The 42,074-nt window shown below is 51.3% G+C and carries 31 protein-coding genes, 3 pseudogenes and 1 CRISPR repeat array (1 of these 35 only partly in view); of the genes and pseudogenes, 29 read left to right on the forward strand and 5 right to left on the reverse strand.

The genetic code is table 11. The annotated features are described in order from the left end of the window. The 8 genes from A3842_RS09200 to A3842_RS09270 all read left to right on the forward strand — a co-directional run. Window positions 1-64, forward strand: partial view of a hypothetical protein gene (locus tag A3842_RS09200; protein WP_074101154.1) — the 3' end only. The gene continues 365 nt to the left of window position 1, outside the view; only the last 64 of its 429 coding nucleotides appear in the window; its start codon lies off the left edge, out of view; the stop codon is at window positions 62-64. Between the two features lie 26 nt (window positions 65-90). After that, window positions 91-576 carry a hypothetical protein gene (locus A3842_RS09205; protein WP_074101155.1) on the forward strand — a complete coding sequence of 162 codons (486 nt, stop codon included), beginning with the start codon at window positions 91-93 and terminating at the stop codon, window positions 574-576. A gap of 15 nt (window positions 577-591) precedes the next feature. Then, window positions 592-1,158, forward strand: a complete 567-nt coding sequence (locus A3842_RS09210; protein ID WP_074083209.1) for an RDD family protein — start codon at window positions 592-594, stop codon at window positions 1,156-1,158. A gap of 236 nt (window positions 1,159-1,394) precedes the next feature. After that, window positions 1,395-7,778: a chitobiase/beta-hexosaminidase C-terminal domain-containing protein gene (locus A3842_RS31480; RefSeq protein ID WP_178382319.1), complete on the forward strand. Its 6,384-nt coding sequence runs from the start codon at window positions 1,395-1,397 to the stop codon at window positions 7,776-7,778. A gap of 212 nt (window positions 7,779-7,990) precedes the next feature. Next, window positions 7,991-8,659, forward strand: a complete 669-nt coding sequence (locus A3842_RS09255; RefSeq protein WP_074101156.1) for a YjgB family protein — start codon at window positions 7,991-7,993, stop codon at window positions 8,657-8,659. Between the two features lie 45 nt (window positions 8,660-8,704). After that, entirely contained in the window at window positions 8,705-9,859 is a 1,155-nt protein-coding gene (locus A3842_RS09260; RefSeq protein ID WP_074101157.1) for a winged helix-turn-helix domain-containing protein, read from the forward strand. 83 nt (window positions 9,860-9,942) lie between these two features. Beyond that, window positions 9,943-11,220 carry an MFS transporter gene (locus A3842_RS09265; RefSeq protein WP_074101158.1) on the forward strand — a complete coding sequence of 426 codons (1,278 nt, stop codon included), beginning with the start codon at window positions 9,943-9,945 and terminating at the stop codon, window positions 11,218-11,220. A 25-nt stretch (window positions 11,221-11,245) separates the two neighbouring features. Next, on the forward strand, window positions 11,246-11,824 hold the full coding sequence (locus A3842_RS09270) for a histidine phosphatase family protein (protein WP_074083214.1): 579 nt from the start codon (window positions 11,246-11,248) through the stop codon (window positions 11,822-11,824). Window positions 11,825-12,010: 186 nt separating this feature from the next. Here the strand turns inward: A3842_RS09270 and A3842_RS09275 are convergent, their stop codons facing one another. Together A3842_RS09275 and A3842_RS09280 are read right to left on the reverse strand one after the other, a co-directional pair. Then, window positions 12,011-12,790 (reverse strand): TatD family hydrolase, encoded by a 780-nt coding sequence (locus tag A3842_RS09275; RefSeq protein ID WP_083609533.1) that lies wholly within the window; start codon window positions 12,788-12,790, stop codon window positions 12,011-12,013. Between the two features lie 4 nt (window positions 12,791-12,794). Next, window positions 12,795-13,928 (reverse strand): stalk domain-containing protein, encoded by a 1,134-nt coding sequence (locus A3842_RS09280; RefSeq protein WP_074101160.1) that lies wholly within the window; start codon window positions 13,926-13,928, stop codon window positions 12,795-12,797. A gap of 204 nt (window positions 13,929-14,132) precedes the next feature. On the opposite strand from A3842_RS09280, the gene A3842_RS09285 reads away from it, so the two are divergent. The 4 genes from A3842_RS09285 to A3842_RS09300 all read left to right on the forward strand — a co-directional run bounded on the left by A3842_RS09285 (window position 14,133) and on the right by A3842_RS09300 (window position 16,419). Then, on the forward strand, window positions 14,133-14,549 hold the full coding sequence (locus A3842_RS09285) for a MarR family winged helix-turn-helix transcriptional regulator (protein ID WP_074083217.1): 417 nt from the start codon (window positions 14,133-14,135) through the stop codon (window positions 14,547-14,549). A gap of 177 nt (window positions 14,550-14,726) precedes the next feature. Beyond that, window positions 14,727-15,311 (forward strand): sigma-70 family RNA polymerase sigma factor, encoded by a 585-nt coding sequence (locus A3842_RS09290; protein ID WP_074083218.1) that lies wholly within the window; start codon window positions 14,727-14,729, stop codon window positions 15,309-15,311. Next, window positions 15,301-16,059, forward strand: coding sequence for a DUF3600 domain-containing protein (locus A3842_RS09295; protein WP_074101161.1), 759 nt, complete (start codon window positions 15,301-15,303; stop codon window positions 16,057-16,059). Before A3842_RS09290 ends, A3842_RS09295 begins: the two co-directional genes overlap by 11 nt. Window positions 16,060-16,233: 174 nt before the next feature. Then, window positions 16,234-16,419 (forward strand): aspartyl-phosphate phosphatase Spo0E family protein, encoded by a 186-nt coding sequence (locus A3842_RS09300; RefSeq protein ID WP_074083220.1) that lies wholly within the window; start codon window positions 16,234-16,236, stop codon window positions 16,417-16,419. On the opposite strand, the gene A3842_RS09305 is transcribed toward A3842_RS09300, so the two are convergent. Then, window positions 16,393-16,968: a TetR/AcrR family transcriptional regulator gene (locus A3842_RS09305; RefSeq protein ID WP_074083221.1), complete on the reverse strand. Its 576-nt coding sequence runs from the start codon at window positions 16,966-16,968 to the stop codon at window positions 16,393-16,395. The genes A3842_RS09300 and A3842_RS09305 overlap by 27 nt on opposite strands. 238 nt (window positions 16,969-17,206) lie before the next feature. On the opposite strand from A3842_RS09305, the gene A3842_RS09310 reads away from it, so the two are divergent. Continuing rightward, entirely contained in the window at window positions 17,207-18,439 is a 1,233-nt protein-coding gene (locus A3842_RS09310) for an MFS transporter (protein ID WP_083606954.1), read from the forward strand. Between the two features lie 378 nt (window positions 18,440-18,817). Here A3842_RS09310 and A3842_RS09315 read toward each other — a convergent pair whose 3' ends face one another. Continuing rightward, window positions 18,818-20,881 carry a methyl-accepting chemotaxis protein gene (locus tag A3842_RS09315; protein ID WP_074083222.1) on the reverse strand — a complete coding sequence of 688 codons (2,064 nt, stop codon included), beginning with the start codon at window positions 20,879-20,881 and terminating at the stop codon, window positions 18,818-18,820. A 360-nt stretch (window positions 20,882-21,241) separates the two neighbouring features. Here A3842_RS09315 and A3842_RS09320 point away from each other — a divergent pair, with 360 nt between their 5' ends. From A3842_RS09320 to A3842_RS09380, 13 genes and pseudogenes are all read left to right on the forward strand, one after another. Then, the gene (locus tag A3842_RS09320; protein ID WP_305953384.1) at window positions 21,242-22,039 is read left to right on the forward strand and encodes a methyl-accepting chemotaxis protein; all 798 of its coding nucleotides are present in this window, start codon (window positions 21,242-21,244) and stop codon (window positions 22,037-22,039) included. Between the two features lie 11 nt (window positions 22,040-22,050). Further along, window positions 22,051-23,259: a hypothetical protein gene (locus A3842_RS09325; RefSeq protein ID WP_074101162.1), complete on the forward strand. Its 1,209-nt coding sequence runs from the start codon at window positions 22,051-22,053 to the stop codon at window positions 23,257-23,259. Between the two features lie 167 nt (window positions 23,260-23,426). Further along, the gene (locus tag A3842_RS09330; protein WP_074101163.1) at window positions 23,427-24,512 is read left to right on the forward strand and encodes a LolA family protein; all 1,086 of its coding nucleotides are present in this window, start codon (window positions 23,427-23,429) and stop codon (window positions 24,510-24,512) included. 225 nt (window positions 24,513-24,737) lie between these two features. Beyond that, window positions 24,738-25,919, forward strand: a complete 1,182-nt coding sequence (gene alr / locus A3842_RS09335; RefSeq protein WP_074083339.1) for an alanine racemase — start codon at window positions 24,738-24,740, stop codon at window positions 25,917-25,919. Between the two features lie 212 nt (window positions 25,920-26,131). After that, a complete protein-coding gene (locus tag A3842_RS09340; RefSeq protein ID WP_025708964.1) occupies window positions 26,132-26,413 on the forward strand; it encodes a CopG family ribbon-helix-helix protein in 282 nt (93 codons plus the stop codon). A 3-nt stretch (window positions 26,414-26,416) separates the two neighbouring features. Beyond that, entirely contained in the window at window positions 26,417-26,767 is a 351-nt protein-coding gene (locus A3842_RS09345) for a type II toxin-antitoxin system PemK/MazF family toxin (RefSeq protein WP_019913013.1), read from the forward strand. A gap of 217 nt (window positions 26,768-26,984) precedes the next feature. Further along, window positions 26,985-27,542, forward strand: a complete 558-nt coding sequence (locus tag A3842_RS09350; RefSeq protein ID WP_178382320.1) for a TetR/AcrR family transcriptional regulator — start codon at window positions 26,985-26,987, stop codon at window positions 27,540-27,542. A gap of 236 nt (window positions 27,543-27,778) precedes the next feature. After that, window positions 27,779-28,987: an MFS transporter gene (locus A3842_RS09355; RefSeq protein WP_074083227.1), complete on the forward strand. Its 1,209-nt coding sequence runs from the start codon at window positions 27,779-27,781 to the stop codon at window positions 28,985-28,987. A gap of 129 nt (window positions 28,988-29,116) precedes the next feature. Then, window positions 29,117-31,318 carry a Tex family protein gene (locus tag A3842_RS09360; protein ID WP_178382321.1) on the forward strand — a complete coding sequence of 734 codons (2,202 nt, stop codon included), beginning with the start codon at window positions 29,117-29,119 and terminating at the stop codon, window positions 31,316-31,318. 510 nt (window positions 31,319-31,828) lie between these two features. After that, a complete protein-coding gene (locus A3842_RS09365) occupies window positions 31,829-32,740 on the forward strand; it encodes a GNAT family N-acetyltransferase (RefSeq protein WP_256701624.1) in 912 nt (303 codons plus the stop codon). 160 nt (window positions 32,741-32,900) lie between these two features. Continuing rightward, window positions 32,901-33,658: pseudogene (locus A3842_RS09370) on the forward strand (GntT/GntP/DsdX family permease); the annotation flags it as partial. A gap of 66 nt (window positions 33,659-33,724) precedes the next feature. After that, window positions 33,725-34,873, forward strand: a pseudogene (locus A3842_RS09375) (glycerate kinase family protein). 166 nt (window positions 34,874-35,039) lie between these two features. Beyond that, a complete protein-coding gene (locus A3842_RS09380; protein WP_074101166.1) occupies window positions 35,040-35,804 on the forward strand; it encodes a hypothetical protein in 765 nt (254 codons plus the stop codon). Window positions 35,805-36,001: 197 nt separating this feature from the next. Here A3842_RS09380 and A3842_RS09385 read toward each other — a convergent pair whose 3' ends face one another. Further along, window positions 36,002-36,976: an S-layer homology domain-containing protein gene (locus A3842_RS09385; RefSeq protein ID WP_074101167.1), complete on the reverse strand. Its 975-nt coding sequence runs from the start codon at window positions 36,974-36,976 to the stop codon at window positions 36,002-36,004. Window positions 36,977-37,304: 328 nt separating this feature from the next. Between A3842_RS09385 and A3842_RS09390 the strand changes: the two genes are divergently transcribed. From A3842_RS09390 to A3842_RS09400, 3 genes and pseudogenes are all read left to right on the forward strand, one after another. Continuing rightward, window positions 37,305-39,281: a GTP-binding protein gene (locus tag A3842_RS09390; protein ID WP_074101168.1), complete on the forward strand. Its 1,977-nt coding sequence runs from the start codon at window positions 37,305-37,307 to the stop codon at window positions 39,279-39,281. A 150-nt stretch (window positions 39,282-39,431) separates the two neighbouring features. Beyond that, a complete protein-coding gene (locus tag A3842_RS09395; RefSeq protein WP_074101169.1) occupies window positions 39,432-39,686 on the forward strand; it encodes a hypothetical protein in 255 nt (84 codons plus the stop codon). Window positions 39,687-39,965: 279 nt separating this feature from the next. Continuing rightward, window positions 39,966-41,524: direct repeats of the CRISPR family, unit length 32 nt; unit sequence GTCGCTCCTCACGTAGGAGCGTGGATTGAAAT. 363 nt (window positions 41,525-41,887) lie between these two features. Next, window positions 41,888-42,074, forward strand: a pseudogene (locus tag A3842_RS09400) (IS110 family transposase); the annotation flags it as partial.

Below are 42,074 nucleotides of genomic sequence, written 5' to 3' on the forward strand. Positions count from 1 at the left end.
CCGGGGGCGCTATTCCGGCAACACGGCCACATGGACGTTCACATTTAAAGTTCAGAAGCAATAGACCAGAATAGCAACCTAGGGGGAACAATGAATAAAAAAGTATGGTTAAGAATGGGGCTGACGCTAATTATACTTGCGCTGCTCTATCTTTGGATGAGGCCGCAGCAGGTGGAGCGGGAATACGGAAGTGTTATTTATTCGAATGAAGCCGGCATGATCAAAAGCACGACTATCCACTTTAAAGGAAAGGTTGCCCGGGGCGTCCTCCTGTTCTCCAAAAGTACATTGAACGGAACGCTTACTGTAGACCAGGACTTGACCTATAAGATAAAGCTGAAGGATAACGGAGGTTATTATTTGGGAGTTATGACGGCATGGGATACCGATCACTCTACACGTACAACCGGGGTGATTTCTGTAGCGAAGAAGCTGGACCGGTTCTGGATTACGCTAACCGATCTTGATAAGCGCTATAACCTTAAGAACGGTGAGGGGAGTATTTCAGGTCCGGCAAGTACACTGGAAGAAGCGAAGCAGGTAGGAAAGGATATTTTGGCTGCGTACAGATCTTAACACTGGAGGTACAACATGGATCGAAGGGTGGAAGAAGAGCTGGTTCCAGGGGACTTCACAGGATTTTGGAAAAGAGTGCTGATCAGTATTGTAGATGTTCTGGTGCTTCTTCTTCCGGCCTATGTTGTGAATAAGTTCTTCGTCTGGGCGACAGAACATTATCATTCGGGGATACCATTGTTTATCCAGTTTGCGCTGCTGTGCGCATTTAATATTTATATGGTGGTCAAATATGGCGGGACGCCCGGAAAGCTGCTCCTGAAGGTCAGAATTATAAATGCGGACGGACAGCTGCCCTCGGTGAAGCAGGCATTGATCCGGGATAGCTTCTATATTCTGAACTCATTTTTGGCGGTCATTGCAAGCTTGAGTGCGTACAAAACCCTGTCGATTTCCACTCATGCCGGGGAATGGCTCCCGCTTGTGATTGGTTTGAATGCATTTTTTGGCTTTGTGATTATAGTGGACTGCCTATGCGTCGCATTCATCAAGAATAACCGGGCCATACATGATCTGATGGCGGGAACGTACGTGGTTGATAAGTCGGCGATGGATAGTCTTAAGCCAGACAAGATAAGTTGATATGTTGCAAAAGGGATAGAACCGGCAGTCCGCTGCTGAGTTCTATCCCTTTACTGTTTTAATCCAATTGCAGCTAGTGTTGCGGAAGAATTCAACAAAATAAAATAAATATTCGTTATTATTATTTTTTAATATAAAAATTAAAGGATTTGTACCACTTGCTGTCGAATTATGGAACCCATAAAGCCTATATGCCCATTCATCTTAGAACTAATAAATTATTGGAGGCAGCGATTATGAAAATAAGGACCAAAAGGTCGAGTTATTCACTATTTGGTGTGCTTTTGCTTGGAATGGCAGTGTTCTTCTGCTTACGCCCGGTACATCTGTATGCTGCGGGTCCGGCGCCAGACAGTTTCACAACCTCCAGCTATACCAGCTTGCCTTCAAATGCAATGACTGGTATGGCCTACGGCAACAATGTGTATATCGCAGTCGGCTACTACGGGGCCATTATCAAATCGGCTGATGCGGAAACCTGGGTGAATGTGAAAACCAAAGCTGACATTAACTATGCAGGAGTGGCAGCTCCTGATTCTTTTACTTTTAACGGGGCAGCTTATGGAAACGGTTTATTTGTTGTTACGGGAAGTGAAGGGGTTATTCTGACCTCGCCGGACGGCAACAACTGGACCCAGCGCACCTCCAATGTCACATTTGGCATTTCGGGTGTTGAATTTCTCACTTTTAATGGGAACAGTGCTTTTTACGCTACAACACAAGGGAAGCTGCTGACCTCAACAGACGGGATCAGTTGGACCGCTCTCGTTCCTACAGGGCTTGACCCCACGGCATACGTAACCAGAGTGACTGTAGGGAATAGCGGCACCAAATTGGCTGTAGGGGCATCAAACGGAAAAATCTACTCTACGATTAATGGCTCCACCTGGACCTGGACGCAGCCCTCTACCGCGGCGGGACCATCCACCGGTACCAACATGCTGTCCTGGATGAACGGCCGTTACTATATTTCAGATCCTAGTGCTTATCTCTGGACCTCTACGGATCTCTCCACGTATACGCTGATGGGACCTCCTTTTAAGCAGAATGCCTCACAATACAATAATCAGATGTTTAACGGGTTTTATGATGGTACGAAGGTCTACTTGTTCGGTTATGAATCTCCAAACTATGGAGCAGTGTACACATCGACGAACGGAACCACATGGACCATGCAGCCGTTCAAAAATTATTTTGTTACGCAGAACCCGCGTTTTCTGAACGGGAAATATTTTCGCTTGGGCAATGAAGGAATGATGGTTTCCTCAGATGGGGTGGATTGGCGCTATAAATGGGGAGGCGCTTTTACTGAGATTGTTCATGGCAGCGGATCACAGTATATTGCTGTTGGGAAAATGGGCAGCGACGGGGCGATCTGGAACTCGGCTGACCTTGCGAACTGGAACCAGGTAACACTGTCCTCAAGAGTGGCCGGATTCTCGGCGGCGGCATACGGTAATAACACCTATGTGGCGATTGGCGAGGCCAATCAGACAAGCACTGCGCTGGCTACCTCGACGGACGGATCTGCCTGGACGCTGCAAAGCAGCTTGAATGATTCGACAGCTATAACGGACATTGCTTTTGGGAATGGGAAATTCGTTGCGGTCGGTTCAAGTGCGGGAGCTCCCAAAATAAAAACGTCGGCGGACGGTATCACCTGGCATGAGCCTACCCTGCCTGCGCAATCGATAGATGCGGTGTATTCCATTGCATATACGAATAATCAATTTATTGCCTTGGGGTACGGCTATGATAACCAAGGTAATATAGATGCATCCAGCATTTGGACTTCGGCGGATGGGGAGACTTGGACGAATCGTTCAGGAGCTTATCCTAACCAGACGGATGTCCTGAGTAATGTTCTGTATGACGGAAGCAAATATGTTCTGACTGGTTATAACTCTAGCACTTATGAGGTGTTCTCACGTACCAGTGATGATCTCACCTCTTGGAGCTCACCAACAATGACGGGTTTGTCCACCTTTTACTCAACCTCAGCTATGATGGGGCAAAAGGGCAACAACCTCTACATGCTGGCTTATGGCAGTAACAATGTTCCGGTGGTATATTTCACGGATGATCACGGTTCGACCTGGCAGGATGCCGGTGTGGACTTGTCCTCCATTGATCCGAATGCAATCTATTCGCTGGTGGAGGCGAATGGCAGAGTGGTTCTCTCCGGGAACTCACAGTTGGTTATGACGACAACGGGAACCATGGCGCAGGTAGGTGCTCCGACAGCAAGCCCAGTCGGAGGCGCAGTAGCCTCAGGCACGACAGTGGCGCTGAGCACCACAACTAGCGGAGCAGCGATCCACTACACGCTGGACGGCAGTACGCCGACGAGCGCCAGCGCGGTATATAGCGGCGCGATCCCGGTGACGGGCGCGGTGACGATTAAGGCCATCGCCGTGAAGGCGGGGATGACGGACAGCGCGGTAATGAGCGAAGCGTACACGATCATGGCACAAGCGGTTGCACCATCCGCCAATCCGGCGGGAGGCGCAGTAGTGTCAGGCACGACAGTGGCGCTGAGCACAACTACAAGCGGAGCAGCGATCCACTACACGCTGGACGGCAGCACGCCAACCAGTGCCAGCGCCGTGTATAGCGGGGCGATCCCGGTGACGGGCGCGGTGACGATTAAGGCCATCGCCGTGAAGGCGGGGATGACGGATAGTGCGGTAATGAGCGAAGTGTATACGATCATGGCACAAGCGGCTGCACCATCCGCCAATCCGGCGGGAGGCGCAGTAGCGTCAGGAACGACAGTGGCGCTGAGCACCGCCACCAGCGGAGCAGCGATTCACTACACGCTGGACGGCAGCACGCCGACCAGTGCAAGTGCGGTATATAGCGGCGCGATCCCGGTGACGGGCGCGGTGACGATTAAGGCCATCGCCGTGAAAGCGGGGATGACGGACAGTGCGGTAATGAGCGAAGCGTACACGATCATGGCACAAGCGGCTGCACCATCCGCCAATCCGGCGGGAGGCGCAGTAGCGTCAGGAACGACAGTGGCGCTGAGCACCGCCACCAGCGGAGCAGCGATCCACTATACGCTGGACGGCAGCACGCCGACTAGTGCCAGCGCGGTGTATAGCGGCGCGATCCCGGTGACGGGCGCGGTGACGATTAAGGCCATCGCCGTGAAAGCGGGGATGACAGACAGTGCGGTAATGAGCGAAGCTTACACGATTATGGCACAAGCGGCTGCACCATCCGCCAATCCGGCGGGAGGCGCAGTAGCGTCAGGCACGACAGTGGCGCTGAGCACCACAACTAGCGGAGCAGCGATCCACTACACGCTGGACGGCAGCACGCCAACCAGTGCTAGCGCGGTATATAGCGGCGCGATCCCGGTGACGGGCGCGGTGACAATTAAGGCCATCGCCGTGAAGGCGGGGATGACGGACAGCGCGGTAATGAGCGAAGCTTACACGATTATGGCACAAGCGGCTGCACCATCCGCCAATCCGGCGGGAGGCGCAGTAGCGTCAGGCACGACAGTGGCGCTGAGCACCACAACGAGTGGAGCGGCGATCCACTATACGCTGGACGGCAGCACGCCGACCAGTGCCAGCGCGGTATATAGCGGGGCGATCCCGGTGACGGGCGCGGTGACGATTAAGGCCATCGCCGTGAAGGCGGGGATGACGGACAGCGCGGTAATGAGCGAAGCTTACACGATCATGGCGCAAGCGGCTGCACCATCCGCCAGTCCGGCGGGAGGCGCAGTAGCGTCAGGCACGACAGTGGCGTTGAGCACTGCCACTAGCGGAGCAGCAATCCACTACACGCTGGACGGCAGTACGCCGACTAGTGCAAGTGCGGTGTATAGCGGGGCGATCCCGGTGACGGGCGCGGTGACGATTAAGGCCATCGCCGTGAAAGCGGGGATGACGGACAGTGCGGTAATGAGCGAAGCTTACACGATTATGGCACAAGCGGCTGCACCATCCGCCAATCCGGCGGGAGGCGCAGTAGCGTCAGGCACGACAGTGGCGCTGAGCACCACAACTAGCGGAGCAGCGATCCACTACACGCTGGATGGCAGCACGCCGACCAGTGCAAGTGCCGTATATAGCGGCGCGATCCCGGTGACGGGCGCGGTGACGATTAAGGCCATCGCCGTGAAAGCGGGGATGACGGACAGCGCGGTAATGAGCGAAGCGTACACGATCATGGCGCAAGCGGCTGCACCATCCGCCAATCCGGCGGGAGGCGCAGTAGCGTCAGGCACGACAGTGGCGCTGAGCACCGCCACCAGCGGAGCAGCGATCCACTACACGCTGGACGGCAGCACGCCAACCAGTGCCAGCGCGGTATATAGCGGGGCGATCCCGGTGACGGGCGCGGTGACGATTAAGGCCATCGCCGTGAAAGCGGGGATGACAGACAGTGCGGTAATGAGCGAAGCTTATACGATCATGGCAGCACCGAACAGCATAATTAGTCCGGTCAGTGCCGCTTTTGACAAAAAACAGACCCAACAGGCCGATCTGGCCGTTGAACTGACTCTGAATGGCAATACGTTCACAGGAATCTCCAACGGGATAGCCAACCTTACTTTGGGAACGGATTACACGCTGTCCGGCAGTACGGTAACGATTGCCAAGGAATACCTTGCTGCTATGGCTACAGGTACAACGAACTTAACCTTCAGATTTAGCGCAGGCGCAGTTCAGAATTTAGAAATTACAGTAACCGATACAACGGTTCCTGTTCCCGGTGTACCTTTACTGCAATCCGCAGTTTTCGGTAATGCTCAGGTGCAATTGATCTGGACGCCGGTAGAGGGTGCATCAGGGTACAAGATTTTCCAAAGACTGGCTGATTCGGCATATGGCAGTGAAGTCGATACCGTCAGCGGTTCAGTCTACGGCTATAATGTGGTGAATCTATTAAATGGAACGACCTATTATTTTGTGGTCAAAGCAACCAATGCGGAAGGTGACAGTGCGGCCTCCAACGAACGGAGCGCCACTCCAAAGACAGTTCCAGGGGCTCCGGCCAATGTAACAGCAGTATCCGGTAGTGGGCAAGCGATCATTTCCTTCACGGCGCCTGAGACAAACGGAGGCAGCCCGATTACAGGGTATGAGATTACCTCCTCGCCGGGGAATATTGTAGCTAATGGAACTGCAAGTCCCATTACAGTCACGGGACTTACCAATGGAACGACTTATACTTTTACGGTAAAAGCGGTCAACAGCGCAGGCAGCAGCACGGCCTCAGCCTTATCGAATGCCGTAACGCCAATCGCTCCATCCAGCGGAGGGGGAGACCCTTCGCCTGCTGTACCAACGCCAACACCAACGCCAACACCAACATCAACGTCAATACCAACAGCGGCACCAGCCCCCACCGGTTTTGACATTCTTGTAAATGGCAAGGTGGAGAGCGCCGGAACAGTATCCACTGCCACAGTAAATGGACAGACAGCCTTGACCGTAGCCATTGATCAGGTCAAGCTGGAAGAGAAACTCGCGGTGGAAGGGCAGGGTGCTGTAATTACAATTCCGGTAAACCTGAAATCGGATATTGTTATTGGCGAGTTGAATGGTCAAATGATTAAGAATATGGAGAATAAGCAAGCGGTATTAGAGTTGAAGAGTGGAACGGCAACCTATACCCTGCCTGCTGGGCAAATCAATATTGATGCAATCTCAAGTCAGCTCGGAACCACAGTTGCTCTTGAGGATATTAAAGTCAAAATTGAAATTGCTACTCCTGCAGCGGATACATTAAGAATAGTAGGGAATTCGGCTGTTCAAGGCGGATTCACGTTAGTTGCACCTCCGCTCAATTTTGTGGTGCGGGCAGAGTATGATGGTAAAACCATTGAAATCTCCAAGTTTAACGCCTATGTAGAACGGGAAATGGCTCTTCCGGAGGGTGTGGATCCGAAGAAGATTACAACAGCCATCGTGGTTGAGCCGGATGGATCGGTGAGACACGTACCTACTAAGGTCACAACGATTGACCAAAAATATTTTGCCAAGGTGAACAGCTTAACCAACAGTACCTATTCCATTATCTGGAACCCTCTGGAATTCAAGGATATGGCCGGACACTGGGCTAAAGATATCGTCAATAACATGGGTTCACGGAAGATCATTGACGGTACAGAAGAGGGGATATTTACTCCCGATGCGGATATCACACGCGCTGAATTCGCTGCAATCATCGTACGCGGACTTGGACTGAAGCTGGAGAACAGCACAGCTCCATTTACGGATGTGAAGGCAGGGGCTTGGTACAGTAGTGTGGTTCAAACCGCCTATGCATACAATCTAATCACTGGATTCGAAGACGGCAGCTTCCGTCCGGCAGACAAGATCACCCGGGAGCAGGCGATGACCATCATAGCTAAGGCGATGAAGATCACCGCATTGAAAGACAAACTTCCGGCTCAAGCCGCAACTGAGCTGTTAAGCCCGTTCAAGGATGCCGGCATTGTCTCGCAGTGGGCAGTGAACAGTGCTGCGGATAGTATTCAGGCAGGTATCGTCTCCGGACGCAGTGCCTCCCAGTTGTCTCCTCAGGCTTATGTTACAAGAGCCGAGGTTGCTGCTATGATCCAAAGATTGCTGCAGAAGTCCAATCTGATCTAGATAAATTCACCTTGCGCCTCCCGAGCTGCCCAGCAGCCGGGAGGTGTTTTTTTTTCCTGAATATATGTTTCTCGCTATAAATCAAGGACGGCAAAGCCGTTTCCACTGGGCCATCCGGCAATATCCACAGCTGCAACCTTTACGGATTGTCACCCGTCTGAATGAACAGATTGATCTCAGAGAGAACAGACAACCCAAGGAGATGATACTGCATGAACACTTCATTCAAAGCAACAGCCGGAATCCTAATACTAACTGGTATATTGGGGCTTTCCGCCTGCAGCTCCTCCAATAATGACGCAGCTAACGCCACCCCGGAAGCTACGGCAATTTCACAACCGGAGGCAAGCAACTCGCCTGCGCCTTCCACAGAACCGTCGAAAGTACCGTCTGCGGCTTCGCCAAATGCTGCAGGCGGAGGCAGCGAATCAGCCTCTTCACCAGAGGACAGCAGCAAGCTGCTTGAAGAGCTTTTACAGCTGGCACAGCAAGGTAAAGTACCAGGTGTGGAATATGCTGCACACACCGGGTTAATTGACGAGGTGGAAGCGGCCTGGGGCGAGCCCGATACGAAGGAGTCGGCGGGTAAAGGCATCTATTCAACATACAGTAAGAAGCATGTGGTCTTCGGCTTCAATAAGGGCAGCAAGATCTTTGACGTCCGTTCCAGTGCTGCCGATCTGCAGAAGCTGACACTGAAGCAGATTGAAGCAGTGCTCGGCACACCGGATCATACCACGGTCAATGGCAGCGATAAAATCTACATTTACCAGGCAGGCAAGCAATACGATCTCAAGTTCATCATTCCGGACGCTTCCAGCACCGTGGATCATATTTCTGTATTTTCTGAACAGGATTCGATTAACAATATGGCCGGATAAGCTATAATACCTCCATGGACTTATCCTTGGAAAAGAGGTTCGGCTATGCAACTTGAATTAGACGGGAGCGAATACACCGTCACAGCAGGCGGGATTACGATCACGCTGCTGCCCAAGGAATTCGCTCTTCTGCAATTTCTGTACCGCAACCGTGGGCGTACGTTCAGCCGGGAGCAGCTGCTGGATCATGTATGGCCATTGGAGTACCCGGTAGAACGGACAGTGGATGACCATATCTACCGGCTGCGCAAAAAGCTGGCCGTCCTGAGCGGCCTGGGCATTCGGACTGTCCGGGGGTTCGGGTACAGTCTGACTCTGCCGGGATCTCCAGCCGGCGTAATGATCAATCCCACAACGAATGATTTGGAGCTGCGCGAAACCATGCGCGGTGTATTCTCCAAGTTTCATGTATACGGCCAAGGCAAATCCATGCTGACATTGGCGCGCCAGCAGGACATTCTTGGGTTTGAGCTGGACCCGGAATATTCGATGGTCATTCACTTTGTACAGGGAGATTTGGATTGGCTGCTGCACACGGAAGAAGTTCCGCTCAAGGACCGGCTGTTTTATTTGCTGCTGTACCACTTTTTCTCTGGTGATCCCAAGGAGAGACTTGCGTATTGCGAGCAGATCATTGAACGGCAGCTGCTGTACCCTGAATATCAGCTGGAGCTGGAAATCCTCACGATTCTGGACTTGTTCACTCTTGCGGGACAACCGGAGCGGGCCGTGGAGCGTTTGGAACATTCATATCAGGTCATTGCTGAGCTTGGTTATGAAAATTTCATTCCCGTGACTTTGATTACGGAGCTTTTTGTGCATCTCGTGGCGGGAACCGGGGATGACAAGCTTAACCGGATGGACGAAGCGATTGCAGCTGTCCTTCAGGAGAAGCCCTTTCTGCGGGAGATTGGTAGCTATAAAGTGGTAAAGGGACTTTGGAGCTTACGGCTGGAACATTGGCAGGAGTCGGAGAATCTGCTGGATGAGGGCTTGCAGGTACTGGAGATGTCAGAATTCGTTCCGCTGAGGCTCTACGCATTATACCGGATTGTCCATTTCTGCCGTATGTTCCCGCCCTCTAAAAAACTGCAGCGTAAATATGAAGACTTGTTCGCGCTGGAGCTGGAGCAATCCGGGTTAAACCGGATGGAGAAACCTTTGGAGCACCTGATGCAGCAATTGCTCAAACCCCTCTGATTATTCTCTGACAATTCCCCGTTACAGTTAGATCATGAATGATCCTGTTCCATGATTCTAAATGTAACCTGGAGGAATGACAGATGGAAACTTCTCTGAAGCAGGGGAACAGCCTGCTGCACAACAAAGTATATATGCGCGTGTACAGCGCTTTCGCCACAGCAACTTTTGGTGACTGGTTCGATACACTGGCGATTCAGGTTCTCGTCGGCTACCGCTGGCAGGCCAGTCCGCTAATGCTGGCACTGATTCCGGTAGCCATGGCGCTGCCAAGCGTTCTGCTCGGCTCTGTGGCCGGGGTCGCTGCCGACCGCCTGAACAAGCTGAAGCTGATGCGCATGTGCGATCTGCTTACCGCGATCCTGACCGTACTGGTGTTGTTCGCACCCGGTATGGTGTGGCTGCTGCCGCTGCTGGTGCTGCGATCTTCGATTTCCACGCTGAACGTTCCGGCTCAGCAGTCCATGACCCGCAGTATTGTCAGAGAGGATCAGCTGCTTCAGGCCACCTCTCTGAACGGTATCGTGAACCAGGGCTCCAAAATCGCCGGTCCCCTGCTTGGCGGTGTTGCGCTTACGCTGCTCAGTCCGCATTGGTGTATTTTGCTGAATGCTATATTTCGGGTAGGCTCCTATTTGCTTCTCCTCTCGGTCAAAAACATCCCTACAGAAGGTGAACTCCCGGCTGCACAGACGCAGGCGGAGAGAGTTCCAATGGGTATGATGTGGAAAGAGGGCTGGAGCTTTATGCTGCGCAGCCGCCTGCTGCTGCATACGATGTTATTTGGACTTGCCGGAGCTCTGGCGATTCAGATCATTGATTTCCAGTTCACCAGCCTGTTCCGGGTGATCTCACCGGTGAATGAATCCCTGCTGGGCTGGATGGTGGCCGCCTCCGGTATAGGTGCCGTAGCTGTCATTCTGCTTCTGGGTAAGTTGAAACCGGGAACCCGTTATGGTCTGAGACTGGGAATGGGTTATGTGCTGATCGGCGGATCGGTTGGGGGTCTCGGACTACTACAGCCGGGCGCTTCTGCGCTTTGGGTGTTGTTGTTCGGCTTCGTACTGGGGATTGGGAATGGAACCTTTTTCGTGACCTTCAATTACTGCCTGCAAAAAGAAACCCCGCCCCACATGACCGGCCGTATCTTCGGCATTCAGAGCACCATCCTCGGGGTGGTGATGATTGCGGCGCCTCTGCTGGGAGGGCTACTAGTCCAAATGGCCGGGCCTGGCCGTATCTTCTTGGATTTTGGCGTCGTTCAAGTGCTGCTCGGGCTCGCCGGTATCCTCTTTGGCCGGTTACTTTGGCCTGAGGCCAAGCCGGAGCGGGGACAGACAGCAATGGAGCATAGTTCTTAACATATCTCATTTACAGGAGGGTCCAATGACAACTTACATTTATATGGTTCGGCATGGAGATTCGCTCAAAACCTCGGGCAATGAAAGATCGCGCGTATTGTCCCCTCAGGGTGAGAAGGATGCGCGTAGAGTAACGGAACGGTTGCTGAACGAAGGCATACATACGCTATACAGCAGTCCCTATGTCAGAGCAGTGGATACAATTGCCGGACTGGCTAAGGTACTAGGCCAAGAAGTCCATAGGATTGAGGATTTAAAAGAAAAATGCTGGACGGTTGACGACCGTACGCTGCAGGACCCGGAACTATATCCATATCTGGAGCGGATGTTCGAGGAGCCGGATTTTGTATTGGAGGGTGGCGGAGAGTCCAATCGGGTCTGTAAAGACCGGGCCGTAAAGGCGCTGAAGGCGATTCTGCGGAATCACCCGGACGAGCGGATTGTTATCGGTACTCACGGCATGGTGATGACGCTGATGATGAATGAGTTTGCCGGAGAATATGGGTTGGATTTTTTGATGCAGACCACCAAGCCGGATATTTACTGTATGGAAATTATAGACGGACTACTGACTCATGTGGAGAGACTGCCCCTTAACGACTGAAGTGCAGTTCCCTGAATTTGTGAAGCCGTTCAACGAATATCAGCAGCAACCACTACCTTGCCCCGGACGCTGGTTTATGTCTAAATGAAGCGGGAGCAGCGGCTGCTGAATGAAGACTTTATTTTGTCATGAATCTTGTTGACGGTTTGATGAGAACGTCGAAGGGGGGCCATTGAGCCGCCAAGGCTACAGCTGATAAAAGCGTGCCGTATTGGCGGTCAGCATCGCCTTCGCCTGATCGGCGGAATATCCATGGAGCGTTGCCCAGGCTGCTGCAACGTCATGAACCATTGCCGGATGGGTAGGATGTCCGGCAAAAGGGCCTTCGAACAACCAAGGACCATCCGTCTCGGCCATGACCAGCCCCGGCGGATAGCGCCGTGCGAGTGCCTGAATCTCCGGCTCATATACAATATCCGGTGTGAAGGAGATGTGGTAACCCCGTTCAATCATACGAAGAACCGCTTCTTCCGGACCCTTGAACCAATGAAAATGAGCTCTGGTGATGCCGTGCTTCTCCAGCAGATCACAGGCGGTCACGGCATCCTCATAGACGGCATGCAGGATTACCGGCTTGTCCAGCCGGGCAGCCAGAGCAAGCTGCTCATCCAGAAGCCGCATATAAGGCTCCACTTCGAAAGCTTCACCGCGCTCCAGCGCTTCCGCTCTTGAATAGTAGGGAAGCCCGATCTCGCCTATAGCCACCATATTTTCCGCGTGCTGACTGATCCACTGTATTAGCGTGGCTAACTCTTCTTCCATCGGTACCGGCTGCTCGGGATGGTAACCGTAGGCCGGTTTCACCCGGCCCGGATACCGTGCAGCGATTTCCTGTGTGCGGATGCAGGAGTCCAGATTCATTGAGACGGCAACCAGCGAGTGGAGGTCATGCTCCGGAAGCCCATGCAGCATGGTTTCCAGTTCTGAATCTATATATTGCTCAAGGTGAATATGGGCATCAATCATGGGCTCATTGCTCCTTTTCCACATACTGCTTCGTAGTATCGTAGGGTTCAAAACGGATCGAGTCCAGGTTCAATCCTCCACTGCCTGCTTTGTAAGCCAGCATCAATGTCCCCATACTCTCCTCAATTCCAGCATTTACACTGGTTTCTGCCTTCAGCTTACCATTTGCCACTTGATAATGAGTAACTGCCCCGATCCCAACCTGTGTGCCAAAATGGTTGAGACCGCCATCCCCGGCACGGCCGGGAAGCCTCAAGGTCACCTTCGATGGAGCAGGGCCGGCAAGCTCAAGCCGGACCACAACATCGCTATTGTCGAGCGAGATCTTGGAGGTGGTAGCTGCCGAAGCAACCTTTTCTGCTGCCGGTACCGCAAGCTCCTTCCACTCTTCCGGCTTGACCACATGGACCCCCTCCAGGGAAATTCCGGTTCCTGTACCAAGGCTGAATACCACCGTAGCTTCCGGCTTCCCGTCGTTATCCACATCGGCATAGTAAAGCACCGGAGGGTAAGACCCAAGTCTGGGAGCTTCCCATTTGAAACTGTGCTTTCTGCCGTTCACTTCGAGGATGAACCCTTTATAGGTACTGCCATCCTTCCGGGCCGCATACAGCTTGACCTTGCCGGAAGTGCCAGCTGCGACCGCCAATGGTTCAGCGGGAACCCGCACGGATGTACTGACATCTCCAGACGTAATGGATACTGCACTACCAGAGGCTGTTAGCTTGGCTTCGGCCCCAGTTAATGAAGACACCGCACCAGCAGAAATATACACATGCCCCTCCTTCAGAAGGACAGGCCCTTCAAGGCTGTCTTCATAACCGCCGTCAGTCTGCGTATATTGAACCTGCATGGCTGAACGGCCGGGTGAAAGAATCGTACGGGAGCTGTTATCGGTTAGGGTGAGCTTTTTACGTGTATTATCCCATTTCAATTCAACCGGATAATATTCCAGCAGCACTCTTGCAGGAACATACAGGATCTCCCCGGAATGAAAAGGATGAAGCTTGGGCAGAACAGGTTGGCCGTCTACAGACAGGGTGAGTGGTGCGGCAGCGGATATTGAATCTATAGTTGGAGCTGCCGCACATCCGGCAATTAGCAGGGCAAGGGCGGAAGCGGTCAGTATTTTTTTCACAGAATAACCTCCAGAGTCTAAAAGTTCCAATCTATTCAATTATACTGTAAATGATCCGCCCGGGGGCCACGATCCGTTAACAATAAGAAGTCAGGACTGTTACGTTTGGGCGGTGGGCAGCAAAGGATACGATGGATTCGCGCTTGGGTGTGCCGGATACAGGAGGGGCTTGACACTCTTTTTGCATAAATTTAACATGGGAGAATGAATGAGAATAATATCTTGGCGGCCATCGGCCGAATTCACCGGCGCGGGAACAAGTTCATTGAACGGGAGCTCAAAAAACATAATATTCATGGAATTGCCCCTTCACACGGGGATATTTTGTTTCAGCTGTTTGCCCGGGAAAACATTACGATGAACCAGTTATCCTGCTCAATCGACAAGGACAAGTCTACGATAACGGCATTGGTTGACAAATTAGTACGGTTTGATTATGTGAAACGGGAACAAGACCCGTTGGATGGACGGATACATCGCCTGTCGCTTACACCTAAAGGCCGGGAGCTCCAGCCCATCTTCGAAGAAATATCAGTAACGCTTCTTGATGCAGTCTATACGGAGTTTGTACCGGAGGAGAAACAGCAGCTGCTTGCTTTACTGGAGAAGATTAAGCTGTGATAACTTCCGGATTGAGCACCAATAAATAGACATACACGAGAGCAGTCGGGCCTTCCATGTATGGAGGGTCCTGTTTGTTTTCAGTTGTGGTCCCGTATAATGAATCCTAAAAATAAATCGAACGATCTGGGCGTTTCCTTCCAATACATAGTGTAAGCCTGAAGGAGGGGAAGACAGATGGAAGAGCAAACCGAATACTCGCAGCTCATAGCGCGCACGCTGGCCGGCAGCCGTGAAGCCTATGGGGAGTTGTATGAAGCGACTGTTCGCGATGTCTACCGGACTGTGCGTTTCCTCGTTTCCGAGCCCTCCGATGCGGACGATGTGGTGCAGGATATCTATCTCGAGCTGCACCGCTCGCTGGAGCAGTATGATGGGACCCGGGCGTTTAAGCCTTGGCTGATGGGACTGGTGATGCGGCAGGTTCAAGCTTATCGGAGGAAAGGCTGGAGACAGCTCCGGATCACAAAGAAAGCGGAGCACACTGCCTCAATCCCGGATGCTGATTTTGCCGGTGAAGTCATAGACAGGCTGTCCAGCCATATGCTCATGGATAAGGTGAACAGTCTGCCATACAAGCTGAGGCAGGTCATTGTTCTGCACTATTTGCAGGAATATTCCCAGGAAGAGGCCGCAGCAATCCTCGGCATTCCGCTGGGGACTGTCAAATCCCGCATTCATGCTGCATTGCAGAAGCTGCGCCGGAAACAAAAGGCTGACACCATTAGAATAGGGAAGGTGGAGGAGATGCATGAGTCTTGAAGAGAACCTGCGGCGGACGCTGCAAGCAGAAACCGAAGGCTGGAGCGCCCCACCGGAACTGAAGGGGAAGATTCTGAATGGGATTTCACCCGGACAAGGGGGCAGACGCATGAAGAAATGGCTCGTAGCTACGATAATAGCGGCATCGCTGATCATCCCGACCGGAGTCTATGCCGGATACAATTACTTGGCTGATTCCGTATATGGTTCACAGGACAACTATATTCAAAACGGCGGCACCCTTGAGCAGTATGACCAGCTTGAAGCCAAGCTCCAGCAGGCGAAGCAGAGCCTGAGTAAGGAGGATTTCCAAAGTCTGACCCGTTTGCTGCATGAGATTGGCGGCTTCAATCTGCAGATTACCGATGCGGCAGGAGTACTTCATCCCGAGAAGCTGAGTGCTGCGGATCAGGAGCGGTATCACAAGCTGGCGGCAGAGCTTGAGCCCTATTTCAGCAAATTGGTAAATACCGGGGCACCGCAGCAACCGCTGAAGCAGATGGACTCCGATACGTTCTTGGAACAGCAGCTTTCCAAGGCGAAGCAGACCTTCAGCGGTAAAGAGCTGGCCAAGTTCCAGCAATTAATCAGTGAATTTAATCTCCTTAATGCCAAAGCAACGGACCCGGATGGCAGTACTCATCCGGAACGGTTTACCAAGGCTGACCTGAACAGTCAGTCCCGGTTGACCGAAGAGCTGAACCCTTATCTGAAGAAGCTGGGTGTCATGCTCAAGCCAATCCAGTAATAGGCTTAAGGCTACCCTGGATAGAGGCGGCACCCTCGCCTCTATCCATAGCACAGCAAAAACTGCCGGAAGGTATAACCTTGCATTCCGGCGGTTTTTCATTCAATGCTGCATTTTGCCTTACATCCTATAATTTCACATAACCCTCTAAAATACCTAAGGGAGGTTATGTATATGAAGAAGCTGGAAGCCATTCAGCAGCGCATCGAAGCGGAGCGCAGGAAGCTGAATGAGATCGAAACAACCTATGGACTGCTGCATCCGAAAGTAATTAAGCAATCCATGAAGCTGGATGAATTAATTAATGAATATACAAGAGAAGATAAAGAATCACTACGCGCGAATCCCCTCGAAGGCTAACGCCAGCAGCTTTTCTACAAATTCCCCATTCAGCATGTCCCCTGTAATCAGCAGACGGTAGAATATCGGTCCATACATAAGATCAATACTGTAATTCACATCCAAATCCTTTTTAAGTTCACCCCGGGCTACTCCACGCTCCAGCAGCTCCCTGGCTTCCTGGCGGCGTGGTGCAAAGAATCTGGTTCGGTTAGCCTCAGCCAGGCCTGCATCGAATTGCGCCTCTCCAATCAACTCGGTAATAACCCTTCCCTCACGGCTGCATAGAAAAACAGCCAGATTCGTCGCATGAATTCGAATATCCTCCTGTACGGAGCCCGTGTCCGGCACGGGAAGCCTGGCAGATGCCGCGGACAGATATCCATCAAGCACCACGGCCGCTTTATTGGGCCACCATTTATAGATTGTCGCTTTGCTGACTTTCGCCCGTTCCGCAATTTTCTCAACAGTTACCGCGCCAAACCCCGCCTCCAGCAGCAAATCATAGGATGCGGCAAGAATGGAAGCCTCAGCTTCGTTGTTGCGCGGACGTCCTCTTTTTTTATCCATAATCCAATCCTCCTGATTTCAATATACCCTAGCCATATTCCGGTTCACTTGGGGAAACTATACGTTCATTATACAAAAGGATACATGAAGTTAGCCAGCCCGACTAAGGATGAATCAAATGAATAAGTTTACAGACAAAACTTTTAATTGCCTATTTACAAAACTATACGTTCAGTATATTATAAAAACATAATTAATGAACTATACGTTTAGTATTTAAATGGAGGGTGGTATTCACATGAACCAGGTAAAGCAGGCAACTCGAGCGTTGAACGTGAAACATGCACAAGAAGGACAGGGAAGTAAGGCAGTCCCCGGTTGGATCACTTTTCTGCTGGCGGCATCCTGCGGGCTGATTGTAGCCAATCTGTATTATGCCCAAACGCTGGTCGGACCGATCAGCGAAGCTACTCATCTCTCATCAGGAGCTGCTGGTCTGATTGTGACACTAACCCAGATTGGTTATGTTATTGGTCTGCTGTTCGTAGTGCCTCTTAGCGATATTATTGAAAACCGCCGTCTAACCGTGATCTCCCTTACCGTAGTGGTGGTTGCTCTGGTTGCGGCCGCCTTCGCTTCGAATGCATCTTTGTTTCTGGGCGCCTCACTATTTATTGGCCTCGGCTCTGTAGCTGCTCAAATTCTGGTACCGTATGCTTCCTATCTGGCAACTGAAGAACACCGCGGCCGGGTCGTGGGAAATGTGATGAGCGGGCTGCTGCTGGGGATTATGTTTGCCCGTCCGCTGGCCAGCTTCATCTCCGGCCTCTGGGGCTGGCATGCGATCTTTGCCATATCTGCTGTAGTGATCACTCTATTGACGATTCTGTTATCCCGTGTTCTTCCAGAGCGCCAGCCTGTACCTTCAATGAACTACGGCGGACTGATCCGTTCCCTGGGTACGCTTTTGAAGAATACACCTGTGCTGCGGCGCCGGGCGATGTATCAAGCCAGTCTTTTCGGAACCTTCAGCCTCTTCTGGACGACCGTTTCATTGCGGCTGGCTGATACCTATCACCTGACTCAACAAGGGATCGCTTTGTTTGCTCTGGCGGGTGTGGCGGGTGCGGTTGCTGCTCCAATTGCAGGAAGATGGGCTGACAGGGGATGGACAAGGCCGTTGACTGGTCTTGCTTTTGGACTTGCGGCCGCTGCCTTTCTGCTGGCTTACCTGTTTCAGGGTGATTCCAAAGTAACGCTGGGACTGCTGGTGGTTGGAGCGATTATATTGGATATGGGGGTATCGGGGAATCTGGTGCTTGGGCAGCGGGCGATATATTCCCTTGGCAGCGAAGCGAGAGGACGCTTGAACGGATTGTTTATGGCGATTTTCTTCATAGGCGGAGCTATTGGCTCCTCGCTCGGGGGCTGGTCCTATGCCTATGGCGGCTGGGGATTAACCACACTGATCGGGCTGGCGCTGCCGGTCCTGGCCTTCTTGTACTACTTGACGGAAAAAAAACAAGCATAAGTTAACAAGGACAATACAGGTGTTGTTATAAAGGACTGCTCTCTAAGCTGGATCAAGCCAGTGCTAGAGATCAGTCTCTTTTTTATGGAGAGCGCCAAATAGACAGCTATCTCGTCAATGGAGACGAGAATAACGTCTATGTGGTTGATGTATCGACGGTCATAAGTACCTTAGGCGAAAGCTCCAAAGAAATCGGAGAAAATCAACGAACAGATCAAGAGTGTCTCGGCTTCTGCTGGGGAACAATTAGCCAGCGTGGAAGAAATTACAGCGGCTTCCAGACTACGTCCTTCCAACAAAAGACCCACAAGAAGATCACCTTGTTTAAAGGGGCCTTCTTGTGGGTCTCTGATTTAGAGAAGCTCTGCTTGCCCGGGTTTACTCTACCCGGAATTTAGAGGCTGCTTCTGCCAGGTTCTTTGTGAGCTGGTCAATCGTTCCCACCATCTCTGCCAGCTGTTCAACGGTATGGGATTGTTCCATCATAGTAGCTGTAACTTCCTGTACCGATGCCGAGACTTCTTCTCCGGTAGCTGAGAGACTTTGAGCCGAATCGAGAACGTCATCCTTGTCCTTTTGCATTTGAGTCATTTCATCAGCCATGGTTTTAATTTGAACCGTTATGTCTGTGACTTTCTCCAGAATGGTCTGGAATGCTTTTTGGGTTTGCCCTACAAGCTCATCCTGCTCAGAGGAAATATTGTTGATTTCAATCACGCTATGATTGTTTTCTGCTACGAAGGCAAGGTTTTGTTGGATGATCTCATAGATATCGTTCGATTGCTTCGAGCTCTGCTCAGCGAGCTTGCGGATCTCGGAAGCCACTACTGCAAAGCCTCTGCCATGCTCTCCGGCTCTTGCGGCTTCAATCGATGCATTTAGCGCGAGCAGATTGGTTTGAGTGGCAATCTGGTTGATGGCTCCTGTGATATTGCTGATGCTGTTGGAGCTGTCCTGAAGCTTAACGGTGATGGCAGAGATTTTTTGGACCTCCTGCTCATTCTTGTCACTGATCTGGATCAGACCCTCGACAACCTGATTGCTGATATGGAAGACTTCGACGATTTCTTCAGCTCTCTGTCTGACCGATTGCGCATTATCGTTCATCACAGCCACTTTCTTGCTGAATCCAGAGAACTTATCGACGATATGTTCAGTGTCATTGGACTGAAGCTCCATCGCCTGGGCAATTCCCATTGAGGTTACGGAGGTTTCATTAATCGAACGAGCAGTCTGCTTGGAGGTCTCCTCAAGCTCATTGGTGCTTGTATTGAGTACTGCAATCGAATGGTTCATATTGGTGATGAGCTCTTTATTTTGCCGGACCATGCCATTGAAGCTATCTGCCAAGTCCTTGAACTCACTGTCATACCGGCCGTTAGCTGCCACGGTTAAGTCGCCTGTAGCCAACTGTTTGAACAGTCTGGACAATGTGATAATGGGTTTGGTTATCCAGCGGGATAATATTAATCCGAAACCAATGGCTATGATCAGGGCTAAAACAGTTACGATCAACATTTTGAGGAACATATCGCGTATAGGCTGTTGAATGTCGTCGAGGGGATCGGATACAGTAATCATCAGATCCGCCCCCGGAATTTTGCTCAATCGGATATAACTATCTTCCGTTTCGGTAGAACTAGCCTTTATCTCTCCGGCTGCCCGATCCTCCAGGAAGGCTTTGGTCCCGGGGTTATCGCCAATGCTTTGCCCGGTTTGGGAGGGATTCTTTGAGTTGTACAGGATAATTCCGCTCCGGCTCGAAATAACTATAGTCCCTTGGTCATTAATTCTGATTTTACCCAATTTATCGGTGAAGAAGCTGCTGTCCTCGGTCATGGCGAACACACCTAATACCTTGCCGTCCAAGTCTTTGATAGGCTGGGCAAAAGCAATGATTAGCTTTTTACTGCTTTTAGACGTAATCGCATCACTGATGAATGGGGCTCCTTTTAGCGCTTCGGTAAAGTATTCCCGGTCGGATCTGGACTGGCTAATCGTGTCAGGTTTTGTGCCGGCAACAATAGTTCCATTAGTATCCAGAACCAGCATGGCATCTGTTCCCCGTGTTCCTTTTATACTATCCATCAGTATTGTATTAGCTTTGTCAAAATACGGGTTTTTCGATGAAAAGAACTCTTTGTCTGGAATAGAGCCTTCTGCTCTAAGCTTCAATAGTTCTTTAAAAGTATTATGAACAGAAATGACATAAGAAGTCTGCTCCTGCAACTGCATGGCCGTCCACAATCCCTCCCCTATACGATCGCCGTTTGCGTTGATTTCATCCTTACTTTTCCGGAGCAGCAAATCCGATGAGAATAGATATACTGTTACCGAAGTCGCCAAGAGAACGACCGCCACCAGCAGGCTTAATAAGAAGGGAAGCTTTACCTTTAAAGAAATGTTCCCTATTTTTTTGGTTGCTTTGTTTACGTTCCCCATATGTTCATTCTCCTCTGTTTTTAAAGTAATCTGTAAATGGCTACGTTACATTATCGGTAATAAAATCGCGTTAATTGAATGAGAAAATCTTACATTCTCCCTTTCTGCTTTTCTGGATAAATCGTTGGTTACTGTAACCTAGTTGTAGCAAGTATTTGTGTAAAAAAAATGATAGAAATATAAGAATATTTGGTTCTCCGCATAGAGGATAATATGAAACCAGCTCTGTGGTCTTCAGGGTAAGATATCTAATATTGCTATAGTTTTTCATGTGCTATAATAATCAAAAATGTTATCGTAGGAGCTGTTACAGGCATGGAAAACCAAAGTGAAACAGACATCGGGCAATTGCTAGAATCTTTGAAAATATCATTACCGCTGGTGCAGCAACTATTTCCACTTGATGTAATGTTCGCGTTGGCGGATGTGGAAAAGTTCATCTATTATCTTCCAGGGAAGGAGCTGGATATCCGGATACAAGAAGGCACTCCGGTTCCGCAAAGCGGAGGATTACGGTTAGCGCTGGAAACAGGGGAAGCCGCCAGTGCAAACATACCGAAGGAAATCTACGGATGGCCTTTCAAATCCTCCTCCATCCCGATTAAGGACAAGAACGGGGCGGTTGCGGGCGTGTTCACGATAGGAATCAGCCTCAGCAATCAGGAGACCCTGAGCTATGCGGCGAACTCACTGGCGGTGACTTCGGAAGAGATCAGTTCCACTTCGGAGGAGATTGCCGGGACAGCCTCTGAATTAGCCAACACCGTAAGCGATCTGAAGGTGCTGGGCCAGAGGGTTGTAGAGGAGCTTCACAAGACAGATGAGATTCTGGATTTCATCCGGAAAGTGGCGGATAACTCCAACCTGCTGGGCCTTAATGCCGCTATCGAGGCTGCACATGCGGCTGAGCATGGGCGTGGATTCGGCATTGTCGCGCAGGAGATCCGGAAGATGTCCGTATCCAGCGCATCGTCTGCGAAGGATATCGCCGGCATCCTGCAGATGATCAAGAAGAACATTAACGAGATGGATGCAACGCTGATGGATTGTATGGCTCAAAGCGAACGTCAGGCGGCAGCGACGGAGGAAATTACCGCCTCCATGCAGCAAATGGCCGCATCTGCCGTAGAGATTGAGAAGATCGCGCGGCTGATCTGAGGAGAGTAGTTATGAAAAGGATTCCAAGTCTACTAATTATGCTGATGTCTGTACTTGTATTGCTGAGTCCTATGCCTGCTGCTGCAGAAGCAGTGAATCCCGGTACCGGTACGGAGCCGCAACTAGAGCAGCAAGACCCGATTAACTTCCCTGTTTCTACTTATGGATATAAGTACTTGGGAACGGCGAACGGACTCTTGTACTTCAAGGAGCCGCTTTTGAGCAAGAATCCGCGTAATACCAAGGGGCAGATGCTTCAGGAGTATGTCGTGACAATCAATCCCAAGACGAATAAGGTGGAGTGGGAGCTTCCGATTTATGGGGGATTCAAGTTCGGTGATCGTGCTTTTTTTGACAAGGCAGGTAATTTGTATAGTCTAGTTGGCGCGGGGCTGAAGCAATTCTCTAATGAAACATTTCTCTATTCCATTAGTCCCAAGGGGACAATGAATTGGGAGGTTATCTTTCCCAGACCGCTTGAGATTGACAGTCTGATCAACAATAAATTGTTTGTGCATGACAACTCCTCGGTCTACGCAGTGAATCTGAACGGTACAGTGGCCTGGAGTAAAAGTTTCGAAAGGGAAAAAATGCAGCCTTCCCATTTTCTTAGCGGGGTTGCCTTGAATGAAATATTGACGCTCAAATATAACTCGCAGCATATAGAAGCATCTTTTGACGTCCTGGACTGGAATTTCAAGAAAAAAATAAGCTATCCGCTAAACGCGAACAGTACAGTAGAGCAAGCGCTCAAGCTTAACAATGATATATATATCCTCAAAATAAAGAAATCCGAGAGCTTGACGCTGCTGGCTGCTATAGGAACAGACGGAAAAGTGAAATGGACAAAGGGAATTGATCCGACAACAAACAGACTATATGTCGTGGACGGCAAACTCTTATTCGCCAATAATAAAGGGTTCTATGTACTGAATGGCAGCGGCGAACAGCTGAATCATACCCCGCTTGCTCCCATACCTGTCAAAGGAATAGCCTACAGATTACGGCTGGATGACAAGTACATCTCTATTACGTCCGATAGCAGAATTGAGACGAAAACTGCGCTTACCGTGCTGGACCGGAAAAGCTACAAAACGCTGTATTCATTCGCTTACCCGCTCAAAGTTGGAGAACAGCCGGCAATCTATTTTGATGATATTTTCTTCAGCCAGGGCAGGTTTTTCACCGTCTATAACGATCAGCTCATTCCGTTCAAATGACACATCAGTTCAGCAAGTCCGTGCACCTGCACGGGCTTTTTGGTGCGGCCGGGCGGCCATACGTGAATATCCTTCCTGCTTGTCATGCCCGTCTGCATATTGCAGGCAAGTCCCTCATAGACATGTACTAATCAATGCTTTTCAAAACAGGTTAAGGGGATGATGTCATGCGCCGGATAACATGGGTACTCGCTATCATTATGAGCGTGACCCTGGTGCTTGCGGGGTGCGGGAAGAAGGATGCCGCTTCCGTGGTCAAGGATTTGAACAATGTGTCTGATAAATTGGAGAGCAAGCAGGGGGCTTACCAGGGTTCAGGCACAATGACGCTGTACACCGGCGAGCAGCCACAGGAGTATAAGGTGGAGGTCTGGTACAAGAATCCTTCCTACTACCGGATCAGCCTGTCGAACGTCCAGAAGGATGTGACGCAAATCGTGCTGCGCAATGATGAGGGCGTATTCGTACTGACACCTAGCCTTGGCAAAAGCTTCCGCTTCCAGAGCGACTGGCCGGACAATCAAGGTCAGGTCTATCTGTATCAAACACTGGTCCGGGGAATTGTCTCCGATAACAACCGCCAGTTTGTGGAGGACGGAGACAACTACGTGTTCGAGGTAGCGGCCAATTATCAGAGCAGCGCACTGGTCCGCCAGAAGATCTGGCTAGCCAAGAAGACCTATGAGCCTAAACAGGTGCAGGTCTCTGACTCCGAAGCCAAGGTTGTGGTGAATGTGAAGTTCGACAGCTTCAAGTTCGATCCGGAATTCACGAAGGATTCTTTTGATATGCAAAAGAATATGGCTACCGGCAAAGCATCCGAAAGCACGATGGCGGAAGTTGACGAGAACGGCAACCCGGTGACTGCACCGGAGAACAGTAAACCGTCAGAGAAGCCGGTAACCGCTGAGCTCGGTGATTTCGGAATCATCGAACCAGGCTATATTCCTGCCGGTGTGAAGCTTAAGGACTCCAACAAAATTGAGGACAGTAAAGATCATTCTGTACTGATCCGTTATGACGGGACCTACCAGTATACGATTATGGAATCGCGTCCGCTGGACCGTGCCGTCTCGCTCGCTCCGGGTAGTGTGATTGATCTGGGCTTCACGGTAGGTCTCCTCAGCGGTGACGAACAGCAGACACTTACCTGGATGAGTGATGGTGTGGAGTACCGGATTACCAGCGCAAATCTCCCGGTTAATGAAATGATGCAAATCGCCGCTTCTATGGAGGAACAAACGGGTAAGTAAATAACAGTAGGCGGATACTGCGTATTGTGGGAGTCATTCCTCTACATGCAGTGTCCGTTTTTTTTATCTTCTTGACGAGGACAGGCCCGGTGGTAGTTCTGCAAAAAGATAGTTCCCGCTTACATTGACAGCCGCCTTCCATTAGCATTACCATTGACAGTAAGACTTAAATCAATGAGATGCTGCAGGAGATGTTTTACTACAATGTTAGAAGGTGACCCTGAAGTGCAAGCAAGCTATCGACCTACAGTAGCCGAGATTAATCTCGATGATCTGCGTACCAATTATGAGGCCTTCCGTAAGGTTCTTCCAGTGGAGACCAAATTCATGGGATGCGTCAAAGGTAATGCGTACGGCCATGGGGCTGTGGAAGTGACCCGGGAGCTGGAACGGCTCGGAGCGGACTATGTAAGTGTAGCTTTTCTGGATGAGGCATTGGAGCTGCGTGAAGCGGGAATACTACTTCCTATTCTCGTACTCGGCTACACCTCACCGGAAGGAATAGCCGTTGCCTGGAAGAACCATGTAACCGTAACACTGTTCACACCGGAGGTGCTTGAGGCGGTAAGACAGCTTCCTGACCTACCGGAGCACCGGCTGAAGGTGCACATCAAGATTGACAGCGGGATGGGAAGGCTGGGGCTTTTACCGGCTGACGCGCCTGAGTTCATCGCTGAAGTGCATTCTGTAGCGCAGGCGGAGCTGGAGGGAATGTTCACACATTTTGCCAAAGCAGACGAAGAAGACAAAAGCTATACACTGTTGCAGCACCGACGGTTCATGAGCGTGGCCGAAACGCTTCGGGACAGAAACATTCACATCCCGATCATACATACGGGCAATAGCGCTACGGCCATTGATACACCTCTTCTATCCCGAAACATGGTGCGTGTAGGCATAAGCTTGTACGGTCTCTATCCCTCCACAGAGGTGAACCACGAGCTTGTGGCTTTACACCCGGTAATGACGCTGAAAACGCAGGCGGTATATGTAAAGACCTTGCCGCCGGATTGGGGAATCAGCTACGGCACCCGGTATTTCACAGACAGCGAAGAGATCATTGCAACGCTTCCTGTGGGGTACGCTGACGGATATTCCCGCATGCTAACAGGCAAAGCGGAGGTGCTAATACGAGGACGCCGCGTTCCTGTCGTCGGAACGATCTGCATGGACCAGTGTATGGTAACGCTCAAATCTTTCGCTGAAGAAGCGGAACAAATCAAAGCTGGCGAAGAGGTTGTTCTCATCGGCCGCCAGGGCGCCGTGTCCATTACGGCGGATGAACTGGCACTCCATCTTGGAACGATTCACTACGAGGTAATCTGTATGCTGGCCCACCGGGTGCCGCGTGTGTATGTACGCGAAGGCACTGCTCCGAACCTGGTCAACCCCTTGCTGCAGACCTAATGTCATTGCCGTGCTACTCATGCAGGAACTGAATAGAAGGATTATGCCGTGTAGACTAGTATGACTTATGGTCTATACGAACCGCCAATTGTAGTTTATAATGGAATGCAGCATACTTGATATACTGGCGGCATATATTCCTTGTATAAAATTCCTTGTATATTGTAACACTGGAACACAAGGGCAGAAGGTTTGTGGGGGTGGAAGAGAAGGTGGCCAATTTGCAGAACACCAAAAGAATCATGATCAGCTTGCCCGATCATCTCTTGCAGGAAGTGGATGGGATCGTCCAATTGGAGAACTCCAACCGGAGTGAATTGATCAGGCAGGCCATGAAGCTGTATCTAAGCGAACGGAGGAAACGGACCATACGCGATTCGATGCAGCGTGGCTATATGGAAATGGCTAAAATCAATTTGACCATGGCGTGCGAGGCGTTTCTCGCGGAGGAAGATGCAGACAGTACTCTTGGCCGCTTAGTAAGCGGGGTGTAGATATTGATCGTTAAACGCGGCGACGTTTTTTTTGCCGACCTTTCGCCGGTGGTGGGTTCAGAACAAGGCGGAGTACGGCCGGTACTGGTCATTCAGAACGATATTGGCAATCGCTTCAGCCCGACAGTCATAGTGGCAGCCATCACTGCCCAGATTCAGAAGGCTAAACTGCCGACGCATGTAGAAATTGATGCGGCTGCTCACGGCTTTGACCGGGATTCCGTCATATTGCTGGAGCAGGTTCGGACAATTGACAAACAACGCTTAACCGATAAGATCACCCACCTGGATGATGAAACGATGAAACTGGTGGACGATTCGCTGCAAATCAGCCTGGGACTGATTGATTTTTGAATCAGGCAGACTATAGATCGCACGGTAATGTATGGAAAGACGCACTCGGGATAACCCGGTGCGTCTTTTTTAACTCTATATGAACGCTATGCCGGGCAGACGGTATCCATTTCACTTTGAGAAAACCCTGTGCTATAATTAGACCGTACGGTCGGTCTAGAAGGAGGTGGTCAGGATTAAAGGACGTTCTGACGGAGAAGAGACAAAGAAACGCATAGTGCAGAAGGCAGCACAGCTGTTTGTGCAAAAAGGGTACGGAGCGGTAACCATGAACGAGGTGTGTTCAGCGGCCAAGGTCAGCAAAGGGAGCCTGTATCATCATTTTCCCAGCAAGGATGAGCTGTTCCTGTACATTGTGGAAGATGATACAGAGCAATGGCTGCTCCAGTGGACACAGAAGAAGAGCAGCATCAGCGGTTTCGAAGAGCGGTTCTATGCACTTGGTGAGCATTATGCGAACGATTACCAGAACCCGCTGATCCGGGCACTTGAAGAATATGCCAGATCCCGGGCCCTTTCCAATGTGGTTCAAGAGCGTCTTGCACGGCTCTACGAGTCCGGCTCGGAAGCCTGCCGCAATCTTCTGCAAGAGGGGATGGACTCTGGATATCTGGTCAAAGGCGATCTGGACAATTATGTAATCGTTGTGAGCGGACTGCTGGAGGGTGTCGGCAGAGTTAGCGAGATCATGGCCGTTGTCCATGCGCCGAATGATATCATGAAATTTTACCGGGAAGCGATAGCGCTGCTGCTGCAGGGTATACGTGCGCGGTAAGGGAACGTGGCAAATTTCCAATATGGCAAGATTAGAGGTAAATGTACCTTTGAAATCGCCGCGAACGGGCCATATGGCGGAAAGAGTTAAATTACCACGCGGTATGTACCCGTTGGGTGATTTTCTTATCATGTGTAATTAGACCGGGTGGTCGGTCTTGTGCGGAATATATTAATAACTAACGGGAACACCGAAGATATGAACATTGTGTTCTGGGAATACGGAGGTTACTTCAAATGAAATTATTACTTAGAAACCGGGGCGCGATGCTGCTCCTGATGCTGAATATATTCCTGGCCTTTACAGGGATTGGTCTGGTTGTTCCAATTATGCCTACTTACATGAATGAGCTGCACATTGGAGGCAGTGTAGTTGGATTGCTGGTGGCCGCCTTCTCACTGACCCAGCTAATTCTCTCTCCTTGGGCCGGCGGATTGTCCGATAGAGTGGGGCGCAAAAAAATCATTGTCTGCGGATTGGTTGTCTTTGCAGTGTCGGAGCTGTTGTTTGGTCTTGCCGAATCAAGTTGGCTGCTGTTTGTGTCGAGAATGCTGGGAGGTGCCGGAGCAGCCCTGATTATGCCTGCGGTCATGGCCTATGTAGCGGATACGACCTCTATGGAGGAACGGGCTAAAGGCATGGGACTGATTAATGCTGCCATTACTACCGGGTTTATCATTGGACCGGGTCTGGGGGGCTATCTGGCTGAGCTTGGCATTCGTGTGCCTTTCTTCGCGGCTGCGGGTGCTGCAGCATTCGTTGGCGTGGTGACCTTCTTTGTACTGCCGGAGTCCCGTTCGCGGGAGCAGCTTGCCGCAGCCGGGTCCAAGGAGGGGAGTAAAGACCGCCTTATCTCCCAACTGGTGCGTTCCTACCGGGAACCCTACTTTTTCGGCTTGCTGATCGTTTTCGTGCTTTCCTTCGGGCTTGCTAATTATGAGACGGTATTCGGATTGTTTGTGGATCACAAATTTGGGTTCACGCCCAAGGATATCGCCTTTGTCCTGACCTTTGGCTCGATTTCGGGAGCTGTGATTCAGGTTACGGCGTTCAGCTGGATTTTGAACCGTTTTGGCGAAAATAAGGTCATTTCGGCCTCTCTGCTTGCAGCTGGCTTATTTATCCTTTTGACCTTATTTGTAAAGGGCTATTGGGCGATCGTCGCTGTGACCTTCATTGTGTTTCTTGCCATGGATATTCTGCGTCCTGCTGTCGGCACACAGCTCTCCAAAATGGCCGTGGAATCACAGCAGGGCTTCGTGATGGGCATGAATTCTGCCTATACAAGTCTCGGGAATATTGCCGGACCTATTGTCGCAGGCGTCCTGTTTGACCTGGATATTAACTTTCCATACGCTGTGGCTGCGCTTGTACTCGTGCTCTGTTTTGTGCTGTCGCTCGGTTCACGAAAACGGATGAGCCGCCCCGGCCGGCAAGTGAAGTAATGGTCTGCTGCTGCTCCCGGATTTTGGCGCGGAGCTAATCTGTGATACTATTTCAGGTAGAGATCATATGAACACAGACCGTGTACGGAAAGAGGGATTTCATTGACAGTGGATACAAATCAAGGGGGTCTGGCGGCTGAAGAAGCGCTTGCCCGTCAAGAGCAGGAAACGATCACACAGGCGATTGCCAAGGAGCTTGGCATCAGTGTGAAGCAGGTGCGGACGACGGTAGGGCTGCTGGATGAGGGGAATACGATTCCTTTTATCGCCCGCTACCGTAAGGAAATGACCGGCGAGCTGGACGAGAACGTGCTGCGTGATATTGAAGAGCGGCTGGGCTATCTGCGCAATCTGGGGGACCGCAAGAAGGATGTACTCCGCAGCATCGAGGAGCAGGGTAAGCTGACACCGGAGCTGCATCAGCAGATTATGAAGGCGGTCAAGCTGCAGGAAGTGGAGGATTTGTACCGTCCGTTCAAGCAGAAGCGCAAGACAAGAGCAAGTGTGGCTAAGGAAAAAGGGCTGGAACCGCTGGCAGACTGGGTCATGGAGCAACGCCGTCAGGGCAACCCGCTGGAGGAAGCCGCGAAATATATAGATGTGGACAAAGGTGTGGAAAGCGCCGAGCTGGCGCTTCAAGGTGCGATGGACATCATCGCGGAGAACATTGCCGACGATCCCGCGATCCGTTCCTGGGTCCGCCAGTATACAGCCAGCCAAGGTGTGCTGGTCTCGGAAGCGAAGGATGCAGAGCAGGAGAGCGTCTACGAGAATTACTATAATTACCGTGAACCGGTACATAAAATGCCGCCGCACCGCATTCTCGCCATCAACCGCGGCGAGCGGGAGAACGTGCTGAAAGTCGGCATCGAGGTGACTGCCGACAAGATTCATGCTTTTATCCAGCGGAAGCTGATTAAGGGGCCGTCCCCGGTCAAAGACCTGCTGGAAGCCGTGACCGAGGACGCCTACAAGCGGCTGATTGCACCTTCCGTGGAGCGCGAGGTGCGCGGGGAGATGACGGAAAAAGGTGAAACGCAAGCGATTTCCATCTTCTCCGGAAATCTGCGCAGCCTGCTGCTGCAGCCGCCGGTGAAGGGTCGAAGCGTTCTTGGCGTCGACCCGGCCTACCGCACCGGCTGCAAGCTGGCCGTGGTGGACGACACCGGCAAGCTGCTGGAGGTGGCGGTCACCTATCCAACGCCGCCGAACAACAAGAAGAAAGAGGCGGCGGCGAAGTTCAAAGAGCTGATTGCCAAATATGGCATACAGCTCATAGTGATTGGCAACGGCACCGGCTCGCGGGAGACGGAGCAGTTCACCGCCGAGGTCATCGCAGAGATCGGCGATCCTGGGCTGGCGTACCTCATTGTCAATGAGGCCGGAGCCAGTGTGTATTCTGCCTCCAAGCTGGCGCAGGAGGAGTTCCCTGATCTGGATGTGGCGGAGCGCAGCGCCGCCTCCATCGCCCGCCGCGTGCAGGACCCGCTCGCGGAGCTGGTGAAGATCGATCCGAAGGCGATCGGTGTCGGGCAGTACCAGCATGACGTTTCCCAGAAGCATCTGGAGGAGAGTCTTAAGGGTGTTGTAGAATCGGCGGTTAACCACGTCGGTGTTGACGTGAACACGGCCTCCGCTTCCCTGCTGTCCTATGTCGCCGGGGTCAATGCGACCATTGCCAAGAATATTGTGAAGTTCCGCGAGGAGAACGGCAAGTTCACCACGCGCAAGCAGCTGCAGAAGGTCCCGCGCCTGGGGGCCAAATCCTACGAGCAGTGCATCGGTTTCCTGCGCATTCCCGGCGGCGACAACACGCTGGACCGGACGCCTATCCACCCGGAATCCTATCCGGTGGTGGACCGTCTGTTCCGGGAGCTGGGGCTGGATGTATCCTCGCTCGGCAGCAAGGAAGTCGCCTCACAGCTTGAGGCACAGGATGCCGCTGAGCTGGCCGTGAAGCTGGAAGTCGGCGTGCCTACACTGCGTGACATCCTGGAAAGCCTGCAGCGTCCGGGCCGCGATCCGCGTGAGGAGCTGCCGCTGCCGATCTTCCGCACGGATGTGCTGAAGATCGAGGACCTGGTTCCCGGTATGGAGATGCAGGGAACGGTACGCAACGTAATTGATTTCGGCGCCTTTGTCGATATCGGCATCAAGAACGACGGGCTGGTGCATATTTCCCAGCTAAGCGGGAGCTTTGTGAAGCATCCGATGGACGTGGTCTCCGTGGGAGACAACGTTACCGTATGGGTGATGGGTGTCGACCTGAAGAAAGGCCGTGTCAGCCTGACTATGCGCCCGCCGCGTGATAATGCCGGAGGCGCGAAGTAAAATATTAAGCCAGCCATCTGCATCGGAAGTCGAAGCAGATGGCTTTTTTGTTGTAGAGGAAATTATACTGTGAAAAAAACGGTGGATCACTCCGATTGAAAAGTGAGAGGGATAAACGTGAAGAAACAGACCGGAGGAAACGAAATAGAATAAACAACCAAGTCGATAAAGTGATTCAATATTATTTTTGATGGCCCTAAGAGGAAATACCTCTGATCCCGCCGTAAACGGGCTAGCCGGCAAAATGAGAGGTAGGAATACCCTTGATTGGGGAGCAATGCCGTTACCCGCGGCAATGAGATGCTGGATTCACCCGTTAGGGGAGTGGGTTCCTTGTCAAAACGGAGGCGTTCCTTCGGGAACTACTACAATAATATAAGCTGCACATTGTAACTCTTATTGGCTTAAGGTACTGAATAGTACTGAATAGATATATTCATTTATTAGCTAGCCGCACTATTTTCCATCATGATATTATTTGGAATAATATAGGAAAAGGTGGAGACGTTATTGAATGAACTCGTGATTCGGAATTTTAAGCAGGAGGACATGCCGGGACTGGGTGAATTTTATCAGGCGGTGACCGCAGGTGATCCTGTGATTTTTTGGTGGGTAGGCGAAGAAGAGAACTATTCGAATGTGTTTTGCGCTTTTGAAGGACAACAGATGGTCGCCAAAGGGCAGGTTGCCGTATTCAATATCATTGCACCTGAATGTGAGACGGAGAGCAAGCACAAGATTTTCCTTAATCTGAAGGCTTTCCCGGGTAGGGAAGAGGATGTGGAACTGCTGAATTCTGTGTATAAGCGCCTGCTGGCTCGGGCCCGTGAGATCAAAGCGACGCTGCCGGACAGTCATGGAACTATACTGTGTGTGGGGAACTACTTGGCGGAAGAGAGCTACCACCGTTATTTTCAGCAGCAGCAGGGGTATCAGTATTTACACAGCTTATATAGTCTGAAACGTGACTTGAATGAGCCTGTTGCGGAGCTGCCGCTCCCTGAAAGTGTGGACTTCATACAATGGCATATGGAGACCCCTGAGGAGCAGGAACAGTATATGCAGCTGGAAGCTGAAGTGTGGCCGGATGCTCCAATTGGAGCAAAACGGCTTGGCGAATATCGCAGTCATCCGCTGTGGACCACCATCATTGCACGCGAAGCAGGAACGATTGTTGGCAGTGTAATGGTCTGGCAAGAAGACGAGGGTGGCGTTGTTGAGGATGTGTTTGTCAGGGAGACCTGGAGAAGACGCGGTATAGCCCGATTTTTATTGAGCGAAGCCTTGATATATTTGCAGGGGCATGGGCTTGAAACCGCCTCACTAGTTACCGGAACGGACAACCATTCCGCCCAGGCTCTTTATCATTCTGTTGGTTTTCACACGGAGAGCGAAGAAACCAGATATTACATAGAGCTATAAGGGTCACCGGCTGGCAGCAGCATATAGCGCGATATATTTCACTATGGATCAGAACCTCCTGTAATCACAGCTATTGACTGTGACTTACAAGAGGTTTTCTTTTGGTCAACTGCACAATACATTCGTCCGATCATCAATATTTTTTTATATAGGGCAGCCTGTACTTGTAAGCGGTATACAAAGTGCGATGGGTACAATACTTCGCGTGCTTGCTGGTGGGGTGCTGGCAGGGGGGATGATGGAATCTGGGGCGGCAGAAATGATAGCGCAGGCCATCGTGAAAAAATTTGGCGGCAGCAAGGCCATTCTTGCTCTTGCCTTGGCGACGATGATCATTACAGCGGCGGGTGTATTTATACCTGTAGCTGAACTGATAGTGGCACCGATTGCTTTGTCGGTAGGGAACATCCTCTCGCCCAATCCCAATACGATTGCCGCTGCACGGGGGTTCGGCCTGGATCTGAGCCATGTGCTGCTGGCTGGCTTCATTCCGGCAGTCTGCGGCCTGATCGTAACCGTTATTGTAGCATCGCTTCTGAAAAATAAAGGTGTAAAGGTGCTGGATGAGGAAGCAGTGTACAACGAAGCAGACAACTCCAAATATCCGCCTCTTCGCAAGGCTATCGTGGCACCGCTCGTTGCGGTCATCCTGCTGATGATCAATCCTATCGGTTCGATTACGGGTATTGACGTGCTGTCCAGCATTAAGGTTGCTGCGCTGTACATTCTGCCGATTGCCGGAATCATTGGTCTGCTGGCCATGGGCCAGGGGACCGAATTCTGGTGTACACCTCCTCCGGTCTGAATAAAATGACAGCGACGGTGCTGATCCTGATCGGTGCCGGCGGGATTGCCGGACTGATTGCCGCTTCCGACTTGTCCGTCCAGATCGTCAGCCTGATTCAGACGGCGGGTATGTGGCAAAGTTATTATACGTTTCTTTTTAAAAGGCACAGATTTTAATATATGGCATGAGGTGAGGATATGGGAGAGAAAGAGAAAACATTTGTACTGGCACCGGACTCCTTCAAAGAGAGCATGAGCGCCAAGGAAGTATGTGTGGCAATGGAAAAGGGGCTCCGGAAGATCTATCCGGCTGCTCATTACATTCATGTGCCGATGGCTGACGGCGGGGAAGGTACCGTACAGTCACTGGTCGATGCTTCGGGCGGGGAAATCCATTATAAAGAGGTCACTGGACCTCTCGGCCAGAAGGTTATCGCCCAATATGGAATTCTTGGCGGAGGACAGACTGCGGCGATTGAAATGGCCTCCGCGAGTGGTATACATCTGGTGTCGCAGGAAACCCGGAATCCTATGATCACCACTACTTACGGTACCGGGGAGTTGATCCGGGAGTGTCTGGACCGGGGCATCCGCAAAATCATTGTCGGCATCGGAGGCAGTGCGACGAATGACGGCGGTACAGGCATGGCTGAGGCGCTCGGGGCCAGATTCCTGGATGAGTCAGGAGCAGAGCTTCCCCGCGGGGGCGGCAGTCTGGGAAGACTGGCAAGTATAGATATTACAGCGCTGGACGAACGCTTGCAGCACGTACAATTGATTGTAGCGTGTGATGTGACGAATCCGCTTTGCGGGGAGCAGGGCGCTTCCCGGGTATTTGGCCCGCAAAAGGGAGCTGACCCGGAGAGGGTACAGAAGCTGGACGCAAATCTGGCCCATTATGCTGCGCTTGTGAAGCGGCAGCTTCACAAGGATGTATGTGATCTGCCGGGAGCAGGTGCTGCCGGAGGATTGGGGGCGGGGCTGATGATCTTTACCCAAGCGGTACTCCAAAAGGGGATCGAAATTGTTATAGAATATACCGGTTTGAAGGACAAGCTGGCGGGTGCCGATATTGTGTTCACAGGGGAAGGCGGCATTGACTTCCAGACGAAGTTTGGAAAGACACCCTACGGTGTCGCCCGCACTGCCAAAGCCAGAGGCATACAAGTCATTGCTATTGCCGGTTACATTGGCGAAGGCATTGAGTCCCTGTATGAGTAGGGTTTTACCGCGATCTTCGGCATTGTTCCCGGGGCCAGCGGGCTGGAGAAGCTTCTGGCCGCGGGGCCGCAGAACGTAGAGCGGACCTGTGAGAATATTGCGAGAATTCTGAAACTAAGCGAATAGCATAAGCAGAGGCTCTGGAGAATTTATTTTCTTCAGGGAAAGTATAGCTGACTTTTTCTGCATTTGTCAGGGGCACTTGATCATACGGACAGACCTGCCACTTGCAACATAATCCATCTGCGTACGTCTTAATAAAAAGAAGGGGAATAACATTAGGAGGGATTTCATGAATACTATGAAAATAGTTGGGCGTTCAGCGCTGGCCGCTGTTCTGCTGGTTCTAGCAGGGTGCAATGCAGCGCCTGAAGCCGAGCCGAAAGCTACACTGGCACCGGAGCAGACTCAGGTGTCCCCATCGCCGACTGCATCACCGACCGTATCGCCGACCGCATCACCGACCGTATCGCCGACCGCATCACCGCTCCCTTCGGAACCGGCAGAAAGTCAGCAGCCACAGGCTTCAGCTGCTCCGGAGGAAGGAATGCCGCCAACCGCTGAGGAAGCAGCCACTACGGTACTAAGAGCATTAAAGGCAGGCGATATGGAGACCCTTGCGTCCTGGGCACACCCGGACAAAGGTGTCCGTTTCTCACCTTACGCTTATGTCGATACAGCAACTGATCTGGTATTTACCCGGGATAAGCTGAAGGGTCTGATGAAGGACCCCAAGCCGTATGTATGGCGTGAATTCGCCGGGTCCGGGGAGATTATGAAGCTGACCTTCGCGGAATACTTCAAGCGGTTTGTATATGACGCCGACTTCCTGAATGATGCCAAAACCGCGCTCAACAAAGGGTTGGGGCAGGGAACGACACTGAATAATATTAACGAAGTTTATCCTAAGGATAAATACGACTTCGTCGAATATTACATTGCCGGCGTTGATCCGGCAAATGAAGGGATGGACTGGCGCAGCCTGCGCCTGGTCTTCGAGAAGATCGGAGAGGATCACGCGCTGGTAGGCATTGTCCATGATCAATGGACACCCTGACGTGAAGAAGGCAGAATACGTCTGTGAAAAAGTAGGGAATTATACCAGCTCATCGGAAGTAAGCCCGCAGGAATAATTCCTGACGAGTGTAATATAAAAAGTCCGCATTTCCCTGATGAAGGGAATGCGGACTTTTGAAGTTTATTCAGCCTACTGCTGTTGAGCCGGTGAACCGGGCATATGTTCTGAGTAACAGCTTACCTTGCGCTGGAGCCGGAGGAGAAAGGATTAGCGGTCAGCGACTGGGCAGTTGCAGTATAGCCTTCCGGCAGATAGGTTACTGCAGTGCCCTTCGAGATAACCATCGGGTACATTCTGCCTGGTGCCGGTTTGGTGATGCTGAAATAGATGACAGCCGTTTTGTCCTTGCCGAATTCAATCCGGTTAATGGTCAGCCCATACCCAGGGTTGGGCAGATCGCTCACGGTTATCGTGGCCTTGTTCACGCCATCACCGGCTTTTTCCAGGGTTACCGAGCCTTCATCCATCATCTGGGAAGGAGCCGCAGTACCGTCATCCGGAGCAATTACCGTTCGGGCAAACTCAGCAGCGTCATAGATCCAGACAGCGGCTTCCGAACGGGTCACGGCATCATTGGGACGGAAAGTATTGTTCTTATCTAATGTCACCAGATGGGTATTCACCAGAATCTGCAGGCTATTCATTTCTGCATTAGACAGCTTGCCGCCATCTGAGATATCGGCATACATCATTGTGACGGGGAAATTCCCTTTGCTCTGCAAAGCCTGAGTCAGCAAATGGGCGAACTGGATGCGGGTCATCGCGGCGTTCGGATCAACCGTGGGGTCCAGGGTTAGGCCGTTTTGCTTCGCAATCAGAAAAGCTGAGGCATACCAAGCCTTATCTTTTACTTTGTCAAAGTAAGTACTAGCCGTAACTGTACTGCTGCCGGTTTGCGGGGACAACTGCAGGCCATTTACGATAAACTGGATGCCTTGGGCAAAGGTAACCTTCGATTTTGGCGCAAATCTGTCCGTTGTCACTCCATTCACAACTCCTTTGTGATGCAGTGCGTTGATTTTGGACTCAGCGGGATCACCTTTTAAATCGGAAAAAGCAAAAGCAGATGCTCCAAAAGACACGCTTGCCGCCAGGATGCCGCACGCAATAGTCATTTTTTTCGCGCTCATCTGGAAAGTTTGTTTGTTCATTATGCCTCACCTCTTATCCTCTTAGATGGCAGAAATGCGAGAAATGTTGCAGGCACACTCCAAATAAATGAAATTCATCCTCCTGATCTGCCGTAGCGTGGATCTTACTTTCTCCCAATCAATCACTTTTACCGATATGATCTCCAGGTATTGCATCTTCAATGATTGCTAGCATGCTTCAGTAACTAATACCCTATGCCTCCGGTATGAACCAGCCTGTTGAATCGAAAGTGGACCCGCCGGTTCAGGATTGAACAAAAGCGCCACTTCGCTGTACACTTAGGAATGATAGCGCTATATCAGAGGAACTTGAGAATGGAGAACATAGATGATTCAGCAGCAGGGGATCGAACGGATTAATGTGGGGATTTTTGCCCATGTCGATGCGGGGAAGACAACAACTACGGAGCATATGCTCTATGAGAGCGGCCGCATTAAGGCGGTGGGGAGTGTAGATAGCGGAACAGCTGTAACCGATTCCATGGAGGTAGAGCGCCAGCGGGGGATTTCCGTGCGTGCAGCCTTGGCGTCGTTCGAATGGCGGGGTGTGCAGGTGAATCTGGTCGACACACCGGGGCATGTCGATTTCCTGTCCGAGGTGGAGCGAAGCCTGCGGGTGATGGACTGTGCAGTGCTTATTCTGTCTGCGGTTGAAGGCGTACAGGCCCAGAGCGAGATGATCTGGAATGCGCTGCGCAAGCTGGGGATTCCGACGCTGATTTTCATGAACAAAATGGACCGGGTTGGCGCAGATCCCGAAGCTGTGCTGGCCCAGGCGCGAACGTATCTATCCGGTGATATCCTTCCGGTTCAGCAGGCTCTCGGTCAAGAGCAGGATTATGCCGGAGCCGTGGACTTATGGGCAGAAGGGGCCGACCCTGCGCGGACGGAGCTGCTGGAAGCACTGGCTGAGCGGGACGAGGCGTTGCTGGAGGTATATATGTCGGGTGCTCCGCTTGCTATGGCAGATTGGAAAAAACAGCTGATCGCCAAAACAGCCTCGGGTACGATGTTCCCGCTCGTCTACGGTGTAGCTGCCAAAGGTCTTGGCATTACGCAGCTGCTGGACGCGATGACCGATTATTTTCCTCGTGCCGGGGGAAATCCGGAATTGCCGGTGTCCGGCATTGTGTACAACATTCAGCGTGACAAAAGCATGGGCCGGATGGCCTTCGTCCGTCTCTACCAAGGCACCATCCGCAACCGGGACACAGTGATGAATTACTCGCAGGAGGTTCAGGGAAAGGTAACGCAGATCCGTAAGGTGGAGGGCGGACGGACGGAGGATGTCGGTACGCTGGAGGCCGGGGATATCGCCGTAGTCTACGGGCTGACCGGGGTCAGAATCGGCGATGTGCTGGGTCTCCCGGATGTTATTCCGCAGGAAGCGAAGCTGGCGGTACCGCTGCTGACGGTGCGGGTGCACTGGGAGGCCGATATAGATGAGCATCAAGTCATCGGGGCATTTCAGGAGCTGGCTGATGAAGATCCGCTGCTCGATACCCAGTGGCTGCAGGATGAGCGGGAGCTGCACATCAAGGTTATGGGTCCGATTCAACTGGAAATTCTGGACAGTGTGCTGGAAAGCCGTTACGGCCTGAAGGTCACCTTCGGCCAGCCGTCCGTCATCTACAAGGAAACTCCAAGCCAGGCGGGTGAAGGTTATGTCGCCTACCTGATGCCGAAGCCGTGCTGGGCTATCCTGCGGTTCAAGATTGAACCGGGGCCGCCGGGCAGCGGTCTTCAATATGAATCGCTTGTCCGCAGCTCCGATCTGCTGCCGCAGTATCAGAATGAAACGGCCCGCCGTGTCCCGGAGGCGCTGATGCAGGGACTCTACGGCTGGGAGGTTACCGACCTGAAGGTGACGCTGACCGAGGGGCAGCATCATGTGTGGCATACCCATCCGCTGGATTTTGCGGTGGCAACGCCCATGGCTATTATGGATGGGCTGAACCGGACCGGCACCAGGCTGCTGGAACCGATTCTCCAGGTCCGCATCGTCGTTCCCGAAGAGAACGGCGGCCGCGTCATGAACGATCTCGTGCAGATGCGCGGCACGTTTGAGCCTCCGGTTCTCCAGGGTGAGCGGATGATTATCGAAGGACGGCTGCCGCTGGCAACGTCGCTCGAATATCCCGTCAGCCTAAGCTCCTACACGAAGGGGCGGAGTACGTTCACTTCTTTTTTTGCCGGCTACGAGGAATGCCCCCCGGATGTTAGGGCCGAGCGCACCCGCCGGGGCGTGAACCCGCTTGACCAGGCCAGATATATTCTGAGCGTGCGCAAAGCACTGCAAGGGTAGAGGCGGAGGTTGCCCCTGGTGCATGGTAATCTGTACAAAGAATCTGTAATGACGGCTTAGTCTTACGGATTCTTTTTTTGAAAAGCACGCTGGAATGATCTTCGGAATTCATCTATATAATGGGTTACCTGAACAAGCGGAGGGGTACAGATGATCATTTGGGCAACACTTTTTGCGATAGCAGCTGGTGTAGTTTTATCGATATTTCTTGGGTCTTACGGTATTCTAGTGCTGCTCGCAGTCGCTTTTGGCATGGTGACGAGCACGTATGTCAGGACCAAAGAGATTCATTCGGATCTCCAAATCATCAAGGAAAAGCTCGGAATCACGGATGAAGGTGAAACGGGCCTGAGCAATGAAGAGATAGAGGCGGAGCTGGAGCGTGAACTTTTGAAAGATCATTGAAAAACGGTAAGTTAAGGGATAGAAAGTGTAGTAATTAGCAAAAAGGTCTGCGTACTCGATGAGAAATGGCGTACAATAGACGATGTATAGTTAATTTTGAAAATGAATGCGTAGCCTGTGGTGCGAATGTATAGTACCCATGAAATCCCCGGGTCCTTCGCACCAGATTTATTACATTATTTGCATGATTTATGGATGAGTTTAGCGATTAATTTAAGAGTTAAGTGATTTTTAGGCTTTATTAATGTTTTTTTATCCCTTTTTTAGGCGAAAATCGCTGTCGCTCCTCACGTGGGAGCGTGGATTGAAATACAGTGCGTGATGAAAAGATTGTGTTGATCACCTGCGTCGCTCCTCACGTAGGAGCGTGGATTGAAATGTAATTACTAAGTCGTCAAAAAGAATTCTTTGTATCGTCGCTCCTCACGTAGGAGCGTGGATTGAAATATCCTCTTTTTGTTGCTTGTCAACTATGGTATTTAGTCGCTCCTCACGTAGGAGCGTGGATTGAAATTGCGCCTTAACGAGATCGTCCGCGAGCGCTATAGACGTCGCTCCTCACGTAGGAGCGTGGATTGAAATATACGCAAGTTAACGTCAATTAAGCGGCTGCCTGGTCGCTCCTCACGTAGGAGCGTGGATTGAAATAAAACCGTCTAACCAGCACCGTCACAGACGAGCTAGTCGCTCCTCACGTAGGAGCGTGGATTGAAATGAAAATGTAGACAACGGAAATGGACAGATGGAACGTCGCTCCTCACGTAGGAGTGTGGATTGAAATAATACGGCAGCGAGTACATAGCATAAAATCGACGTCGCTCCTCACGTAGGAGCGTGGATTGAAATCTTCCTGCTCATAAAGTATTTTGCATCTGCAATACTGTCGCTCCTCACGTAGGAGCGTGGATTGAAATATATCCATGCTCATCGTTTATCTCTCCTTATAGGGGTCGCTCCTCACGTAGGAGCGTGGATTGAAATATGCTGATGCTCAACCCAAATGTATGCTTTGCATGGTCGCTCCTCACGTAGGAGCGTGGATTGAAATCGACATGGGTTGTCACACGCTGCGGAAAACATTCGTCGCTCCTCACGTAGGAGCGTGGATTGAAATCAAACAGCCTGCTGAGTCGCCGGGAAGGTCAGTCGTCGCTCCTCACGTAGGAGCGTGGATTGAAATGAATTCAGTCTGATCTTTAGGATTTACAGTCTTGTCGCTCCTCACGTAGGAGCGTGGATTGAAATCTTCCGGTCCGTGGGGTTAGGACTGGTGAAGCATGTCGCTCCTCACGTAGGAGCGTGGATTGAAATTCAAGGCGCAGAAACAGAACGTGGATCAGCTAAGGTCGCTCCTCACGTAGGAGCGTGGATTGAAATCAGTGAGGCCCGAGCCAATCGAAATAACCAAAGTAATGTCGCTCCTCACGTAGGAGCGTGGATTGAAATATAGGAGGGATTCGAGTGGCAGAAGCAAAAACAGTCGCCCTCACGTAGGAGCGTGGATTGAAATCTACCACTCTACTGTATTAGATGCAGAGGGCTTAATGTCGCTCCTCACGTAGGAGCGTGGATTGAAATCATGCAGACCTGCGTGTTAGTGTTGGGTGCTACCAGTCGCTCCTCACGTAGGAGCATAGATTGAAATTGAAGGCGACTACAACCGCAACGGGTACAACTACGTCGCTCCTCGCGTAGGAGCGTGGATTGAAATTTACCGGATACGCCGGCCTTCTCTCCGTAGTATTGTCGCTCCTCACGTAGGAGCGTGGATTGACATCAGTTAACGGTATCTCCAGTACCAGTATCGTCGCTCCTCATGTTGGAGCGTGGGTTGAACATTAAATAAAACCAGTATATATGTAAACCCCAAAACCCCAAAACGGTTAAAAGCCCACAACTTACTGATAAGGTGTGGGCTTTTAGACGTTTTGTTGGCTTTGCCGAAATTTGTAAAGTAATGTTCAGAAGTGTTTCAAAAAATGTCGTATTTTTCCATGAGGGGATGATATGATGAGGGAAATAGAGTTTCTAAAATGTAAAGTTATGCGTCCCATAACAAATAAGCTGTCGTTTGAATCAGTTGATTATAAAGGAGCCATTCCTGTAATGAATTAATTTGAGGTTTGAATGAAAAAAGCGCCAGCTGTATACTGGGAAACGTTCCGTCCAGAGAACAAATTCCAGCGCAGGAGGCACTCAACATGAAGTATAAACAATCGAAGAAACAGAATCAACGGATTATGAGAATTTCCGACAAGACCCTTGTCGTAGGCGCAGACATCGCTAAGGAAACCCATGTGGCCCGAGCCATTGACTTTCGGGGAATTGAACTGGGGAAAGATTGTGTATTCTCCAATACACGAACAGGTCTGGAGCAACTGGTACAGT

Source organism: Paenibacillus sp. P3E (assembly GCF_001909045.1).
Classification (GTDB): Bacteria; Bacillota; Bacilli; order Paenibacillales; family Paenibacillaceae; genus Paenibacillus_AQ; species Paenibacillus_AQ helianthi.

Coding starts and splice junctions, on each gene's coding strand:
- A3842_RS09205 (WP_074101155.1), top strand. CDS start 91: ATGAATAAAAAAGTATGGTTAAGAATGGGGCTGACGCTAATTATACTT.
- A3842_RS09210 (WP_074083209.1), top strand. CDS start 592: ATGGATCGAAGGGTGGAAGAAGAGCTGGTTCCAGGGGACTTCACAGGA.
- A3842_RS31480 (WP_178382319.1), top strand. CDS start 1,395: ATGAAAATAAGGACCAAAAGGTCGAGTTATTCACTATTTGGTGTGCTT.
- A3842_RS09255 (WP_074101156.1), top strand. CDS start 7,991: ATGAACACTTCATTCAAAGCAACAGCCGGAATCCTAATACTAACTGGT.
- A3842_RS09260 (WP_074101157.1), top strand. CDS start 8,705: ATGCAACTTGAATTAGACGGGAGCGAATACACCGTCACAGCAGGCGGG.
- A3842_RS09265 (WP_074101158.1), top strand. CDS start 9,943: ATGGAAACTTCTCTGAAGCAGGGGAACAGCCTGCTGCACAACAAAGTA.
- A3842_RS09270 (WP_074083214.1), top strand. CDS start 11,246: ATGACAACTTACATTTATATGGTTCGGCATGGAGATTCGCTCAAAACC.
- A3842_RS09275 (WP_083609533.1), bottom strand. CDS start 12,790: ATGATTGATGCCCATATTCACCTTGAGCAATATATAGATTCAGAACTG.
- A3842_RS09285 (WP_074083217.1), top strand. CDS start 14,133: ATGAATGAGAATAATATCTTGGCGGCCATCGGCCGAATTCACCGGCGC.
- A3842_RS09290 (WP_074083218.1), top strand. CDS start 14,727: ATGGAAGAGCAAACCGAATACTCGCAGCTCATAGCGCGCACGCTGGCC.
- A3842_RS09295 (WP_074101161.1), top strand. CDS start 15,301: ATGAGTCTTGAAGAGAACCTGCGGCGGACGCTGCAAGCAGAAACCGAA.
- A3842_RS09300 (WP_074083220.1), top strand. CDS start 16,234: ATGAAGAAGCTGGAAGCCATTCAGCAGCGCATCGAAGCGGAGCGCAGG.
- A3842_RS09305 (WP_074083221.1), bottom strand. CDS start 16,968: ATGGATAAAAAAAGAGGACGTCCGCGCAACAACGAAGCTGAGGCTTCC.
- A3842_RS09310 (WP_083606954.1), top strand. CDS start 17,207: ATGAACCAGGTAAAGCAGGCAACTCGAGCGTTGAACGTGAAACATGCA.
- A3842_RS09315 (WP_074083222.1), bottom strand. CDS start 20,881: ATGGGGAACGTAAACAAAGCAACCAAAAAAATAGGGAACATTTCTTTA.
- A3842_RS09325 (WP_074101162.1), top strand. CDS start 22,051: ATGAAAAGGATTCCAAGTCTACTAATTATGCTGATGTCTGTACTTGTA.
- A3842_RS09330 (WP_074101163.1), top strand. CDS start 23,427: ATGCGCCGGATAACATGGGTACTCGCTATCATTATGAGCGTGACCCTG.
- A3842_RS09355 (WP_074083227.1), top strand. CDS start 27,779: ATGAAATTATTACTTAGAAACCGGGGCGCGATGCTGCTCCTGATGCTG.
- A3842_RS09380 (WP_074101166.1), top strand. CDS start 35,040: ATGAATACTATGAAAATAGTTGGGCGTTCAGCGCTGGCCGCTGTTCTG.
- A3842_RS09385 (WP_074101167.1), bottom strand. CDS start 36,976: ATGAACAAACAAACTTTCCAGATGAGCGCGAAAAAAATGACTATTGCG.
- A3842_RS09390 (WP_074101168.1), top strand. CDS start 37,305: ATGATTCAGCAGCAGGGGATCGAACGGATTAATGTGGGGATTTTTGCC.
- A3842_RS09395 (WP_074101169.1), top strand. CDS start 39,432: ATGATCATTTGGGCAACACTTTTTGCGATAGCAGCTGGTGTAGTTTTA.